We start from the raw sequence: 44,379 nt of genomic DNA on the forward strand, positions 1-44,379 counted from the left end.
ACGCTGGTCTACCAAAACTTACTTATTTCGCGCGTAGGTCATTATGAAACTTAATAACTCACCGCTAATGAAAGCTTCGTGGCTTTTCATTGGTGCGCTATTTCTCGTCTTTATGTTTGTGCCTTTGGGTAAAATGTTGGTGCTGTCATTTAATGTGGCAGAGGGATTAGGTCTAAGCCATTATGTTGATATCATCAGCAGTAATGACTTCAGACAAGTGATGTTAAATAGTTTTTTTGTTGCCATTGTTAGTGCGATGAGTGCCACCTTTTTGGCATTTATCCTTGCTTATACTGTGCACTGGACTAACTTACCAAAGGGTTTTAAACAAACCATTAAACTTGCATCACTGTTCCCAATGCTATTGCCAACAGTGACTTATGGATTTGCCATTATCTACACCTTTGGTAAGCAGGGTTTACTCACTAAGATAATTGGCTTTCAGTTGTTTGAAGACATATATGGTTTCTATGGTATGTGGCTTGGCTACACCATCTATACCTTGCCAATAGCCTTTTTACTGCTTAACAACACCTTTCAATATTTGGATAAGAAGTTCGTGATCGTATCAGAACTGATGGGCGATTCACGCTTACGCCAGATAGATATGACGGTCATTCGTCCCTTAATTGGTACTTTTGCAGCCGCTATCATTCAATGCTTCTTTTTGGCCTTTACTGACTTTGGTATTCCAGCCTCTATTGGTGGTCAGTACAAGGTTATCGCCACTGAGCTTTATACCCAAATACTGGGTGCATCTCCCTCGTTTGAAAAGGGCTCTGTGGTTGCCTTGTTTATGCTAATCCCCTCTGTTTTGAGCATTCTACTGCTTTGGTATGTGGCTCGATTTAATGTCAGGTATGATTCAGTAGAGCATTTTGACTTGCCTACCTCTAAAGTCAAAGACAAGATTCTGGGTGTATTGTCCAGTGGCATTTTGATTTCACTGTTATTCGTATTTGCCGTCATATTCATCATTCCATGGATCAAGACATGGCCTTACGAGATGGCGTTTAGTACAGACACATTTACTAAGGTGATCGAGTCCTCGAACCTGATGCGAGTGTATAAGAACTCACTTATTGTCGCCGCACTAACAGCTGTTTTTGGAACTATTATTACCTATGTTGCCGCGTTGATATACGAGCGCTCAGGGTTATTCAAGATAGGAAAGCTGACGATAGAAAGCTCAGCTTTAGTAACCAATACAGTGCCAGGTATGGTTATTGGTATTGCTTATCTGATGGTTTTTTCAGGGTCATCGATATCGAACACCATCTTCATTATTGTGATTAGTAATATCATTCATTACTTCTCGACACCTTATCTCATGAGCAAAAATGCACTGTCAAAAATGAACTTAGGCTGGGAGACCACAGCTTCTTTGCTTGGAGACTCATGGCTACAGTCTTTACGCCGAATCGTGGTACCCAACTCAATACTTACGCTTATCGAAGTGGCATCGTACTTCTTTATTAGTGCGATGGTCAGCATCAGTGCAGTGATATTCATTTCAGGTGCGAAGACGATGGTGCTGACTACAAAAATTGTTGAATTACAGCACTTCGCCCGCTTTGATGAGATTTTTATCTTGTCGCTGATGGTGCTACTCACAAATATCACGGTATTAATATTCTTCGCAGTAGTTCGATACCTTTATACCAGAAGCATCAACGGCACAACAAAAATAAAAGTGAAAAAAACCACAGTGACGACTGTCGCTTAGATATTTCAACACAGTTTAGGTGTTGATGTTACGAGAACTAATTTAACCTTTAATCACTCAAACAATCAGGGAAAACAATGAATTTATTTAAAACGATAATAACGGGATTAACTTGTGGAGTTTTAGTGGCAGGCTGTGGAGCGAAAAGCTCAGGAGATACGGCTGGCGAGGAGGTGATTATCTATAGTAATGCTGATGAGGAGGCAGTCGAGGTTATTCAAGAGGTGCTTGATGAGGCAGGCTTTGAAGGTCAATACATATTTCAATCATTCGGAACAGGTGAGCTTGGTGGACGGCTATTAGCAGAAGGAAAAAATATTGAAGCTGATATGGTGACAATGAGCTCGTTTTATATCGAAAGTGCTCAAGCAAAGAATCCAATGTTTAAAGCGTTAGCATTTACGGCAAACCCGCAGATTACGACGCCTAATTACTATGCACCGTTTCTCAGCTTTACGGGTGCCATCTTACTCAACACCAAAGAGATGAAAGCCAATAATATTCCCATACCTACCAGTGCCAAAGACTTAGCGAATCCTATTTATAAAAACCAAATTTCTATGGTTGATCCAAATGGTTCATCAACTGGTTGGTTGTTTGTACAAGACATTGCTGCTGAATATGGCACCGATGCTGAAGGTCAACAAATCATGAATGCTATTCGTGAAAATGCAGGACCTAATTTAGAGCTATCTGGCTCTGGTCCTCTTAAAAAGGTAATGGCAGGTGAGGTGCCTATCGGTTTCGGTCTACGTCATCAGGCAGTCGCTAATAAGGCAAAAGGTTTACCAATTGATTTTGTTGATCCTAGTGAAGGTAATTACACATTGACTGAATCGGTTGCTGTTATTGATAAAGGAGAAAAAACCAATCCTAAAGCAATGAAAATGGCTGAGTTAATTGTCACTAAAGCTCGCCCAGGTTTATTAGAGATTTATCCAAATATTGTGTATGACGGCGAGACAGTAGCCGCTGAGAATCAGATTGATAACTCTAAGACCTATCCAGAGCCATTAACTGCCGAGCTGTTAGATAAGCACCGTGCTTTTTTCCATGGTGAGTAATTTTAGTTCAATCAAAATAATGCCCATTCATGCTTAGTTATATTAGTTCATAGGTTAAGCAAGTAGAGGGTTAATTAATAAAGATGTATGGGAAGAGTAGATATGACAATGAGCAAAATACTTTCTGATAAAACATACGATGTCGTCGTCGTAGGTGGGGGTATCGTTGGACTGGCAAGCTCCTACGCCGCCGTTAAAAAAGGGCTGAGTGTCGCAGTTGTAGAACGCCAACCTCAGAACAAAGATGCTTCTGTTCGTAATTTTGGATTTGTGACGGTTAGTGGTCAGCGTCGAGGTGAGCATTGGCAACGCGCCATGCATTCGCGTAATGTTTGGGCCGAGATTGCCCCAAAAGCAGGTATTCAGGTAGAGCATGTCGGTCTGCATATGTTAATGCAGCGACCTGAAGCGGTAGATGTTGCACAAGCTTTTTTAAAGACGGAAATGGGTGAGGGGTGCCGGCTACTGACACAGTCTGAAATTAATGAAGCTGCGCCTTATCTGAACAAGGGAGAAGGGGTGTTATATAGCCCACATGAGCTTAGAGTAGAGTCCAATACTGCAATTGCTAAGCTGGCTCATTGGCTACAAGAGACGCAGAGTGTGGATTTTTATAATCGTACCACGGTGGTTTCGGTGGAATTACCAAAAGTGCATACCAGCCGTGGTGTCCTTAATGCTGAGCACTGTGTGGTCTGCCCAGGAGCTGACTTTACTGGCTTATATCCAGAAGTACTCGCTAAGACCAAAGCTAAAATGTGCACACTAAATATGATGCGAGTCATGCCCAAAAAAGCATTTAGGTTAAATGCCGCTGTCATGTCAGATTTAAGCTTTGCCCGTTATGATGGATTTGCTCAGTTACCTGAAGCTACGGTGCTAAAAACCTTACTTGATGATACTCAAAGTGTAGAGCGTCAAGCAGGTGTCCACCTAATTGTGGTTCAGTCTGAAGATGGATCACTAATCATCGGCGATAGTCATGATTATAGTGATAGAGAACTGCCGTTTAGAGACACTCAAATTGATGATCTAATCATTAATGAATTTAAGCAGGTGATGGATATTGGTGAGATAGATATTACTCAGCACTGGTTGGGTGTATATCCAAGTGCAGATGATGTGGTATTTAAGGCATCACCTGAAAAAGGTGTGGTGGTTGGTGCAGTCACTAGCGGTACAGGGGCATCAACAGGTTTCGCATTTGGCGAAGAGTTAATTGAATTGGTATTGGAATCAAAGTAATGAATACAGCAAATAATAATATAATAAGCAGCAGCTCACATGGTGATAGTTTAAACAGTATTAAAAACAAATTTTTTAATATTAGGCTCTGTGTATTTGATATGGCTGGCACAACAGTAGATGAAGGTAACCTAGTCTATAAAACTGTATGTCATGCCATCAATGAAGCACTGAATAGCGCTGGCAAGTCAGACAAGCAAGTGAGTCTTGAGTTATGTTTAGAATATGGTGCAGGTAAAGAAAAACGCAACGCCATCCGCGATACTTTAAACAGGTTAGATTTATCTGATGCTGATATTGAATCATTAACAGATAAGGCGTTTGCAGCATTTAAAGTCAATCTTGCAACTGCTTATAGCAAAGACACCTTGTCTGAGTTTGAAGGCATGTCAGAGTTGTTCGAGCAGTTGAAGGCGAGCGGTCGTAAAGTGGTGTTAAATACAGGATATGATGCTAAAACTGCTAATAAAATTTTGACTATCTTAGGTTGGTCTGTGGGGGATCAAGTAGATGCATTAATAACAGCCGATGATGTCGTTAATGGCCGTCCAAGCCCCGATATGATTACTCTTGCAATGAAGCAATTTGGTATTGATAGCTTCCAGCAAGTGTTAAAAGCGGGGGATAGTGGTATCGATATTGAAGAAGGTAAGAATGCAGGGTGCGGGCTAGTTTTAGGTGTGCTATCTGGTGCGCAAAATGAGCAGCAGCTAGTGAAATATTCACCTGATGCGGTTTTAGACAAGCTGACTGATTTAAAGGAGCTTATTTAACTCAAAGCTAAGTCGAAGCTTCAATATATAAAAAATAGTAAAGCCATAAGAGTAATTATTTTTATGGCTTTTTGAATCTGGTAAGTGTAACCGGATTCGAACCGACAGACTATTCGGTCAGTGATAGTATTAAAGACATATTTTGAAGACCAAAAAATAGGTTAGGGTCCAGCCTGTTTTTCTACAGTGATGAGAGAATTAGTTATTACATGATTTCGTAATTTGTTAGATAGGGTGTAATTATTCCTAGAATTAAGACACCATATACTACGACATGCATTGTCTTAACTTTAATAGATCTAATCTACTGTTGCCAACAAACAAGAGGTTTGATGATGATATCATTTGCGCCAGAAAATCAGCCATTATTTGCGTTAGGCTTTCTAGTTTTTTTGGTTGTCACAGTCTTGTTGATTTTACATCATATAGCCATTCATTATGGTCATAGGTTCTTTACTCAATTTTTTTACTATATTTTGAAGATTCAACGAAATTTTGGACAAAATAAATGTGTCATTAATTTTAAAGATAAGCATCCTAAGTTGTATGCGACAATTTCCCAACGGTTCAGCATACGGAACTTTTACGGTCTGCCTTTGATGCTTTTATGCGTAGTAATGGGCTGCATATTATTGTTATTCGTAGGACTGACCAAAACTATGGCTATACCGAATCCTATTATAACTATAGACCATCTTGTATCGATGCAGATGAATTCTCTACAGGACTCCAATATTGTTAGTTTTTTCGTTCTGATAACCAGCTTGGCGTCTACGCCTATCTACGTTTTGATGGTCTTTTTCGCTGCTGTGAATTGTTGGGTAAAGCGACAACGCTATGTAATTGTAGGGTTGTTGATTGCTACTTTAGGCAGTACGACATTTACTTCTTTGATGAAATATTTATTTCAGCGTGAAAGGCCTGCTAATAACATATTGTCTGTGCAAACTTATTCGTTTCCAAGTGGCCATGCGACGACTGCTATGGCGTTATATGGATTTATAGCTTACTTACTGATTCGATTTAGCCAAAATTTTACTCAAAAAACTCGTATATTTACAATGGCTATTCTTTTTATCATGTTGATTGGCTTAAGCAGGGTTGTATTAAACCAACATTATTTAAGTGATGTACTGGGCGGTTATCTAGTAGGTGGATTTTGGTTGACACTTGGCATTAGTATTACAGAGGGGTTGAGCGCAGAAAATAAAATCACATGGAATATCGAATGGTCAAATCTTCATGTATACATGGTTTGGCTGAGTGGGTTTGGAGTACTTGTCAGTACATTGATTTACGCAAAAATTTATCAATTTCCAATATTATCCTAATCGTCGATATAAGCCTTGGCGAAGTATCGACGCTAATAGCACCCCATCAAACATTCAAGTCTTCACCGGAAAATCGTACTCTTAGACTGTGTTGAATATATCTCATGGGATGTGGCCGTATTATAAACTTGACAACTGCTTTATGCGGGATTGTTTGTGCTTTAATAGTTATGGGTTTATTTGATGGTGCGTCCACCACGCAACGACTAAATTAGCGAAATCCTTTATTACTAGGGTTAAGGTTGTTAGGTATTTATTTTTAACAACTTCTTAAAGTTTATTGACTTGCTATCCGATTAATATTGGCTTTTATATCACGAATGATCTGATTGGATAAATTTTTTCCAATGTTTAGTAGTCAATAGCAGTCACAAAATCCTTGGCAACTGATGCTATCTGATCAAACCCCAATGTTAACAATATCACCTAAATAAAATGCCAACTTAAAAAAGTTTACCGAGGCTATATTTAGTATATCATTGGAAACCTCTTTCTAAGCTTTTAATATTTACAGATAAGTATGTATATTCATTATAATCAGATTTACAGTACCTCGATGGCGGAGTCTTCATCACCTGAGCAATTATATTCCGGCTCGTACATTGCGTGCGCTGATCTATGCTCAAAAAAATAGTAATACTATTGATAATGATGCAGCGCCAGACTTAATCGTTCATATCAATGACACCATAGCACAAACCCTAATAACAACTGAGAAAACTGGATTTCATGCTTTAACCTTCTATGCTATACGAATAATAGCATGTATGGACTTTTTAACTCATCACAGCAAAATAAATCCATAGCATATGGGAATGTGGCCTGATATTTTGAATGCCATAGCATCGGTTTGTGCTATCTAATAAGTTATAGCTTGATTTAAGGTAGTGTGTCAGAGAGTATGTTGAGGAAATGAAGGAGGGTAATAAACAAAGTAAGATAATATATTTGAGGTTATAAAAACACTAATAGATATTAATTGTACCAAATGTCAAAGTTGTAGTTTAAGGAAAAATAGCTCAAAAGCTATGGCAAGCAGAACTATCAGTGTAAAGACTGTTGCCAATAATTTATTGGCAACAGTCTTTAAGCTACTAAAAATAAACCCCTAAAACACAAGCTAAAGTCAAACACAAGCACTCAAGCCAGTTTGTTCATTTTAGGCCTAGACCTGCTGGTTGAGGGCTTGTGTTTGGTATTTTTCAATCACGATACTTCGTTATTTCGACAGTTAATCAGTTGTTTGACCGTTAAAGGTGAGTTAGGGCAAGTTTTTTGTCATGTGCTGAGAAAATATTTATAACATTTACATGGTGATATTTTTCAGCATCTCTCTAAATTTATTTAGAGAGATAGATCAACGCCTTGTGGGTCTTTCTTAATCGTGTAAAGTGTGAATAATGAAATTAATGAGACAATAGTAATATACAAACCAATCATCCATGACTGTTGATAAGTTGCCATAATCCATTGCGCAATCATCGGAGCGAACGCACCACCAATAATGGAACCTAATGCATAGCTGATGGATACCCCTGAAAAACGTACTTTAGCAGGGAACATTTCAGCAAATAAAGCTGATAATGGACCATACGTAAAACCTAGGGGAATGGCCCAAACCACTAATGCTAGCATAAATAAAAATGGAGAGTTGGTATCAATCAAAAACCACATTGGAATCGACCATAACGACAATAAGATATAGCCTAATTTAAAAATCCTTAGACGACCAATCTTATCACCTAATATGCCGCCCCAAAGGGTTGATACTAACCAAGAAAAAGCAGCCGCAACTACGATTAGCATGGTCAAAGTAGGGCTAAGTCCTAAGGCTTTTTGACCATAACCCACCATAAAGGCGATAAGGATATAACCACCTGCATTCACTCCCATAAAGATTAAAGCCGCTTTAAGAACTGTTGGCGTGTGATTTTTGAATAACAATGATAATGGTGCAGAGGCTTCTGCTTTACGGCGATGCATGGCTTCAAACACTGGTGATTCTTTAACCGAACGACGGATAAAGGTGCCCACGATGATCAATGCAATCGATAATATAAATGGAATGCGCCAACCCCACTCGAGGTAGGCTTCTTTACCCAAAATCAAATTTAAAAGCAGCAGGACACCAGTCGCTAAAATCATACCGATAGGTACGCCAATCTGTGGGTAAGCCCCAAATAGTGAGCGTTTGTTAAGGGGTGCATGCTCGACAGATAACAATGCTGCACCGCCCCATTCACCACCTGCAGAAAAGCCTTGGATAATACGTAAAAATACCAAAGCCAAGGGTGCTAATACGCCAATTTGCGCATAAGTCGGCAAAAAGCCTATTAAGGTCGTTGATGCACCCATCAAAATCAAGGTTGTTACCAACACCATCTTGCGACCGTACTTGTCACCCAAGCGACCACATACGATTGCGCCTAATGGGCGAAATAGAAATGAGATACCAACGGTTGCAAAAGCGATAATTTGGGCGAACATAGGGTTTGACTTGCTGACTTCAGCGAAAAACAGGGGAGCAAATATGAGACTTGCGGCTTGTGCATAGATGAAAAAATCATACCATTCAATCGCAGTACCAACTAGGGTGGCAGTGAGTACTTTTTTATCCTGATGTATAGCAAGCGAGGCGTTTTCAGCCATTGCGGTGGTGGTTGTCATTAGTGACTCCTTGTCTATGTATTGTCCTAGAAACGACTCGACAGCTTAGCTATCCTAGCCAAACATTACCTGATATAAATTAATGATACTTTTTATTTATTAAAAATAAAATTATGTATCATATTTTTTATAATTTAGCCATTCTACAACCTGACGTCAATATGTTTTATTAATAAAGTTTGCTTTAGTTGAAAAAAAGGAGTCATAACGACTCCTTTTTTGCAGATCCATATAGGTATCAAGCCTTACGCTCAACTAAGGTCAAGATGTCATAAGTTGCGACCAATTCATTGCGTTGGTTTTTAACTTTGATATCCCATACTACGACGCCATGAGCTTTTTCCGCTGGGTCGCGTTGTGCCTTTGGCGTCTTTTGTTTACAAGTTAACTCAACTTGAATGGTGTCACCAATCTTGACAGGCTCAACGAAGCGTAGGTTTTCCATACCGTAGTTAGCGATAACTGGACCAGCTGGTGCGTCAACAAATAAGCCAGCGGCCGCTGATACGATAAAGTAACCATGGGCGACACGCTCGCCAAAGAACGAATCTGCCGCCGCAATTTTGTCCATGTGAGCGTAAAAGTGGTCACCACTCAAGCAGCCAAAGTTAACGATATCTGCCTCAGTCACTGTACGACGTGCGGTCAATAGACGCTCTCCAATACGAAGTTCATCGAATGATTTTTTGAACGGATGGACACGATCTTCAAACACTTGTGCACCAGCTGTCCAGCTGTGACCGACTTGGGTCAAGGCATTGGGTGAGCCTTGGATGGCAGTACGTTGCATGTAGTGTTTAACGGCTCGCAGACCACCAAGTTCTTCGCCGCCACCGGCACGGCCTGGGCCACCGTGTACAAGTAATGGGAGGGGTGAACCATGACCCGTACTTTCACGAGCACTTTCGCTATCTAGGATATGTACACGGCCATGCCAAGGGGCAATTTTTTTCAATAAGGCTTCGATGTTTTCGTCTGCATTGCGCACGATAGAGGCAACTAAGCTACCTTCACCACGTGCTACCAGTGCACCGAGTTCATCTAGGTCGCCGTATGGCATTAGGGTGACAACTGGACCGAATGCTTCGATGTGATGGATGTTTTCGGCTTGGCTTGGGTTATTACAGACCAACACGGTTGGTGGGTAACAGGCTGATTTTTCTGCGTCGTCTACTTGTAAAGTGAAGTCTTCACGTAAGTGACTACCGAATACTACTTCGGCTTCTTGGCTTAGTTGCTCGACTTTTTCTGTGACGTCAAGTTTTTGCTTCACGCTAGCTAATGTACCCATGGTCACGTCTTCACGGCTTGGGTCACCGACCACGACTTTTTGTAGTTTTTCAACTAGGCGATTTTGCGCTGTTTCTAGCAAGGCTGCAGGAACAAACGCGCGACGAATCGCAGTACATTTTTGACCAGCTTTGATAGTAATTTCGCGGAAAACTTCGCGTACAAACAAATCGATAGTTTCATCGTTGGCAGCTGGGCTTAAAATGGCACTGTTCACCGAATCGGCTTCCATGGTGAAAGGAATTGAATGGGCGTTCAAGTGTGGATGGGCTCGTAGTTTTTGACCCGTTACTGCAGAACCTGTAAAGGTAATGGTGTCTTGGGGATTTAGATGGTCAAACAAGTCATAGGTTTGTCCACATATCAGCTGCAATGAACCCTCTGGCAATAGACCACTTTCATGAATCGCGGCTACCACGGCATGAGTCAGCTCAGCGCCTTCGGTTGCAGGCTTGACGATACAAGGGACACCGGCTAATAGAGTCGGTGCGACTTTTTCTAACATGCCCCAGATAGGGAAGTTAAACGCATCAATATGAATGGCCACGCCCATTTTCGGGCTCAAGATATGCTGAGCGCCAAACGTACCATTTTTTGATAGAGGAATCCAAACATCTTCAACTAAGGCGGTCTCATCGCTTAGCTCACGGCGCACGAGGCTCGAATATGCAAATAAAGTACCGATGCCCCCTTCAACATCGACCCAGGCATCTTTGCGTGTCGCACCCGTTGCCGTGGCCAATGCATAAAAATCTTCTTTACGTTGAAGTAGATATTGTGCGACCAGTTTCAGTGCATTAGCGCGTTGGTGGAATGTCCAGTTGGCAAGCGCTGAGCCATATTCTTTGGCATATTCAACCACTTTTTTGGTATCGATACCAGCGCTACTGACTTGATAAATTGGTTCGCCGGTGACCGCATGATGCACGGTGCGAAAATCGCTTTGTGCAACGTAGGCTTCACCAAGGACGAGTGAGCTTAACGTTTTAATGTCTGACATATAATAACTCCTTTTATGATACATTATAGATAAAAATAAAAACTTAACGTGTCATAATCTGTATTCAAATCACCAAAAAGTCAAGCATATTTAATATTATTAATATTTTTTTTAAAATTTATTATTATAAATATTGTTTTAAAACAGTATCTTATTAATAAAATGGCTAAAAAATAAAACGATACATAAAAATAGATGTTGATTTTAAAAAAGTATCGCTTTATGTTATATAACACAAACACTTGTTAAGGACGAGGTATCACATGAACATGCAAGTAGAATTATTTGACAACAAGATTGAAAAGGACATTTCAATTGAGCCAAAAGATTGGATGCCAGATGCTTATCGTAAAACGCTCATTCGCCAGATTGGTCAGCATGCACATTCAGAAGTAGTTGGTATGTTACCTGAGGGTAATTGGATTACACGTGCACCAACACTCAAGCGTAAAGCCGTATTGTTGGCCAAAGTTCAAGATGAAGCAGGTCATGGATTGTATCTATACAGCGCCGCTGAAACCCTAGGCGCAGATCGTGACGATATGATGGACAAACTCGTTGCTGGCCGCATGAAATACTCATCAATATTTAACTACCCAACTCTAACGTGGGCTGACATCGCTGCCATCGGCTGGTTGGTTGACGGCGCCGCTATCGTTAACCAAGTGGCGCTTTGCCGGACGTCATATGGTCCATATGCTCGCGCCATGGTTCGTATCTGTAAAGAAGAAAGCTTCCACCAACGTCAAGGCTTCGAAGCCATGATGGTATTGGCGAATGGTACACCTGAACAAAAAGCCATGGCACAAGATGCAGTCGATCGCTTCTGGTGGCCTGTGCTGATGATGTTCGGTCCAAATGATGATAATTCACCCAACAGTGCTCTTAGCATGGATTGGAAAATCAAACTATTCAGTAACGATGAGTTGCGCCAAAAATTCGTGAATAACACCGTCTCACAAGTGTTACAACTTGGTTTAACCATTCCTGACAAAGATTTAACGTTTAACGAAGAAACCGGCAACTATGAATTCGGTGAAATCAATTGGGACGAACTCTTTGCCGTGATTGCTGGTAAAGGCCCGTGTAACCATGAGCGTATCGAAGCCCGACGTAAAGCTTGGGAGGAGGGCAAATGGGTTCGTGACTCTGCTGCTGTCTATGCACAGAAACAACACACCAATACTCAAAAAGCCGCTTAATGTTTTTTAAAGGAAAATTAGCCATGGAAAGCAAAAATAATTGGTCACTTTACGAAGTTTTTATCCGTAGTAAACAAGGTTTAAGTCATCGTCATGTTGGTAGCTTGCGCGCGCCAGATGATGAAATTGCTCTGCAAAACGCACGTGATGTCTATACTCGTCGTAATGAAGGTGTGAGCATTTGGATAATGAAGTCAGAGCTGATCACCTCATCGCAACCTGAGGAAAAACCAGAGTTTTTTGAGCCATCACTCGACAAGGTATATCGTCATCCTACCTTCTATCAAATTCCAGACGGTATTGAGCATATTTAAGGTAGGAGATAATCGATGAATAACCAAGCGTTAACACAATTTTTACTTCATGTTGGTGATAGCCAATTGATCCTATCGCACCGCTTGTCTGAATGGTGTGGACATGCCCCTGAGCTTGAGCTTGATATTGCTTTGTCAAATATCGGTTTAGACTTATTGGGCCAGTCACGTACGGTGCTGAGTCTGGCTGGACAAATCGAAGGCTTGGGCCGTAATGAAGATAACTTAGCTTTTTTACGTACCGAACGTGAATATCGCAACCTATTGCTATGTGAACAACCCAATGTAGATTTTGCCCAAACGATGGTGCGTCAATGGTTGATGGATCATTACCATGTGTTATTACTTGACGCATTAAGCCAAAGCAGCCACGTAGATATTGCAGCCTTTGGTGTAAAGTCGTTAAAAGAAGCAAAATATCACTTACGTTTCTCACATGCATGGATGGAACGCCTAAGCCTAGGCACCGATGAAGCACATCACAAAACGCAACAAGCGCTGAACAACCTATGGCGCTTTACTGCTGAATTGTTTGAACTCACCGCTGACGAACAAGCCTTGGTTGATAGTGGTGTCTTACCGAAACTCGATCTTCTAAAAGCTGAATGGTTAGCGCAGGTTGAAAGTGGATTGGCACATTTGAACTTAACGTTGCCTGAGATTGGCGCATACCGCCGTGGTGCGAAGCAAGGCGCTCATACCGAACACTTGGGTTATATTTTGGCAGAATTACAGTACATGCAACGTACTTACCCAAATATGAATTGGTAAACATACACGACAAGGAGTCATAGTATGCGGTTAATTCCACAAGTCACAGATGCCTGCTGGAAAGCTCTTAATGAGGTTCATGATCCAGAAGTGCCTGTTTTGACCGTGCTTGACTTAGGCATGATTCGAGGCGTTGATATCAACGCAGATAATGAAATCGTGGTGCGTTTAACACCAACCTATAGCGGCTGTCCAGCAACTGATATGCTAAAAGATGAGATTATCAACACGTTTACAGAACGTGGGCTGACCCCTGTAAAGGTGGTGGTTGACTTGTCTGAAGCTTGGACGACCGACTGGATGAGTGAGGCAGGTAAGCAAAAGCTGCAAGAATATGGCATTGCACCGCCGCAAGGCGATTCACACAGCTGTGGTACTCACGTGGCGCTAACCGATGGTGTGACCTGTCCCCATTGTCGCAGTCAAAAAACCCAACTGATTAGCGAATTTGGTTCAACTGCGTGCAAGGCGCTGTATAAGTGTCTCGACTGCCTTGAACCGTTTGATTATTTTAAATGCATCTAAGATAGGGGTAGTCGCGAGATCACACGTGACAGTAAGCTCACTAACTAAGCAAAATGAAAGAAGGATTTTCGCATGAGTCAATTTTTGCCACTAACTATCAAGTCTATCCAGCCACAAACTGAGCAAGCGATTTGCATTGCATTTGACCTTGCTTCGGAAGACGCGGCAACCTTTAAGTACCAACCAGGTCAACATTTGACCATCCGTCACATGACAGACAATGGCGAAATCCGTCGTTGCTACTCAATCTGTAGTGATGTGCAAGAAGACATGAGCATTGCCATCAAGAAGATTGATCAAGGACAATTTTCTACTTGGGCAAACGAACACCTAGAAGTAGGCCATACTCTAGAAGTTATGCCACCCCAAGGAGTTTTCTTTCAAAAAGCCGCTAAAGCTGGTGGTCAAAACTATCTAAGCTTTGCTGCTGGTAGTGGTATTACCCCAATTTTATCTATCGTCAAAACGGTGTTAAGCACCCAACCAGATGCCAATTTTACCTTGGTATACGGCAATCGGTCATGGAAACAAACCATGTTTTCTGAGCAAATCATGGATCTTAAAGACCGTTTTAAAACGCGCCTACAACTGGTCAATATTTTCTCACGTGAGATGAGTGACAGTGAGATTTTTAATGGCCGTATCGATGCGAACAAATTACAACAGTTGTTTGACGCCCAACTTATCAGTGCTGATGTCGACCACTGTTTTGCCTGTGGCCCAGAAGAGATGATGGAAGCCATTGAGACCGTATTGCCAAACATTGGTATCGATCGCAACAACATCCATACCGAACGTTTCTATACGGGGACTGTCAATAAACCAACTGCCCAGCAAATCGAAAAACGTAGCGAAGAACGCGTCAATATCATTTTGGACGGACGTGAACTGATCGTTGAAGTGTCAAAACAAGATGACAGCATCTTAGATGCGGCATTACGTGCGGGTGCTGACTTACCCTATGCCTGTAAAGGCGGTGTGTGTGCCACTTGCAAATGTAAAGTGATCGAAGGTGAGGTCGAAATGGCCGTTAACTATAGCCTTGAGCAAGAAGAGTTAGATAAAGGCTACGTACTCAGCTGCCAAGCATTACCTATATCAGCCAACATACGATTGAGCTTTGACGCGTAATAGTTAGACGTTAGCAACCTAGCTATTTATCGTTTTTATATTCAAAGTAGGGTTTAGCAAAAACTCCTTATTTCATTGTTTTTATTAGGATTCAGGGATGAATTACATTAAAACCTCAAGCCCAAAAGAAGGCGTTGCATTGATTGAGCTTAATCGCCCAGAAAAACGCAACGCCTTAAATAACGCTACTTTGCAAGAAGTCGTTGAACAGCTTCAAGCCTATGACGCTGACACCGATGTAAAAGCGGTCGTTATTACTGGCAACACCCAATGCTTCGCTGCGGGTGCAGATCTTAATGAACTTATTCAACTCGATACCGTTAGCTTACAAACCGATATTCGCCCAACCTTATGGAAGCGAATCGATGAATTTACCAAGCCGCTATTAATCGCGGTCAATGGCTATGCACTCGGTGCCGGCTTTGAGCTGGTACTGCATGGTGACATCGTGGTTACGGGCGAAAATGCCCAATTTGCGCTACCTGAAATTGGCTTGGGTATGCTACCAGGGGCAGGGGGGACACAGCGCCTCGCACGCTTAGTTGGTCAGCAGCTTGCTATGCGTTGGGCGATGACAGGTGAGAGGATTAATGCATTAAGCGCGCAACAACATGGAATTACCACCCAAATCTGCCCAAGCGAGTTGACCGTACAATACACCATTGGTTTGGCTGCCAAAATCGCCAAACAAGCCCCTTTGGCCATTCGCGCTATCAAACAGTCACTTAAAACCATCCACGAAGTGAACTTAAGCCAAGGCCTCAAGCAAGAACGTCAGCTATTTGTTTGGCTTGCTGCCACCCAAGATCGCCAAGAAGGCATCCGTGCATTTTTAGAAAAACGTCAACCAATTTTTAGAGGTATGTAATGGACTATCAAACGATTATCGTCGAAGAAAAAAATGCTGTCGGCTATCTTACCTTAAACCGCCCAAAACAGCTTAATAGCTTTAATGAAGTAATGCACAAAGAAGTGTCCAGCGTGCTAAAAGCATGGTCAAAAGACAGTACCATTCGCGCTGTAGTGCTCTCTGCTGAAGGTCGTGGTTTTTGTGCAGGTCAAGATTTAGGCGATCGCGCAGTTGCCCCGAATGCTGATGCGCCAGATTTAGGCCTATCTATCGAGACTTATTACAACCCACTGATTAAGCTGATTACTGATATGCCAAAGCCTGTGATCTGTGCGGTAAATGGCGTGGCTGCCGGTGCCGGTGCGAACATCGCTTTGGCGTGTGACTTGGTATTGGCAGCCAAATCAGCCTCATTTATCCAAGTGTTTTGCCGTCTTGGGCTTGTACCAGATTCAGGCGGTACATGGTTCTTACCACGCGTTGTCGGACGCGCTCGTGCGATGGGCTTAGCCATGCTAGGCGATAAGCTATCTGCTGAACAAGCGATGGCGTGGGGCATGATTTGGCAAGTGGTCGAAGATGGAGCGCTACGTAGCGAAGCCAGTAAGTTGGCCGAAAACTTGGCCAGCCAACCGACCTACGGCCTAAGTCTCATTAAAAAAGCCATCAATGTCTCCGCGGACAATAGCCTAGAAGATCAGCTAATCTTAGAGCGAGACTTGCAGCGACTTGCTGGCCGCTCAGCTGACTATAAAGAAGGTGTCCAAGCTTTTATGCAAAAACGCACCCCAATTTATCAAGGACGTTAATCATGGAAACGAGGGATTTATCAAAAGCAGACATTGCCGTTATTGGGGCAGGCACGATGGGGATTGGCATTGCACAGTTGGCCGCTATGCACGGTCACACGACCTATCTCTTTGACCTAGATGTTGCCAAAAGTCAAGCCGCCTTAGCGGGACTAGAAAGCCAACTTGCCAAACGAGTCCAAAAAGGCAAGATGTCTCAAGTGCTACTTGATAGCACCCTAGAGAACTTATCTATTATTACAGATATTAATGAGATGGCAGCGGTGCAGTTAATTGTTGAGGCGATTGTTGAGCGTCAAGACATTAAACAGCAGCTTTTTGTCCAATTGGCTGATATTTGTGCTAACGATACAATTTTTGCATCAAACACGTCGTCAATATCGATTACAGCGATTGCCTCAGCAGTATCAAACCCTGAGCGTGTAGTAGGCTTACACTTCTTTAATCCAGCCCCAGTGATGAAACTTGTTGAGATTGTTCGCGGTTTACAAACAGCGACTGAGATTACAGATGGCCTGTTTGACTTGATGAGTGCTTGGAAAAAGGTACCGGTAATCGCCAAGTCTACCCCAGGCTTTATCGTCAACCGTGTGGCGCGTCCATACTACGCTGAAGGCTTTCGCGCACTGCAAGAAAACGCGACCACACCTGCGCAGCTTGACTTTATCATGCGTGAATCAGGTCGTTTTGCCATGGGGCCATGCGAGCTAACAGACTTAATTGGCCAAGATATCAACTTCTCGGTGACCCAAAGCGTCTACCAGGCTTTCTTCTATGAGCCACGTTACCGCCCATCGTTGGTACAAAAAGAATTGGTCGATGCCGGGTGCTTTGGCCGTAAATCTGGCCAAGGGTTTTATGACTATAGCCAAACGCCAGCAATCCCTGCCTATACGTTACCCACCGTTGAAGAAACCGATGCCGCGCTGCCTAACATTATCGTACGCGGTGATTGGCTTTATGCCAAAGGGTTGGTTGAACGCTTACAAGTTGCTGATAGCCTCACAGTGACTCTTGAAGATGCAAACCAGAACAGTATCGGAATTGGTGATGTCAGCATCCGTTTATCACTGGGTGAATCCGTGGAGATTGACCATGGTGATGCCAAAGTCATGCTGATGGACTGGCACGCGGACTGGTCACAAGCCCGCGCTGTTGTATTGGCTGCCTCGATGGCCTGTAATGATGATGAGCGTGAGCTGGTGACGCAAGCCTTTGCCCGACTTGACGTGCATGTTATTTGGACTGCCGACCATCCTGGTTTATATGTTTTACGCACCATTGCTATGCTCATCAATGAAGGCTGTGAAGCAGTGTTACATAACATCGCTTCTGAAGCAGACATCGATGCGGCCATGAAGTATGGCGTAAATTACCCCAAAGGTCCGTTTGAATGGGCACAAATGCTTGGCTACGACACCGTGCTTAAGACGCTAAATAACTTACAACGTATTTATGGTGAAGAACGTTATCGTGCCAGCCTGTATTTGGTAAAAAAAGCCGTCACCTGTCACACGGCAAGCGCTTAAACTCATTGATTTACTGTAAGGGAAGCTATAATGCAACAAGTGTATATTTATGACGCTATTCGCACCCCAATCGGGCGCTATGCCGGTGGCTTAAGTAGTGTTCGTACGGATGATTTGGCAGCTTTGCCTATTCAACATCTAAAAGATCAAAACCCAAATTTGCCATGGGATAAAGTTGATGAAGTAATCATTGGCTGTGCTAACCAAGCCGGCGAAGACAACCGTAATGTAGCGCGTATGGCAACTTTACTTGCAGGCTTGCCTGATAAGGTACCTGCTATCACTGTTAATCGTCTCTGTGCTTCTGGTATGGACTCGATTGGCATCGCCTCACGTTTGGTAAAAACGGGTGAGGCCGAGTTTGTATTGGCTGGTGGTGTCGAGAGCATGAGCCGCGCACCCTATGTCCAATCGAAACCGACCAGTGCCTTTCACCGCGCACCAGAAATTTTTGACACCTCCATCGGTTGGCGCTTCATTAACCCATTAATGAAAGCCGCGTATGGTGTTGATAGCATGCCAGAAACTGCCGAAAACGTGGCTGAGAAATATCAAATCAGCCGCGAAGACCAAGACCTATTCGCGCTACGTAGCCAACAGAAAACTGCCGCTGCCCAACAGGCAGGTCTCTTTAACGAAGAGATCTTACCAGTTGAAGTTAAAACGAAAAAAGGCAGCGTGATTGTTGACCAAGACGAACACCCACGTGCGGATTCTGGCTTAGAAGCCCTTACTAGCCTCAAAACCCCATTTCGTAAGGAGGGCGGTTCAGTGACTGCGGGTAACGCATCAGGTGTCAATGATGGTGCTGCTTGTGTACTAATGGGTAGCGAACGCTTTGGTCAAGCACACAATCTAACGCCGCAAGCGCGTATTATTGGTATGGCGAGTGCTGGTGTCGAGCCGCGCTATATGGGTATTGGCCCTGTGCCTGCAGTACTAAAAGTGCTTGAGCAAACCGGATTAACATTAAGCCAGATGGATGTTATCGAGCTTAACGAAGCATTCGCCGCGCAATCCCTTGCCGTAATTCGTGAACTGGGTCTTACCGATAATGACACACGTATCAATCCAAATGGTGGGGCTATTGCACTAGGTCATCCTCTAGGAATGAGTGGTACACGTTTGGTCATCACCGCAATGAAAGAATTAAAACGTCGTAACGGTAAGTATGCGTTATGCACCATGTGTGTGGGTGTGGGTCAAGGCGTGGCAATGGTGGTAGAAAACGTCTAATCACGTCTTTAACAGAGTTTTTTAATTGGAAATGTAGTCAGGATGACTACGAAAAGGAGTTTTACATGAATCATAATGTTATGGAACACATCGAAACCGCGTCAGTAGACGAATTGCGTAGCGTACAGTTGAAACGTTTGAAAGAAACACTCAAAAACGCATACGAAAATAACCCTGTTTATAAGAAGAAATTTGACCAAGTCGGTGTTCACCCAGAAGACTGCCAATCATTAGAAGATTTAGCTAAATTTCCATTCACCACCAAATCAGACTTGCGCGACAATTACCCGTTCGGTATGTTTAGCGTCCCACGTGAACAAATCGTCCGTGTTCATGCATCATCAGGTACTACTGGCCAACCTACCGTTGTCGGTTATACCAAGCAAGATATCGTGACTTGGTCGGATGTCGTAGCACGCTCACTGCGTGCGGCTGGCCTGACTAGCAAAGATACCATTCAAGTATCCTACGGTTATGGCCTATTCACTGGTGGCTTGGGTGCGCACTATGGTGTTGAACGATTAGGTGCAACGGTTATCCCAATGTCAGGTGGCCAAACTGACCGCCAAGCCCAGCTAATCCAAGACTTTAAACCAACCGCATTGATGGTCACCCCTTCTTACTGCTTGAATATTATTGAAGCATTGGAGCAAAAATTTGGTACTGCCAAAGATTGTTCTATCAAAACCGGTATCTTCGGGGCTGAACCGTGGACTAACGCCATGCGCCAAGAAATCGAAACGCGTTTAGGTATCGATGCGTTAGATATATACGGCCTGTCAGAAGTCATGGGCCCAGGTGTCGCCATGGAATGCTTAGAATCTAAAGATGGCGCAACCATTTGGGAAGACCATTTTTACCCAGAAATTATTAACCCTCAGACCGGAGAAGTACTACCAGACGGCGAGCTTGGCGAATTGGTGTTTACCACTATTACTAAGGAGGGTATGCCCATCATTCGTTACCGTACCCGAGATCTGACCCGCTTATTACCAGGTTCTGTACGTACTATGCGTCGTATGGAAAAAATTGTTGGCCGTAGTGATGATATGATGATCATTCGTGGCGTTAATGTCTTTCCGTCGCAGATCGAAGAACAGATTTTACAAATACCAAAATTACTGCCAAACTATCAGATCCATATCCTCAAGCACGGTCACTTAGACACCCTATGTATCCATGTTGAGTCACGTAGTGATGCCAATGATATCGAAGTGATGCAGTTTGCAAATACACTTAAACAAAAGATAAAAACCATGGTGGGTATCAGCGTTCATGTAGAAGTCTCACCACAAGGTATGTTACCTCGTTCTGAGGGTAAAGCTCAACGTGTTATTGACCTACGCAATACTGCTGTACCTGCCTAATGTAATTTAACCCCGCGCGATAGTCCCTTGGGTATTATCGCGGGTCTTTTAGACGATGAATAAATGATATGAATGCTAAATTAAAACAATGTATTGATGAGCTTACCAGTGAAGACGTATTAAGTGGCACCTCGTTAATTATGTCAATCTTTGGTGATTGTATCTTTCAACGAGGAGGGGTCATTAGTTTAGCCAGTCTGATTCAACTCATGGATGTGTTCGGTTTCAACGAACGCTCGGTGCGTACAGCGGTATTTCGCTTGGTGCAAAATGACTGGTTAAGCTCAGAAAAAATCGGACGTACCAGTTACTACCGCATTACTGAAGTCAGCCGTGAGCGCTTTGCTGCCGCCCATGAAAAAATTTATGGTTTACATCAGGGTGAGTGGGATCAAAAATGGGATTTGGTGTTATTAAGCTCGGTTGACCTTGGAAACAAAACCCTCCTCAAAAAAGAATTGGAGTGGTTAGGGTTTGCCAATGTTACCACCAATCTCATGGCCTATCCTAGCTGTGATGAGTTGCAGCTGCAAAACTTACTATTTAATCTCAATATGACTGAACAAGTGGTGGTGTTTCGTGCCGAAGCCTTGCACTTATGGCAAGAGTCATATCCAACACTCAAGCGTATGGTTGAGGTGAACTGGCCTATCGAGCAGCTGCATCAACGCTATGATAAATTTATTAACGACTTTCGTAATGTTTTGAGCCTCATCGAAGATGGTGAGTTCAATGAACTACAAGCGTTTCAAATTCGTATTTTACTGATTCACCAGTACCGACGTATCTTATTAAAAGATCCGAATTTACCTCTAGAACTATTGCCATCGGATTGGCTGGCACTGACCGCGCGTAATTTGACCAGCAATATATACCAAATGCTTGTTAGTTCGTCTGAAGAGTTTTTTCTTAACATTGCCCGCACTGCGGAGGGCACCATGCCACCAGCACGGCCACAGTTTTATAAACGCTTTGGCGGGTTAAAGTTTGCTGAAGACGTTTAAGCGAATAAGGAACTTAAGCGAATGATGACTTTAAACCTTGTTTGACATTTATTGATAAGGAAACGACTATGCCTTGCTATGCCATTGACGGGGTAATACCGGTTATTAGCCCAGATGCTTATGTTCATCCAACTGCTGTGATCATTGGCGATGTTATGATTGAAGCAGGTGTGTATATCGGCCCGTTCGCTTCATTACGTGCTGATTTCGGTGGTATTCGTATCAAAAAAAACGCCAATATCCAAGATAATTGCATTATACATGGCTTTCCCAACCACGTAGTAGTGGTTGAAGAGTATGGACATATTGGACATGCAGCCATTCTGCACGGCTGTATTGTGAGAAAGAATGCACTAGTTGGAATGAATAGTGTCATTTTAGATTTAGCAGAAGTAGGTGAAAACAGCATTATTGGTGCTAATAGCACCGTCAAAGCGAAGATGGTCATTCCACCAAATGTCATGGCATTAGGCAGCCCTACAAAAGTGATAAGAGAACTTGAAGAAAAAGAGTTGGCTTGGAAAGCGCATGGTACTCAGCAATATATAGACCTTACCAAACGTTGTTTGCACTCTTTAAAGGAAGTTAAGCCTTTAACCATGGATACAGACGAGCGGCTAACACATAAGCAATTTAATGCTCAACATCATATCAAATCAGAACTTTAATAACACAGGCCATCAATAATCCCAGTTTATAAGTCTGATGATATTTTCATCGAAAATTTTCTACCAATATTATGTGAGTGTGCCGATAACATTCAAAACTGCTATATCTACTTTGTATGTTGTCATTTTTATGAACTTTTGACTTAATTTTTAAGTTATTAGCTCCTTAAGTTTAAAGTAACAATGAACACCAAAAACGCAATCTCTTTCTACCCTCAATGACAAGGATGTTATTTATGAAACGCTATCAACTCAGTCGCCAGCACCAGGAAGATGTTACTGCCAACAGTCGCATCAAATCTCATCAAAATATCACATTCAAGTCTACTTTAACGGCGCTAGTCGCCAGCTTAGCTTTTATTTACAGTGGTCAGGCACTAGCACATGGTGGAGAGGTGCACATGGTTCCGATTGAGGAAGCAATGTCCACAGCAGGTGCAGAGGTCACCTATGATAGTTATGCTGATGTGTATACCATCATCAAGAACTCTACACGAGTACAAATCAAACCCAGTAGCTCTACTGCCATGGTTAATGGGAAATCCCTAAAAATCACCAACCCGCTGGTCATGAAAAATGGTCAAGCTTTAGTGCCTGATACCTTGGCCAATGAAATACTGCAATCAAATTTAGATCAAACCTTTAAAGTAGAGAGCACACCGCATCCACTCAATACTTTGAGCAGTACTGAAATCAACCAAGCAACCGCTATTATTCGTAAAGCAAAACCAAAAGAAACCAACTTAAGGTTTGCTGATATTCGTCTAAAGCAACCTGACAAAGATGCCGTGTGGCGTAACGTAATTGATAAAAAACCTTATGTTGGCGATCGTGTAGTCACCTTTACAATTCTAAAGGGGAATACGGTCATTGAAGGTGAGGTGGATTTAAACACAAAATCACTTACTGGCTGGAAAACGCTCGAAAATACATTCGGCATGGTATTAGTAGATGATTTTATGGCAATCCAAGACATTATTCAAACTAGCCCAGAGTACAAAACCGCTTTGAAAAAACGGGGCGTTGATGACGTGACAAAAGTGGTTGGAACACCATTGACGGTCGGCTATTTTGGCGGAAAAGATGGTCTTTTAGACAAGCAACAAAGAATTCTAAAAATTGTTTCTTATCTAGATGTTGGAGATGGCAACTACTGGGCACATCCTATCGAAAATTTGGTAGCAGTGGTTGATTTAGATAAGAACAAAATTGTTAAAATCGAAGAAGGCGGTGTTATTCCGGTGCCTATGACCCCGCGTCCAATCGATGGTCGCGATAAAAAGGTTGTGACCAATAAACCATTGAATATTATTGAACCAGAAGGGAAAAACTATACCATCACTGGTCGAAACATTGAATGGAATAATTGGAAGTTTCATATTGGTTTAGATAGTCGTACCGGTTTACAGATCAGCACTGTTACCTTTAATGACAAAGGCGTAGACCGTAAAATCATGTATCAAGGCAACTTAGGCGGCATGGTTGTCCCTTATGGTGACCCTGATATGGGGTGGTACTTTAAATCTTATTTGGATTCTGGCGAATATGGTATGGGCACCTTAACCTCTCCGCTAGAAAGAAACGTTGACGCACCAGAAAACGCGGTACTCCTCGATGCTGAGCTTGCAGATTACGAAGGCAATCCTTATACCATTCCGAATGCCATCGCCGTGTTTGAACGTTACGCAGGCCCTGAGTTTAAGCATCAAGAAATGGGGCAAAAAAATGTCAGTACTGAGCGTCGTGAATTGGTCGTGCGCTGGATTAGCACAATCGGTAACTATGATTATATTTTTGACTGGGTATTTCAGCCAAACGGTACCATTGGTATCAATGCTGGCGCTACTGGTATCGAAGCGGTCAAAGGTGTTATTGCAAAAACCATGCATGATCCAAGTGCTAAAGAAGACACACGTTATGGCACACTGATAGACCATAACATCGTTGGCACCACGCATCAGCATATCTACAATTTCCGCTTGGATATGGATGTTGATGGCGAGACCAATAACATCAAACGTATAGAGCCAGTAGTTGTACCTAATGTGCGAGGTGGGCCACGTACTAGTGCAATGGAGACTCGTGAGACGACAGTATTGACAGAAACTAAGGCGAAAGAAAATTTTGACCCTACTACTGTACGTTTAATTGGCAATGCCAGTAAAGAGAATCGTATGGGTAATCCGGTGTCTTATCAGATGATCCCATTTGCAGGTGCCACGCACCCCATTGCGAAAGGTGCTAACTTTGCAGATGATGAGTGGTTATTTAAACGTCTTAACTTTATGGATAAGCAAATTTGGGTAACGAAATATAATACGAATGAGTTATATCCAGAAGGTACGTATCCTAATCGTTCGGACAAAGATACAGGACTAGGCGCATTTGTTGCAGATGACGAAAATATTCATAATAAAGATTTGGTGGTGTGGCTAACCACGGGTACTACTCATATAGCCCGCGCTGAAGAATGGCCTATTATGCCGACAGAATGGGTGAATATTCTGCTTAAACCGTGGAATTTCTTTGATGAAACCCCTTCGTTAAATCTTAATCAAAGTAAAGATGAGAGCAAATAAATATTTTGGAATAGTAGTCCATGAGTGCAGCAATACCATTGCTGCACTCATGCTAATTATTTATAAGCACAGACATCCTCAGTAAATAATTTGACTCTATAGCCTAGTTTAAGTGTTTTTAGTTAGCCCTATAAATAATATTTACGAGAATAAGAGTGAAAACAATGAAAGAATTTAATTTAATTATCGGCGGTAAAAGCGTTACCACTACCGATTATTTCGATGTCATCAACCCTGCTGATAAATCTGTTATTGCCTGCTGCCCAAAGGCCAGTGTGACTCAACTAGATGAAGCAGTCGCAGCTGCTAGATCCGCGTTTACTAGTTGGTCAGCACTCACCTATGCAGAGCGCCGTGACTACTTAATGCAGCTTGCTGATGCGGTTGAAGCTCGTGTTGATGTTCTTATGACAATGCTGACCAAAGAGCAAGGCAAACCTACTAAAGGTTTTGCCGATTTGGGTGCAGGCTTTGAGTTGGGTGGTGCATTGGCTTGGATACGTGCCACTGCTAGCATGGAGTTAGAGCCAGAAACCATTCAAGACAATGACTTGGCTCGGATAGAGTTACATCGTAAGCCTCTGGGCGTTGTAGGCTCAATCACCCCATGGAATTATCCATTACTCATCGGTATTTGGCACATAATTCCTGCTTTGCTCACTGGCAATACCGTCGTCATGAAACCATCTGAAATGACTCCATTGACCGTACTATGCTTTGGTGAGATTGCTAAAGATATTTTGCCAGCAGGTGTGTTGAACGTGGTAACTGCCAAAGGTGATATTGGTGCGGCGATGTCTGCACACGTGGACATACAAAAGATTGTATTTACAGGCTCAACCCCAACGGGCAAGGCCATTATGAAAAGCGCTGCCGTGACTTTAAAACGTTTGACACTTGAGCTAGGTGGCAATGACGCTGGTATTGTACTGGCGGATGCTGATATTGAAGCCATCGCAGGTAAGATTTTTGCGACCTCTTTTATCAATAATGGCCAAACGTGTGCTGCCCTAAAACGACTATATGTGCATGAATCCGTACACGATGAGTTGTGTGCAGCCTTGACCGCGATTGCCAAAAGCATGAAGACAGGTAATGGGCTAGATGAAGACACTGACTTTGGACCTCTGCAAAATGAGGCACAATTAAATATCGTCAAAGCCCTTGCTCAAGATGCCAAAGAACGCGGTGCAAACTTCTTATGTGGCGGGGAAGTGGTAGACGAGACTGGCTATTTTTATCCCATAACGTTGGTGAATGATATCAATGATGGCGCAAGATTGGTTGATGAAGAACAGTTTGGACCGATTCTTCCCATTATTAAGTTTACCGATGTCGAAGAGGCGATTGTTAGTGCCAACCGCTTATCTGTTGGACTTGGCGGTTCAGTCTGGTCAACAGACATCGAAAAAGCACAGAGTATCGGCTCACGTTTAGACTGTGGCACTGTGTGGATCAATAATCATGCCATGGTGCAACCTGATGCCCCGTTTGGTGGTGTCAAAGACTCGGGGTTTGGTGTTGAGTTTGGAGAAGCTGGTCTTAAAGAGTTTACTTCTATACAGACCATGCAAGTTTTTAAATCTTAATAGATATTTATTACATAGCTGTTTATTACCTAATAAGTATCTAGGGCGCGTCATTAATTAGCACATTAATACGTTTAGTGGCCTAAAAATGGCTAAATTTTAAGCCTCACAATCTAATTGATGATACACCCTAGTGACTGCTAGTTAAATGCAAAAAATATGGCCGAAGTAGAACAGGTAGTGAGTACTTATCTTTAGAGATGCTAAAGGCCTCAGATTATATGGTTGTTAGTAGGAAAAATCAGTTATCTGAAGATGGTTAGTTATTTTAATTGAAATAGGCTCATCTAAAATAAAGGAATATAGCTGACAATAAAAAGGAGTTTTAATGTCTACTAAAAATAAGTCAAAAGGTATTTCACGTCGCAATTTTTTAGGATACACCGCAGTTGCCTCAGGTGTACTTATGTTGTCTAAGGGTGCTATAGGTGCAAGTATTAATCCTATAGATAGCCATAGTAAAGAATTCGATTATGTGATTATTGGCGCAGGTTCGGCAGGCTGTGTACTTGCAAATCGTCTAACTGAAGACGGTAGTCAGGTACTTATCATTGAAGCAGGAGGTCCTGATAACAGTGAAATGATATCAACACCCATGCGTTTAATTGAGCTATGGGGTACCGAATATGATTGGGACTATAAAACAATACCGCAAAAAAATGCACACAATCGTATCTTAAATTGGCCACGTGGTAAAACAGTGGGTGGGTCATCTTCATTAAATGCCATGATTTATGTGCGAGGTAATGCATCTGATTATGATCATTGGGCAAATGACTTGGGTTGTGCTGGGTGGTCTTATAACGATGTACTACCATATTTCAAAAAGTCAGAAAATTACTCACGTGGTCCAAGTGTCTATCATGGCGGTGACGGGCTGCTTCATGTTACTGCAGACTTCACGCCTCATCCAGTCACGAAAGCAATAGTTGATGCTGCTATAGAGTCTGGTATCCCCTTCAATGATGACAGCAATGGGGAAACACAAGAAGGGGTCAGTTATACTGATTTAAATACGAAAGATGGGAAGAGGCATTCCACCGCGGTCGCTTTCTTACGTCCAGCGCTCAATCGTCCTAATTTATCATTAATAACTAACTCACGTGTCCACAAAGTAAATACAACAAAGGGTGTAGCAACGGGTGTTACCTATCGTCAAGAAGGCACTATCAAAACAGTTAAAGCTAAAAAAGAAGTGATTGTATGCGGCGGTGCTATTGAATCTCCTCGTATTTTGATGCTATCAGGCATTGGATCAAAATCAGAGTTAGAAAGGCTTGGTATTAATGTGATTGTCGATAGCCCCGGTGTAGGTGAAAACCTCCACGATCATAATTTAAGCCCTGTAATATATGAAGGGAAAAGGGAGGTTCCACCACCAAGTGATATGTCAATTCAAGTATTGCATGCTCATATGTTTGCAAAAACCCAGACAGCTCTACCCGGGGCCGATATGCAGCCACTTTTTTTCCATGTTCCTTATTATGCACCTGATCAAGATAGTTCCGTTCAAAATGCATTCTCTCTAGTAGCTGCAGGAGTTAGACCGACCTCGCGCGGTAGAATTACACTAAACAGCTCTAATCCTGATGATAAGATGAATATCGATCCAAATGTACTTGATACACAATATGATGTCGATACATTAGTGACTTCGATTAAACAAATGCGTCATATTGCAAACCAACCAGCCTTAAAAGAATGGCGTGGTCGAGAAATCTATCCAGGTGAAGATGTTAAAACAGATGAACAAATTGCAGAGTATGCGCGTTCGTCAGTTGTAAGTTACCATCATCAGAATGGCACCTGTAAAATGGGAAGTGATGGTTTGGCAGTAGTGACACCGCGGTTAAAGGTTCGAGGTGTTAAAAGTTTGCGTGTGGTAGACGCCTCTATTTTCCCATTTGTTATGGCTGGTAATACCAATGCACCCACAATTATGGTAGCAGAAAAGGCAGCTGATATGATTAAAGAGGACAATGCATAAGTTATATCTGGGATTAGATATCCAAGTCGGACTCCATGTCAATATTTGCAGCCTTTGAAAATAAATCAAGATTACCCATAAGCTGATAGCTTATGGGTTTTTTGGACTATGCTGAATCGTTGGTAAGCTTTTTATTTCTTTAATATTTACAGATAAGTGTATATATTCATCATAATTAGATTTTCAGTTCCTCGATAGCAAAGTCACCATTACCTAAGCAGTGACATTCTGGATTGTACATGCAGCCGCTGAGAAACAAATCAAAAATATAAGTATTTAGTGTGGGAATAGGTTTTTAATCAAGTATCTAAGCAATCCGATAATGAATAAACTATGTTAGATGCAGCTATTTCTGGTGCAGTTATAGTTTTCAATCCTAAATAGCGCGTTTTACCGTACCTTGTCCTATATCAAATACATATGTCTCACCATCATGAATAACATTTTTACAAAGCAAAAGCGTTTAAATCATAGAAAAAGATTATCTAATCTGTTGCATCAACTTGTAGTAAGAATATCATCTGACTGCATTCTAACGATAGGCTTAAGAGTGACGCCTTTTTCACTATCCTCTGCGGCCTGATTAATATCTTTTAGATCGTAGAATTTAACGAGTTTATTGAAGGGGAATTTTCCTGCCATATAAAGATCTACTAGCGTTGGAATCAATGCAATAGGCACACTATCACCTTCAACCACGCCGACTAATTTTTTGCAGTTTTGCATAAAATCGGTCAGATCAATATCTGCCGTTGAACCTGGCTTTGAGGCACCAACAATAGCGCCAATGCCGCGAGGGCATAATGCGGTGACCATGCTTGAGATAAGCGACCCTATGCCAGTTGAATCCATAGCAAATTGTGCACCGCCGCCCGTAATCTCCTGAATACGTGCAACAGCATCTTCTTCTTTGCTGTTGATTACATATGTTGCTCCAATCTTCAGCGCTAGCTCCAATCGTGAAGGCACAATATCAACTGCAATAATCGTCGTAGCACCAATCGCTGCGGCTGCCATTACTGCTGATAGCCCAACGGCACCGCCGCCCCACGCAACGAAGCTAGAACCAGCTGTTACTTTGAGTGCATTCATGACGGTACCCGCACCTGTTTGAATACCACAGCCTAAAGGACCCAGTAGTTCAAGTGGTGCATCTTTACGAACTTTGATAACGTTGCGCGTATTTGCCACAGCATATTGACCAAACGATGATTGACCGAAGAAACGATCGTTCAGTTCGGTATCGTTGCTTGCGATTAAGGCATGAGAACCATCAACTCTTTGACCAGAAAAATTATACTGATTAAAGTTTTCGCAATAAGCAGGGTGACCTTCATGGCAAGAATCACATTTATTGCAGTTTAAAAAAGTCATAACAACATGGTCGCCAATAGTGATGTCTATTACTTTACTGCCGATAGACTCAATAATACCAGAGCCTTCATGCCCCAGTACTATTGGGTGCGGAACAGGGAACACCTGATCACGAGCGATCATGTCGGTATGGCACATTCCGGTTGCTACGACACGTACCAGCACTTCGTCATCTTGTATAGTAGCGGTTTTGACTTGCTCAATTTGGAATGGCCCACCTTTTTGGCGAATCACTGCTGCCGTGTAGCTAGTAGGGGTTGTCTGTATCATGACGATTCCTCTGAGTGACTGGTTAAAGATGCTAGAGTCATATGATTTTTAGTTTTTATTAACAATAGCAATGTCGACGAAAATAATGTTAAGCGATTAAGATTGACAAGCAGCACTGGCTTCTTTAGCCTTTTGATACACTGTTTGTGCGTCTAAATTCAGCGCTGTGACATCTTTTAGGTACTTTTGAGTACCAGCTTCTAACGGACCTTTCCATTTTGGATCGTTTAATGGATCTGGAATATCTATCATCGTGTCACCCTTGGCTTTGGCTTCTGCCATATATTTTGCATCTTCTGCATCAAATACTTTGCCTGCCGCTGCTGCCATCTGCATGCCTGAGTTGTTATCAATGACTTTTCTGAGGTCGTCTGGTAGGCTGTTATATTTGTCTTTATTCATAGTTACCATAATAGCGGAACTATAAAAAGGAATATTAGTGTGGGTGTTGGTTAGCTCTATCAACCTAAAGGACCCTGTCGCATCCCACGGCAGACTTAATCCATCTAATACACCGCGTTGCAGTGACGTATAAATATCAGTCGCAGGTAAGCCAACTGGCGTGCCACCTGCCGCTTCAATAATATCGCCTGCAATAGCAGAGGGGCGACGCATACGTAAGCCTTTTAAGTCATCTGGCGTGCGAATGGCTTTATCAACGGTGTGCATGCCGCCTGGACCTGTACCCATCATAAACAATAAATGAGTGTCTTCGTATTCACTCGATATCACCCCATCATCATACAGAGTCTGTAGCATACAGTTCATCTGAGTCGCTGAATTAGAAAGCCCTGGTAGTTCTGTCACTTGGGTCAATGGAAAGCGGCCATTGGTATAGCCTTGTAGCTGAGAGCCTATATCAACGATACCTTTGGCAGTCGCATCGTAAGTGGCATCAGGTTTACTAAGAGTTGCTGAAGGATATATTTCAACTTTGATACGGCCTTCAGACTCTTCTTCGACTTTTTTGGCCCAAGGCTCAAAAATTTCTGAATGAGTGGCCGCTGTTGCTGGCCAAAAATGTGAAAAACGTAATGTTGTGACTTCTTCGGTACTCGCCGTTGCGGCTTCGTTTGATTTCGAGCAACCAGTCAATCCAATCATAGCGGCTAACGTCAAACTAAGGGGAAGCGTTTTTCTCATCATAAAATCCTTTTTCGATATTCTGTTCTAAATAAGAACTCTTGTTCGTATAGTGAATTAAAAATACCTTGTTTTTACTTTTCTGTCAATCTGCTTTACTGCTTGTAGAACCAAATTTATGAAGTGATATCTTCAATAGCTAGTAATACGGTTTGACATTGTCTTTGCGCTGCACCGCAGTAGGTCAAAGGTGATAAAACTGTTTTAAGCTCATCATGATTGCTTAAACCTACAGACTGCTCTGATAGCAAAGCCAAAAAGGTAGTTGTAAATCCTTGATGTTGACCGTGGGCTTGTTGGCTCGCTTGATTAATTAACGGGTAGATTTTGTCTTTGTCTGCTTCAAAATATTTTTCTAGGCCTTTGATTAAATAAGCATCGCTATTTAAATCAAGGTTGGTCGCCATACGCTCAGGGTAGACCTGCAGTCCATGCAATAATACTTTTAAATACGATACAGCACCTGCTATCAAAGCTGTGCCTTCAGTTAAAGGTACCCAGCTAGCATGCCACTGTCCTAATGCGCGCTCAAAAGGCTGGGCAGTGCTATTACTAATTACACTCATATGTCCATGCATCCGTAACGTGGCAGTTCTGATCAAAGCGCATAGTACAGGGTTGCGCTTATGTGGCATTGATGAGGAGCCACCCATACCCTCAATAGACGGTTCAGCAACTTCACCTAGCTCAGATTGAGTCATCAAAGCGATGTCCTCGACGATATTTTCCATTGCCCCAGCACAGGCATCTAATGTAGAAGCAATAGCATGAATAGGTTGTCTATTGGTGTGCCAAGGGAGTAGAGGAGCTGATAAGCCCAGTGACTCCGCTAACTGTTGCGGTAGATTATGATGCTCGTTTTCTTCATTACTTACGCCAACAGGACCACCCCATTGTAAGTAAAACCCTGACTGCTCTAATTGTGCTAACTTAGGCATGATAGCTATCAATGAAGATGCCCATTGGGATACTTTGGTACCAAAAGTGATAGGTAGCGCCTGTTGTAGCAGCGTTCTGCCTGCCATCGGCGTTTTACGATGTGTTTGAATCAGTACCTCACAAGCTTTTAATACTTCAATCAAATCTTGATGAATGCGTCTAAATGAAGGTTTGAGCATCATCATCATCGCGGTATCAATCACATCCTGACTGGTCAATGTTTGATGAAAAAACGGTTTTATATCGGTTGGAAGTAAAGACTTTGCTTGTGTTACAAAAGGAATAGCAGCATTACCGCCCAAATAAGTTTGTTTTCCAATGGCGTCAATATCAAATAATTCTAAGGCTAACGCTTGCTGGGATTGTTGAAAGATGTTTTTTGGGATAAGCTGATTTTTCTCTCGCACTTTTAGAACGGCTAACTCAAAATCTAACATGGCTTGAGTGAAAGCCTGGTCAGAAAATGCATTGGCAATATCAGAATGTACAAAAGGCTGATTGATTAGTCGATTGATTTTCATTTAGAATTCCTAACTTTGGTAAGTATGAATAATATATCTATGAAACAAGATAAGAAAATATCCTTTGATAGTCCAGATTTCGTGACGTCTCTTGCTGGTGGTTTAAGCGTTCTGCGAGCGTTTGATGACAATCATTCAACGATGACGCTGAGTGAAGTCGCCGAATGTACCAATATGGACAGAGCAAAGGCGCGGCGCTATCTACTGACGTTGCATGCGTTAGGCTATGTTCATAAGGACAAGCGTCAATTTAAACTCTCTCCCAAAACGCTCAGTATTGGGTCTAGCTATCTAAGCAGTGCGCATCATCACGACATCGTGCAGTTCTATCTCGAACGTGTGACTGAAAAAACGGGTGAATCTTGTTCCTTTGCCGTATTGGATGATGACGAAGTAGTTTATATTGCACGGTCTGCTGCCAAGCATCGTCTGCTATCCATTTCGCTCTCTATTGGTACTCGGCTGCCTGTCGCTTACACTTCTATGGGCCGTGCTATATTGGCCAACCTGCCTGGAGATGAGCGTGAAGATTACGTCGAAAAAATTGAGCTAAACGCACATACACCCTTTAGTATCACTGATCGTAAACAATTCAAAGACATGTTAAGTGCCGCTCATGACGAGCAATATGTGGTTGTCGATCAAGAGCTTGACACTGGTCTGCGATCCCTTGCACTGCCTGTTTATAAGTCAAATAATGAACTTATCGGCGCTATCAATATCAGTACTAATGCCATGCGCGTGTCAAAAGATATGCTTATCAAAGAGTTTTTGCCCATATTGCGTGATTGCGCTGAAAAAATCCAAACGTATTATATCTAGTCAGTCAAGCCAAATGTTATTACCTGTTGAAGTTTATACAACGTTATGAGCAGATAAAAATCACGATTGAATGGTCATCATGAAAAAGGCTTCCAATGCTTTATAAAAAATTGCATTGGAAGCCTTTTTTTTGTCTTTTACCAAAACTAGGCAGCCAAGAATTGGGATTAAAATAATTATATTTTCTAAAAGGTAAATTATTGACAGCATGGTAAAAGGACAGTATAGTCAAGTTCATAATATGAACATTAGTTCTAATAAAGAACAAAGGATATCATATTTATCAAAAAAATTGAGGTAATTATTTGCTGCCATCTACCTTTTTTACTGTAAAGGAAGAGGTTGTCTTTAATAGACTCATAAAACACTACTGCAGTGCCAAGGATGGTGGAGCAGCTGGCATTGACCGTATTTAAGCTGACTCAGCTGCTATTTATATACAAGGAAGTATGCAAATGAAAATCAAAGATAACGTCAAAATGAGAGGTATGTCTGTGCTGATAGCCTTGGCATTAGGCATGGTAGGGTGTTCTGGTCAATCAAATGAGCAAAGCTCTGAAATTGAAACCACCGTTTTAAGGTTCTCACACTTTTGGCCTGCAACCTCTGCGATGCATATTGAAGTTTTTGAGCCATGGGCAAAAAAAATTGAGACGGAATCTAATGGCCAATTAAGGGTTGAGATTTATCCATCAGCAACGCTGAGTAAGCCAGACGTGATGTATGATTCTGCTGCTAAAGGCGTTATTGATATCGGCTCTCAGGCACACGGCTACAGTGCTGGTCGTTTTCCACTCACGCAGATTGCTGAGCTTCCCGGCCTTTCAAACTCTGCCACCCAAATGGGCTGCATTCTACAAACACTTTACGACGATGGCACTATCGCCAGTGAATATGAGGACACGCATTTGTTATTTCTCATGGGCGCAGGACCGGCTGCGATTCATACGGTTGGTGAACCTATTCGTGTTCCTTTTGATATGAAGGGTTTGCGTATTCGTCGACCATCAGCCATTGCAGGCGATATCATTGAAGCTACTGGCGGCACACCAGTGGGTCTTCCAGCTAATGATATCTACACCTCATTACAGCGTGGCGTGATTGATGGCCTCAGCTTTCCTTGGCAGCCAACGGGTGACTTTAGACTAGTTGAATTAACTAAAGCGCACACTAACATACCTTTCTATAATTCAGCATTGCTCGTGACTATGAACAAAAGTAAGTATGAGAATTTGCCTGACAACCTCAAAAAAATCCTAGATGACAACTCAGGTAGAGTAATGTCTGATTTGGTAGGTGAAGTAACAGATAGAGAAGATGCTCAGTATATGGCAGAAGCGCGTGCTGCTGGACATACCATGATTGATATCCCTGATCCGCTCAATGATCCTGATTGGAAAGGGCCTCTATTGCAAGGCACGCAGAAATATCTGAGCGATGTTAAAGCATTAGGTTTAGATGCTGATGGTATCTACGAAAAGGTAAAAACGGTTAGTGCAGGCTGTAAATCTTAGGCAATGGTAGGTAGGCCTCATGTAGACAGTCACAATGATTGTTCAATATGTAGCTTTTTATTGGCTGTAAGCGTTGCGCCTAAGCGTGACTGTCAATATTGACAAAGGATTATCTCTAAAAAATATCTTTTTGTCTTATGTTTGATAGTTGATAAAAATCAACAAAAATTTTAAAGGATTAAAATTATGAAGAGTATTACACATCCAACCGGACTGTTTGACAATGGTGCAAAAGACTATAAGCATATTACCGCTATTCCTTTAGCGGCGGCTATGGGAGCAGAAATACAAGGCGTAGATCTCAGCAATGTGAGCGACGACGCTTTTGCTGAGATAGAAGCGGCCTTGTATAGGCATAAGCTTATATTTTTTAGAGATCAAGACATCACTTTTACGGACCACGAAAATATAACGCTCAGATTTGGTGATTTTGGAACAGACGCCTACACCAAAGGTGTAGAAGGGCATGAGAACATCCAACCGGTCATCAAAGAAGCAACTGTCGAAACAAAGATGGTGTTTGGTAGTGGCTGGCACACAGATTCCGCCTTTTTAGACTGCCCGCCTGCAATCGCGATCAACTATGGCAAAGATATGCCTCCATATGGTGGTGATACCTTATTTGCAAACTCTGTACTCGCATACAACAGCTTAAGTCCAGCAATGAAAGAGATGATAGCCCCTCTTAAAGTATGGATGAGTGCTAAACACGTTGTGAGTTCTATGCAAGCTGAAAAACAGTCACAGAAAAGAAAGTCTGGTGAATTAGGCAGTTTAGAGCTTGATGTCGATACACAAAAAATGATTGAAGGATCTTATCACCCGCTGGTTAGAACACATCCTGTATCAGGCGAAAAATCACTGTATGTAGACAAAACCTATGCCTGCGGTATCGAAGGTATGACAGAAGAAGAGTCGCGTCCTCTACTGGATTTCTTAGCAAGTTTTGCGACTCAAGAGTCTTTTGTTTGCAGGCTTAAGTGGTATAACAATACGGTTATCATGTGGGATAACCGAATCTGCTTGCATCAGGCGTTTAATGACTATGATGGCTATAGAAGAGAGATGTATCGGGCAGTCGTCATGGGCGAAAAACCAGAATAAGAGGATGGCTTAATGAAAGATATTTTTGAATCAATAGTAACGCCGCCTGGCTATAGTGATGATGAGTGGCAGGCGAGAATTGAGCTGGCATTATGCTATAGAATGGTTGACTACTATGGTTGGACTACACAAGTTTATAACCATATCTCGTATCGAATTCCGGGTACAGATCATTTACTAATTAATGCATTCGGGCTTTTATATGGTGAAATTACCCCTTCAAATCTGGTAAAAATAGATTTTGATGGTAATAAGCTTGATGATTCACCGTTTCCAATCAATAAAGCGGGCAACGTCATTCATACCGCCATCCATAAAGGTCGTCCTGATATTCACTGTGTGATGCACACTCACAATACAGATTTACAGGCAGTTAGTGCTTTGGAATGTGGTTTTATACCTTTATTCCAGGAAGCGTATATGTTTCATGATCGTATTGGTTATCACCCTTTTGAAGGCATTGTATTAGATGCAACAGAACAAGAGCGACTTGTTGAGTCAATTGGTACTGACAATCACACGCTCATGCTTAACAACCACGGTGTTATTACCACTGGCCCTGATGTGTCATGGGCGTTCATGCGAATGTACCAAATTATACAAGGCTGTGAGGTTCAGTTAAAGGCGATGGCTTCTGGTGGTAAATTACTCCAAGCTAGTGATGAAGCAATGATTAAAACCAGAGAGCAGTTTGAGGGCGGTGACGCGCAAGCTGGTGCCCAGGTTAGGCTACCTGAATGGCCAGCATACTATCGGTTGATGAGCCGGATTGATCCTAACTGGATAAGATGAACTACTTGTTCTTACTGATATTTTGTCAGTTTATTTACATAGATTAGTAGAGTTTTTAGAAATGAAAACCCACGAATTAGCGTGGGTTTTTTATTTTGGAAAAACAAGTAAACTCTGTTGACAAAAGCCAATAAAAAGTATAATTTAATTCATTATACGAACAATAATTCTTATATAGAACAATATTGGTAACAATCAGTATTGAATCTTGAGGGTATAGCGTAATGACAATGTGCCCATATTGCCTTTAGGGAGAAAGCAGCATGACCCCAGTATATATTTGTCACCCCAAACGTTCAGCAGTAGGTCGGTATGGCGGCGTATTGGCCGATATACGTCCTGATGATTTGCTGGCACAAGTGATCAAAGCAGTGCTTGAAGACGCTCCTGATTTTGACCATAGTGCGATTGAAGACAGCTTTATAGGCTGTGCTAACCAAAGCGGTGAAGACAATCGTAACGTTGCGCGCATGAGTGGCTTGTTATCAGGGCTATCAGAAAAAGTACCAGCGACAACCATCAATCGACTATGTGGCTCAGGCCTCGATGCAGTAGGAACGGCCTTTCGTGCCATAGTCAGTGGTGAGATGGAGCTAGCATTAGCAGGTGGAGTTGAGTCTATGACCCGAGCGCCATTTGTAATGGGTAAGCCTGAGGGTGCCTATGATCGTCGTCAAACGCTGCAAGACACGACCATGGGCTGGCGTTTTATTAATAAAAAAATGGACGCTATGTATGGTACAGAAGCGATGCCACGTACCGCAGAAAATTTAGCGGAAAAATATAATATCTCTCGTGAAGACCAAGATTCTTTTGCAGTGTGGTCACAACAAAAGGCCGCTCAGGCACAAAATGATGGACTTTTAGCGACCGAAATCACTCCTATTACGATTGAGAGACGTAAAAAAGAAGCGCTAATCGTCGATACAGATGAGCATCCACGTCCGAATACTGATATGACTGCTCTAGAAAAGCTGCGTCCTATCTACGAAGGAGGGACAATTACTGCTGGTAATGCTTCTGGTATCAATGATGGTGCTGCTGCGATGTTGATCGCTAGCGCCGCAGCTGTCAAAAAATACGGTCTAACACCTGTTGCCAAAATAGAAGGCATGGCAACGGCGGGTGTGCCTCCGACCATTATGGGTATTGGCCCTGTGCCTGCCACCCAAAAGCTCTTGAAGCGTCTTAATCTTAGTCTGGATGATATCGATATCATTGAGCTTAATGAGGCTTTTTCTGCTCAAGCACTGGCTTGTTCAAGAGAGATGGGTCTAGAAGACCGTGATCCGCGTCTTAATCCCAGAGGTGGCTCTATTGCACTGGGTCATCCACTAGGGGCTTCAGGCGCTCGTATTTTGATTTCAGCTATTCATGAGTTACAACGTACCAAAAAAGATCGTGCACTTTGTACAATGTGTATTGGTGTTGGACAAGGTATTGCTTTAGTGGTTTCAAGAGTAGGAGAACAATAATGGCATTTTTGACAACAGACACGCATCTCGTTGCTTACCAAGATAGTGGTGAAACCTACTTGCCAGCATTATTTATGGCGCACCCGTTAGGTATGAGCCGTAATGTATGGGACAAAGTATGTGATGAGCTACATGGTCATTATCGCTGCATACGTTGGGACCTACCAGGCCATGGCAGCAGTGGCGCTGCTTGTACAGATTTGACGCTAGAGCAACTGGCTTATGATGTGCTCAGCTTAGCGAACGCTTTAGATATTGAAAGATTTAGTTTCATTGGTACTTCGATTGGCGGCATGATCGGGCAAAGCCTCTGCCAAATTTCGCCAGAATCTTTAGAGCAGGTTTGGCTCACCAATACAGGTGCTGTGATTGGTACAGCTGAGGCGTGGTCTGAACGCGCTGCCAACGTTCGTAGTTTGGGCCTGGCTCAAATGGCTGAAGGAATTGTCCCGCGCTGGTTTGCCCCTGCGTATATTAAGCAAAATCCTGATGCACTGCTTGGCTGGCAAGTACAGTTATCACGCAATGGCGATGAGAGCTACGCCAAACTTTGTGAAGCTATAGCTAAAGTAGACAACCGCAAAAAGCTAACAACTTATAGAGATAAAGTGGTTTTGGTGGCAGGGGGAGAAGATGTCTCGACACCACCTGCCAAACTAGAGGAGATAAAAACTGAGTTTACTGATGCAAAATTAGAAACTTTTGAAGGTGTGGGCCATGTACCGTCAATAGAAGCAACGAGCCAATTGGTCAAATTAATACAGTCAGATGCGGCTCGCAAGACAGTCGGACAGACGGGTATTGGCTATGAGCAGGGCCTAGTCCAGCGTAAGCGCATTTTAGGAGAGGCCCATGTTGAAAAAGCATCCCAAAATGCCACCACATTGGACAGTCCATTTCAACAATTTATCACGCGTAATGCTTGGGGAGAGCTGTGGGGCGATCACAGTCTCACGGTACAGCAACGAAGCATGATTACCACTGCGATATTGGCCGCACTCGGGCGTGATGGTGAGCTTGGCTTACATCTACGTACCGCGCATCGTCTAGGTATTAATGAAGATCAGTTACGTCAGGTGCTGATGCATGTATCGGTCTACGCTGGCGTACCAGCAGCCAATCATGCTTTTTCTTTGGCCAAGGACAATGGCTGGGGCAATCCTACCGTCTGATATCAAATGCTTTTAAAAGATAAATCTGCTTAATAAAATGGAGAGCTGTAATGAGCCATAAGTACCCTTCTTTTCTACCGCGTGAACGGTCTTGGCAGCCTGGGCCATTTACGCCAGGCTACAAAACAACAGTAGCAAGATCACCGCGCCAAGCCCTAGTCAGTCTCCAAAGAGCTAGCGATTCAGAGCGTAGTGGCCCTGTTTTTGATGGCTTAGAGATTGGTCAGTATGACAACGACTTACTAATGAACTTTCGGACAGAAGGCACGCAAGCAGGTTTGCCCATCGGTGAACGTATCATCATGCATGGTCAAGTAATCGATCAGTTTGGTAAGCCTGTCCCCAATACGTTGGTTGAGATGTGGCAAGCAAATGCTGGTGGTAAATACCGTCACAAAAGAGATGGCTATCTGGCACCACTAGATCCTAACTTTGGTGGTGTGGGACGATGCGTTACAGATGCCAAAGGGCGATACCGTTTTCGTACCGTGCGTCCCGGCCCTTACCCATGGCCAAATGGAGTCAATACATGGCGCCCTGCACACATTCACGTATCTGTAATGGGTCCGTCAATTTCTACACGTTTGGTGACTCAGATGTATTTTGAAGGGGATCCCCTTATTCCGATATGTCCAATCGTACAGGTATTAAAGGATCCAGAGGCAGTTGAAACGATGATTGCACGTCTAGACATGTCTCAGAGCAAGCCAATGGATTGTTTGGCATATCGTTTTGATATTGTGGTGCGCGGCGCATTACAAACTTATTTTGAGGAGTAGATCATGTATAGCCAATACAAACTACAAGATGATAGCGGTCTGCTACGTGAAACAGCATCTCAAACAACGGGTCCGTTTGTCCATATCGGTTTGGCATTAGAGATTGCAGGCTTTGAATCGCGTTCAGATGAAATTTGGCAAGATTTGGCCAAAGAAGGTGCTGAGGGAGAGCATATTGAATTGGTGGGTCATGTATACGATGGCAATGGTGATGCGGTCCATGATGCATTGATCGAGATATGGCAAGCAGACAGCCACGGTAATTATATTAGCAACTTTGATAACAAAGAACCGTTTAGCGGGTTTGGTCGTAGTGCTTGTGCCTTGGATGGGGATTTTCATTTCCATACCGTCAAACCTGGACAAGTAGGTTTTTATGGTAAGCCCATGGCACCGCACGTCAATATCGCCATTTTTGCACGAGGTATAAACCTACACCTGCAAACCAGAGCATATTTCGATGATGAGCAGGAAGCCAATGAGCAGTGTCCAATATTGAACAGTGTGCCTTCAGTGGAGCGCCGTAAAACATTAATTGCTAAAAAAGAGCAGGGTGGAGACAAGCCTCGCTACCGTTTTGATATTTATTTACAAGGTGACAACGAGACAGTTTTCTTTGATTTTTAAAAGATTGTTGTGCAGTTTAAGTGCGTTGTTTGATAGTTAGTATTTCCTATTTAATATTTTTAGGCAAACTAGGATTTGCCAAATAACAAATGAGAGGGATTTCATGAAACACAAAACGAAAGTAGCCATTATTGGTGCAGGTCCGTCAGGACTATTGCTTGGTCAGTTGCTGACTAAAGCTGGTATCGACAATGTTATTTTGGAGAGACAAACGGGTGAGTATGTCTTAAGCCGTATTCGCGCAGGTGTACTAGAGCAAGGTACGGTAAACCTAATTCGCGAGTCAGGTGCGGGCGAACGTATGGACAAAGAAGGTCTAATCCATACAGGTACAGATTTTAGTTTTCAGGGTGAGCATTACCATATTGATATAGAAAAATATAGTGGTGGCAAGCATGTCATTGTTTATGGTCAGACTGAGGTAACTCGTGACCTGATGGAAGCGCGTGAGAAAGTTGGTAGTACTACTATCTATGAAGCAGATAATGTTGAGTTACATGATATTGAGTCAGATAGCCCTTATGTGACGTATCAGCATCATGGTGAGTCGTTTCATTTAGATTGTGATTATATCGCTGGATGTGACGGGTTTCACGGTGTGTCGCGCAAATCGATCCCATCTGATCAATTAGAAGAGTACGAAAAAGTCTATCCGTTTGGTTGGCTTGGGTTGATGAGTGACACACCGCCTGTCAACGACGAGTTGGTGTACTGTGCTCATGAGCGCGGCTTTGCGCTATGTTCGATGCGTTCTGAAACTCGCAGTCGCTACTATATTCAAGTACCTGATACAGACAAGATTGAAAACTGGAATGAAGAAAAGTTTTGGGCAGAGCTCAAACGCCGTATTCCACCAGAGATGGCAGAGCGTCTGGTAACTGGTCCTGCAATAGAGATGAGTATTGCACCGCTGCGCTCGTATGTCTGCGAGACAATGCAGTATGGCAAAGTATTTTTGTTGGGAGACGCCGCGCACATCGTACCACCGACGGGTGCTAAAGGATTAAATCTTGCGGCTAGCGATGTCGATACGGCTTATCGTTTGTTCGTAAAAATATATGAAGACAATCGCATTGATCTCATTCCTCGTTATCAAGAAATTTGTCTAGCGCGCACTTGGAAAGCCGTCCGTTTTTCATGGTGGATGACAATGCTATTACATCGCTTTCAAAGCGCTGGACGTTTTGATTTCCGTGTACAACAAGCTGAGTTTGATTACTTTATTAATTCAGATGCTGGCAAAGCAACCATTGCTGAGAATTATGTTGGCCTACCATTTGAAGCATTAGAGTAAATAGCTGAGTTTCAATTATTTAGATCTAGCGACTCAACTTTTTATATAGGATGATTCCATGTTAAACAAAGTGACAGAATCTGCCATCGACGCCATGAATCATATCAATGATGGGTCGACCATCTTGATAGGAGGCTTTGGCTTGGCAGGTCAGCCCGCCGAGTTGATCGACGCATTGATTGAACGCAATGCCAAGGATTTAACCATTGTTAGTAACAATGCAGGCAACGGCGAGACAGGCTTGGCGTTATTGCTAAAATCAGGCTGCGTACGCAAAATTATTTGTTCGTTTCCGCGTCAGCACGATTCATATATTTTCGATGATCTTTATCGTTCAGGCAAAATTGAACTCGAAGTGGTACCACAAGGTACGTTGGCTGCTCGTATGCAAGCTGGCGGTAGTGGTCTTGGCGCGATTTATACGCCGACCGCTTATGGTACGCTGCTTGCTGAAGGCAAGGAGACACGAACTATCGATGGCGTAAACTACGTATTAGAATACCCAATTAAAGCAGATTTTGCCCTTATCAAAGCCTTTCAGGGCGATCGTTGGGGGAACCTAACTTATCGTAAAGCTGCTCGTAACTTTGGTCCAGTTATGGCGGCAGCATCGAAACATACTATCGCTCAAGTGAGTGAGGTTGTTGAATTGGGTGCGTTGGATCCTGAGCACATCATTACGCCAGGTATCTTTGTGCATCAAGTTGTCTGTATTGAAGGAGACAAATAATGAGTAATTATACTCCGCGTTCAGTTGATGAGATTGCGAAGCGTGTCGCTCAAGACATTGAAGAAGGCATGTATGTCAATTTGGGTATCGGACAGCCTACTAAAGTCGCTGATTTCCTACCAAAAGATAAAGACATTTTTTTGCATAGTGAGAATGGTGTTTTAGGCATGGGGCCAGCCCCTGAAGAAGCTGATAGAGATGGCGATCTGATCAATGCTGGCAAACAATATATCACGCTACTCAAAGGCGGTAGTTACTTTCACCATGGTGACTCTTTTGCCATGATCCGTGGCGGACATATTGATCTATGTGTTCTTGGTGCATTTGAAGTGGCTGAAAATGGTGACATCGCCAACTGGTTTTTGGGTCGTCCTAAGGACATTCCAGCAGTAGGTGGTGCGATGGATTTGGCAGTGGGGGCTAAAAAAGTCTATGTCATTATGGATCACGTTAGCAAAAATGGCGAGCCCAAAATTGTCAAAAACCTTAAACTACCGATCACAGGAGAACAGTGTGTTAATAGAATTTACACTGATTTGGCAGTGCTTGATGTCACAGATCAAGGGCTAGTAGTTCGTGACATGGTCGTGGGGCTAAGTTTTGATGCACTGCAAGAAAAAACAGGGGCTAAATTGATAAGATCATAATCAGCTATTATTTAATACACTTTACTATTAGCAATATATTTAACCATCAAGAAAGGACTCCATGATGAGGATTAATTTATCTGCGTCAGCCATAGAGGCTGTCCGGCCCGATCTATCTAATACACCTAGTAACTTTGATACTGCTGCATTGGCCGTTCTTGCTTTGGTAGGTGCGTTATGATGATCCTAACAAAAACCAGCGCGACTATCTCGCGGCTGTGTCAATTTATCGGCGGTGTTAGTCTCATCATCATCGTGCTTACCACTATGCTCGACGTTAGCGCACGCTACATATTCAAACTCACCGGTGGTGAGTTTGGATTTACCGTCAAAGGTAGTGTAGAGATCGTTTCCTACTTTATGCTATTTGCATTATTAGCCGCCTTTGCTGCTTTCGTTGAACGCTCACAAATCATCGTCGATGTCTTTACCCAGAAAATGCCACAGTCTATCAAAGGCTACCTCATGGGTATCTTTATGATGGGCTTCTTTGTCATCGGCATCGTATTCTCATGGGGA

At 42.7% G+C, this 44,379-nt stretch carries 37 protein-coding genes; 32 read left to right on the plus strand and 5 right to left on the minus strand.

Features of this window, described 5'->3' with window-relative positions; translation table 11 throughout:
• The first annotated feature begins 43 nt into the window (after positions 1 to 43).
• The 5 genes from ACT3QN_RS12355 (at position 44) to ACT3QN_RS12375 (ending at position 6,139) form a co-directional block, all read left to right on the plus strand.
• Positions 44 to 1,726: an ABC transporter permease subunit gene (locus ACT3QN_RS12355; protein WP_444523982.1), complete on the plus strand. Its 1,683-nt coding sequence runs from the start codon at positions 44 to 46 to the stop codon at positions 1,724 to 1,726.
• Positions 1,727 to 1,803: 77 nt separating this feature from the next.
• On the plus strand, positions 1,804 to 2,790 hold the full coding sequence (locus ACT3QN_RS12360) for an ABC transporter substrate-binding protein (protein WP_444529259.1): 987 nt from the start codon (positions 1,804 to 1,806) through the stop codon (positions 2,788 to 2,790).
• A 102-nt stretch (positions 2,791 to 2,892) separates the two neighbouring features.
• Complete coding sequence (locus ACT3QN_RS12365) at positions 2,893 to 4,035, plus strand: TIGR03364 family FAD-dependent oxidoreductase (RefSeq protein ID WP_444529260.1); 1,143 nt, start codon at positions 2,893 to 2,895, stop codon at positions 4,033 to 4,035.
• A complete protein-coding gene (locus ACT3QN_RS12370; RefSeq protein ID WP_444523693.1) occupies positions 4,035 to 4,808 on the plus strand; it encodes a phosphonatase-like hydrolase in 774 nt (257 codons plus the stop codon). The genes ACT3QN_RS12365 and ACT3QN_RS12370 overlap by 1 nt, the downstream gene beginning before the upstream one ends.
• A gap of 332 nt (positions 4,809 to 5,140) precedes the next feature.
• The gene (locus tag ACT3QN_RS12375) at positions 5,141 to 6,139 is read left to right on the plus strand and encodes a phosphatase PAP2 family protein (protein ID WP_444523694.1); all 999 of its coding nucleotides are present in this window, start codon (positions 5,141 to 5,143) and stop codon (positions 6,137 to 6,139) included.
• Positions 6,140 to 7,483: 1,344 nt separating this feature from the next.
• Here the strand turns inward: ACT3QN_RS12375 and ACT3QN_RS12380 are convergent.
• A complete protein-coding gene (locus ACT3QN_RS12380) occupies positions 7,484 to 8,806 on the minus strand; it encodes an MFS transporter (RefSeq protein ID WP_444523695.1) in 1,323 nt (440 codons plus the stop codon).
• A gap of 238 nt (positions 8,807 to 9,044) precedes the next feature.
• Complete coding sequence (gene paaZ / locus ACT3QN_RS12385) at positions 9,045 to 11,096, minus strand: phenylacetic acid degradation bifunctional protein PaaZ (RefSeq protein ID WP_444523696.1); 2,052 nt, start codon at positions 11,094 to 11,096, stop codon at positions 9,045 to 9,047.
• Between the two features lie 263 nt (positions 11,097 to 11,359).
• Between paaZ and paaA the strand changes: the two genes are divergently transcribed.
• From paaA to ACT3QN_RS12460, 15 genes are all read left to right on the plus strand, one after another.
• Positions 11,360 to 12,298: a 1,2-phenylacetyl-CoA epoxidase subunit PaaA gene (gene paaA, locus ACT3QN_RS12390; protein ID WP_444523697.1), complete on the plus strand. Its 939-nt coding sequence runs from the start codon at positions 11,360 to 11,362 to the stop codon at positions 12,296 to 12,298.
• 23 nt (positions 12,299 to 12,321) lie between these two features.
• Entirely contained in the window at positions 12,322 to 12,612 is a 291-nt protein-coding gene (gene paaB / locus ACT3QN_RS12395) for a 1,2-phenylacetyl-CoA epoxidase subunit PaaB (RefSeq protein ID WP_444523698.1), read from the plus strand.
• A 15-nt stretch (positions 12,613 to 12,627) separates the two neighbouring features.
• On the plus strand, positions 12,628 to 13,383 hold the full coding sequence (gene paaC / locus ACT3QN_RS12400; protein ID WP_444523699.1) for a 1,2-phenylacetyl-CoA epoxidase subunit PaaC: 756 nt from the start codon (positions 12,628 to 12,630) through the stop codon (positions 13,381 to 13,383).
• A gap of 24 nt (positions 13,384 to 13,407) precedes the next feature.
• Positions 13,408 to 13,908 carry a 1,2-phenylacetyl-CoA epoxidase subunit PaaD gene (gene paaD / locus ACT3QN_RS12405; RefSeq protein WP_444523700.1) on the plus strand — a complete coding sequence of 167 codons (501 nt, stop codon included), beginning with the start codon at positions 13,408 to 13,410 and terminating at the stop codon, positions 13,906 to 13,908.
• Positions 13,909 to 13,980: 72 nt separating this feature from the next.
• Positions 13,981 to 15,039: a 1,2-phenylacetyl-CoA epoxidase subunit PaaE gene (gene paaE, locus ACT3QN_RS12410; protein ID WP_444523701.1), complete on the plus strand. Its 1,059-nt coding sequence runs from the start codon at positions 13,981 to 13,983 to the stop codon at positions 15,037 to 15,039.
• A 97-nt stretch (positions 15,040 to 15,136) separates the two neighbouring features.
• Positions 15,137 to 15,907 (plus strand): enoyl-CoA hydratase-related protein, encoded by a 771-nt coding sequence (locus ACT3QN_RS12415; RefSeq protein WP_444523702.1) that lies wholly within the window; start codon positions 15,137 to 15,139, stop codon positions 15,905 to 15,907.
• Positions 15,907 to 16,698, plus strand: a complete 792-nt coding sequence (gene paaG, locus ACT3QN_RS12420) for a 2-(1,2-epoxy-1,2-dihydrophenyl)acetyl-CoA isomerase PaaG (RefSeq protein WP_444523703.1) — start codon at positions 15,907 to 15,909, stop codon at positions 16,696 to 16,698. The genes ACT3QN_RS12415 and paaG overlap by 1 nt, the downstream gene beginning before the upstream one ends.
• A 2-nt stretch (positions 16,699 to 16,700) precedes the next feature.
• A complete protein-coding gene (locus tag ACT3QN_RS12425) occupies positions 16,701 to 18,227 on the plus strand; it encodes a 3-hydroxyacyl-CoA dehydrogenase (RefSeq protein ID WP_444523704.1) in 1,527 nt (508 codons plus the stop codon).
• 30 nt (positions 18,228 to 18,257) lie between these two features.
• Positions 18,258 to 19,463, plus strand: coding sequence for a 3-oxoadipyl-CoA thiolase (pcaF, locus tag ACT3QN_RS12430; protein ID WP_444520405.1), 1,206 nt, complete (start codon positions 18,258 to 18,260; stop codon positions 19,461 to 19,463).
• Positions 19,464 to 19,528: 65 nt separating this feature from the next.
• Positions 19,529 to 20,830, plus strand: a complete 1,302-nt coding sequence (gene paaK / locus ACT3QN_RS12435; RefSeq protein ID WP_444523705.1) for a phenylacetate--CoA ligase PaaK — start codon at positions 19,529 to 19,531, stop codon at positions 20,828 to 20,830.
• A 68-nt stretch (positions 20,831 to 20,898) separates the two neighbouring features.
• The gene (locus ACT3QN_RS12440) at positions 20,899 to 21,834 is read left to right on the plus strand and encodes a PaaX family transcriptional regulator (protein ID WP_444523706.1); all 936 of its coding nucleotides are present in this window, start codon (positions 20,899 to 20,901) and stop codon (positions 21,832 to 21,834) included.
• A 68-nt stretch (positions 21,835 to 21,902) separates the two neighbouring features.
• A complete protein-coding gene (locus tag ACT3QN_RS12445) occupies positions 21,903 to 22,502 on the plus strand; it encodes a gamma carbonic anhydrase family protein (RefSeq protein ID WP_444523707.1) in 600 nt (199 codons plus the stop codon).
• A gap of 236 nt (positions 22,503 to 22,738) precedes the next feature.
• Positions 22,739 to 25,081, plus strand: a complete 2,343-nt coding sequence (tynA, locus tag ACT3QN_RS12450; RefSeq protein ID WP_444523708.1) for a primary-amine oxidase — start codon at positions 22,739 to 22,741, stop codon at positions 25,079 to 25,081.
• Positions 25,082 to 25,245: 164 nt separating this feature from the next.
• Complete coding sequence (locus tag ACT3QN_RS12455) at positions 25,246 to 26,670, plus strand: aldehyde dehydrogenase family protein (RefSeq protein ID WP_444523709.1); 1,425 nt, start codon at positions 25,246 to 25,248, stop codon at positions 26,668 to 26,670.
• 406 nt (positions 26,671 to 27,076) lie between these two features.
• Complete coding sequence (locus tag ACT3QN_RS12460) at positions 27,077 to 28,657, plus strand: GMC family oxidoreductase (RefSeq protein ID WP_444528347.1); 1,581 nt, start codon at positions 27,077 to 27,079, stop codon at positions 28,655 to 28,657.
• A 498-nt stretch (positions 28,658 to 29,155) separates the two neighbouring features.
• Here the strand turns inward: ACT3QN_RS12460 and ACT3QN_RS12465 are convergent, their stop codons facing one another.
• The 3 genes from ACT3QN_RS12465 to ACT3QN_RS12475 all read right to left on the minus strand — a co-directional run bounded on the left by ACT3QN_RS12465 (position 29,156) and on the right by ACT3QN_RS12475 (position 32,904).
• Positions 29,156 to 30,301 carry an NAD(P)-dependent alcohol dehydrogenase gene (locus ACT3QN_RS12465; RefSeq protein WP_444523711.1) on the minus strand — a complete coding sequence of 382 codons (1,146 nt, stop codon included), beginning with the start codon at positions 30,299 to 30,301 and terminating at the stop codon, positions 29,156 to 29,158.
• A gap of 96 nt (positions 30,302 to 30,397) precedes the next feature.
• A complete protein-coding gene (dctP, locus tag ACT3QN_RS12470) occupies positions 30,398 to 31,444 on the minus strand; it encodes a TRAP transporter substrate-binding protein DctP (RefSeq protein ID WP_444523723.1) in 1,047 nt (348 codons plus the stop codon).
• Positions 31,445 to 31,560: 116 nt separating this feature from the next.
• Positions 31,561 to 32,904, minus strand: a complete 1,344-nt coding sequence (locus ACT3QN_RS12475; protein ID WP_444520413.1) for a lyase family protein — start codon at positions 32,902 to 32,904, stop codon at positions 31,561 to 31,563.
• Between the two features lie 24 nt (positions 32,905 to 32,928).
• Here ACT3QN_RS12475 and ACT3QN_RS12480 point away from each other — a divergent pair, with 24 nt between their 5' ends.
• From ACT3QN_RS12480 to ACT3QN_RS12535, 12 genes are all read left to right on the plus strand, one after another.
• Positions 32,929 to 33,726, plus strand: coding sequence for an IclR family transcriptional regulator domain-containing protein (locus ACT3QN_RS12480; RefSeq protein ID WP_444523712.1), 798 nt, complete (start codon positions 32,929 to 32,931; stop codon positions 33,724 to 33,726).
• Positions 33,727 to 34,181: 455 nt separating this feature from the next.
• Positions 34,182 to 35,240 carry a TRAP transporter substrate-binding protein gene (locus ACT3QN_RS12485; protein ID WP_444523713.1) on the plus strand — a complete coding sequence of 353 codons (1,059 nt, stop codon included), beginning with the start codon at positions 34,182 to 34,184 and terminating at the stop codon, positions 35,238 to 35,240.
• A 186-nt stretch (positions 35,241 to 35,426) separates the two neighbouring features.
• Entirely contained in the window at positions 35,427 to 36,344 is a 918-nt protein-coding gene (locus ACT3QN_RS12490; RefSeq protein ID WP_444523714.1) for a TauD/TfdA dioxygenase family protein, read from the plus strand.
• A 12-nt stretch (positions 36,345 to 36,356) separates the two neighbouring features.
• Positions 36,357 to 37,136 carry a class II aldolase/adducin family protein gene (locus tag ACT3QN_RS12495; RefSeq protein WP_444523715.1) on the plus strand — a complete coding sequence of 260 codons (780 nt, stop codon included), beginning with the start codon at positions 36,357 to 36,359 and terminating at the stop codon, positions 37,134 to 37,136.
• A gap of 263 nt (positions 37,137 to 37,399) precedes the next feature.
• A complete protein-coding gene (gene pcaF, locus ACT3QN_RS12500; protein WP_444523716.1) occupies positions 37,400 to 38,611 on the plus strand; it encodes a 3-oxoadipyl-CoA thiolase in 1,212 nt (403 codons plus the stop codon).
• Complete coding sequence (locus tag ACT3QN_RS12505; protein WP_444523717.1) at positions 38,611 to 39,783, plus strand: alpha/beta fold hydrolase; 1,173 nt, start codon at positions 38,611 to 38,613, stop codon at positions 39,781 to 39,783. Before pcaF (ACT3QN_RS12500) ends, ACT3QN_RS12505 begins: the two co-directional genes overlap by 1 nt.
• A gap of 50 nt (positions 39,784 to 39,833) precedes the next feature.
• Positions 39,834 to 40,562: a protocatechuate 3,4-dioxygenase subunit beta gene (gene pcaH, locus ACT3QN_RS12510; RefSeq protein ID WP_444523718.1), complete on the plus strand. Its 729-nt coding sequence runs from the start codon at positions 39,834 to 39,836 to the stop codon at positions 40,560 to 40,562.
• Positions 40,563 to 40,565: 3 nt separating this feature from the next.
• Positions 40,566 to 41,189 carry a protocatechuate 3,4-dioxygenase subunit alpha gene (pcaG, locus tag ACT3QN_RS12515; protein WP_444523719.1) on the plus strand — a complete coding sequence of 208 codons (624 nt, stop codon included), beginning with the start codon at positions 40,566 to 40,568 and terminating at the stop codon, positions 41,187 to 41,189.
• 103 nt (positions 41,190 to 41,292) lie between these two features.
• Positions 41,293 to 42,483 (plus strand): 4-hydroxybenzoate 3-monooxygenase, encoded by a 1,191-nt coding sequence (gene pobA / locus ACT3QN_RS12520; protein ID WP_444523720.1) that lies wholly within the window; start codon positions 41,293 to 41,295, stop codon positions 42,481 to 42,483.
• 58 nt (positions 42,484 to 42,541) lie between these two features.
• Positions 42,542 to 43,213 carry a 3-oxoacid CoA-transferase subunit A gene (locus tag ACT3QN_RS12525; RefSeq protein WP_444523721.1) on the plus strand — a complete coding sequence of 224 codons (672 nt, stop codon included), beginning with the start codon at positions 42,542 to 42,544 and terminating at the stop codon, positions 43,211 to 43,213.
• Entirely contained in the window at positions 43,213 to 43,860 is a 648-nt protein-coding gene (locus tag ACT3QN_RS12530; RefSeq protein WP_444520422.1) for a 3-oxoacid CoA-transferase subunit B, read from the plus strand. The genes ACT3QN_RS12525 and ACT3QN_RS12530 overlap by 1 nt, the downstream gene beginning before the upstream one ends.
• Positions 43,861 to 44,037: 177 nt before the next feature.
• A partial coding sequence (locus tag ACT3QN_RS12535; protein WP_444523722.1) for a TRAP transporter small permease occupies positions 44,038 to 44,379 on the plus strand: 342 nt, incomplete at its 3' end.

It is taken from the genome of Psychrobacter sp. AOP7-C1-14 (genome assembly GCF_052376135.1).
Taxonomy (GTDB): domain Bacteria; phylum Pseudomonadota; class Gammaproteobacteria; order Pseudomonadales; family Moraxellaceae; genus Psychrobacter.

What these genes read in the sequence shown, in the direction of transcription:
- ACT3QN_RS12355 (WP_444523982.1), top strand. Translation starts at nt 44, where the DNA reads ATGAAACTTAATAACTCACCGCTAATGAAAGCTTCGTGGCTTTTCATT.
- ACT3QN_RS12360 (WP_444529259.1), top strand. Translation starts at nt 1,804, where the DNA reads ATGAATTTATTTAAAACGATAATAACGGGATTAACTTGTGGAGTTTTA.
- ACT3QN_RS12365 (WP_444529260.1), top strand. Translation starts at nt 2,893, where the DNA reads ATGACAATGAGCAAAATACTTTCTGATAAAACATACGATGTCGTCGTC.
- ACT3QN_RS12370 (WP_444523693.1), top strand. Translation starts at nt 4,035, where the DNA reads ATGAATACAGCAAATAATAATATAATAAGCAGCAGCTCACATGGTGAT.
- ACT3QN_RS12375 (WP_444523694.1), top strand. Translation starts at nt 5,141, where the DNA reads ATGATGATATCATTTGCGCCAGAAAATCAGCCATTATTTGCGTTAGGC.
- ACT3QN_RS12380 (WP_444523695.1), bottom strand. Translation starts at nt 8,806, where the DNA reads ATGACAACCACCACCGCAATGGCTGAAAACGCCTCGCTTGCTATACAT.
- paaZ (WP_444523696.1), bottom strand. Translation starts at nt 11,096, where the DNA reads ATGTCAGACATTAAAACGTTAAGCTCACTCGTCCTTGGTGAAGCCTAC.
- paaA (WP_444523697.1), top strand. Translation starts at nt 11,360, where the DNA reads ATGAACATGCAAGTAGAATTATTTGACAACAAGATTGAAAAGGACATT.
- paaB (WP_444523698.1), top strand. Translation starts at nt 12,322, where the DNA reads ATGGAAAGCAAAAATAATTGGTCACTTTACGAAGTTTTTATCCGTAGT.
- paaC (WP_444523699.1), top strand. Translation starts at nt 12,628, where the DNA reads ATGAATAACCAAGCGTTAACACAATTTTTACTTCATGTTGGTGATAGC.
- paaD (WP_444523700.1), top strand. Translation starts at nt 13,408, where the DNA reads ATGCGGTTAATTCCACAAGTCACAGATGCCTGCTGGAAAGCTCTTAAT.
- paaE (WP_444523701.1), top strand. Translation starts at nt 13,981, where the DNA reads ATGAGTCAATTTTTGCCACTAACTATCAAGTCTATCCAGCCACAAACT.
- ACT3QN_RS12415 (WP_444523702.1), top strand. Translation starts at nt 15,137, where the DNA reads ATGAATTACATTAAAACCTCAAGCCCAAAAGAAGGCGTTGCATTGATT.
- paaG (WP_444523703.1), top strand. Translation starts at nt 15,907, where the DNA reads ATGGACTATCAAACGATTATCGTCGAAGAAAAAAATGCTGTCGGCTAT.
- ACT3QN_RS12425 (WP_444523704.1), top strand. Translation starts at nt 16,701, where the DNA reads ATGGAAACGAGGGATTTATCAAAAGCAGACATTGCCGTTATTGGGGCA.
- pcaF (WP_444520405.1), top strand. Translation starts at nt 18,258, where the DNA reads ATGCAACAAGTGTATATTTATGACGCTATTCGCACCCCAATCGGGCGC.
- paaK (WP_444523705.1), top strand. Translation starts at nt 19,529, where the DNA reads ATGAATCATAATGTTATGGAACACATCGAAACCGCGTCAGTAGACGAA.
- ACT3QN_RS12440 (WP_444523706.1), top strand. Translation starts at nt 20,899, where the DNA reads ATGAATGCTAAATTAAAACAATGTATTGATGAGCTTACCAGTGAAGAC.
- ACT3QN_RS12445 (WP_444523707.1), top strand. Translation starts at nt 21,903, where the DNA reads ATGCCTTGCTATGCCATTGACGGGGTAATACCGGTTATTAGCCCAGAT.
- tynA (WP_444523708.1), top strand. Translation starts at nt 22,739, where the DNA reads ATGAAACGCTATCAACTCAGTCGCCAGCACCAGGAAGATGTTACTGCC.
- ACT3QN_RS12455 (WP_444523709.1), top strand. Translation starts at nt 25,246, where the DNA reads ATGAAAGAATTTAATTTAATTATCGGCGGTAAAAGCGTTACCACTACC.
- ACT3QN_RS12460 (WP_444528347.1), top strand. Translation starts at nt 27,077, where the DNA reads ATGTTGTCTAAGGGTGCTATAGGTGCAAGTATTAATCCTATAGATAGC.
- ACT3QN_RS12465 (WP_444523711.1), bottom strand. Translation starts at nt 30,301, where the DNA reads ATGATACAGACAACCCCTACTAGCTACACGGCAGCAGTGATTCGCCAA.
- dctP (WP_444523723.1), bottom strand. Translation starts at nt 31,444, where the DNA reads ATGAGAAAAACGCTTCCCCTTAGTTTGACGTTAGCCGCTATGATTGGA.
- ACT3QN_RS12475 (WP_444520413.1), bottom strand. Translation starts at nt 32,904, where the DNA reads ATGAAAATCAATCGACTAATCAATCAGCCTTTTGTACATTCTGATATT.
- ACT3QN_RS12480 (WP_444523712.1), top strand. Translation starts at nt 32,929, where the DNA reads ATGAATAATATATCTATGAAACAAGATAAGAAAATATCCTTTGATAGT.
- ACT3QN_RS12485 (WP_444523713.1), top strand. Translation starts at nt 34,182, where the DNA reads ATGAAAATCAAAGATAACGTCAAAATGAGAGGTATGTCTGTGCTGATA.
- ACT3QN_RS12490 (WP_444523714.1), top strand. Translation starts at nt 35,427, where the DNA reads ATGAAGAGTATTACACATCCAACCGGACTGTTTGACAATGGTGCAAAA.
- ACT3QN_RS12495 (WP_444523715.1), top strand. Translation starts at nt 36,357, where the DNA reads ATGAAAGATATTTTTGAATCAATAGTAACGCCGCCTGGCTATAGTGAT.
- pcaF (WP_444523716.1), top strand. Translation starts at nt 37,400, where the DNA reads ATGACCCCAGTATATATTTGTCACCCCAAACGTTCAGCAGTAGGTCGG.
- ACT3QN_RS12505 (WP_444523717.1), top strand. Translation starts at nt 38,611, where the DNA reads ATGGCATTTTTGACAACAGACACGCATCTCGTTGCTTACCAAGATAGT.
- pcaH (WP_444523718.1), top strand. Translation starts at nt 39,834, where the DNA reads ATGAGCCATAAGTACCCTTCTTTTCTACCGCGTGAACGGTCTTGGCAG.
- pcaG (WP_444523719.1), top strand. Translation starts at nt 40,566, where the DNA reads ATGTATAGCCAATACAAACTACAAGATGATAGCGGTCTGCTACGTGAA.
- pobA (WP_444523720.1), top strand. Translation starts at nt 41,293, where the DNA reads ATGAAACACAAAACGAAAGTAGCCATTATTGGTGCAGGTCCGTCAGGA.
- ACT3QN_RS12525 (WP_444523721.1), top strand. Translation starts at nt 42,542, where the DNA reads ATGTTAAACAAAGTGACAGAATCTGCCATCGACGCCATGAATCATATC.
- ACT3QN_RS12530 (WP_444520422.1), top strand. Translation starts at nt 43,213, where the DNA reads ATGAGTAATTATACTCCGCGTTCAGTTGATGAGATTGCGAAGCGTGTC.